Origin of the sequence: Salmonella sp. 3C, assembly GCF_025426275.1 — a bacterium.
Classification (GTDB): domain Bacteria; phylum Pseudomonadota; class Gammaproteobacteria; order Enterobacterales; family Enterobacteriaceae; genus Salmonella; species Salmonella enterica.
On the sequence record NZ_CP104858.1, the window covers coordinates 2,881,247 to 2,938,917 of the forward strand.

The 57,671-nt window shown below is 50.8% G+C and carries 46 protein-coding genes, 1 tRNA gene and 7 pseudogenes (2 of these 54 running past the window's edge); 41 read left to right on the forward strand and 13 right to left on the reverse strand.

What is annotated here, in order from left to right; translation table 11 throughout:
• The 3 genes and pseudogenes from proA to N7E69_RS13590 form a co-directional block, all read left to right on the forward strand.
• Positions 1–161, forward strand: partial view of a glutamate-5-semialdehyde dehydrogenase gene (proA, locus tag N7E69_RS13580; protein ID WP_000893239.1) — the final stretch only. Its footprint begins 1,087 nt before the window's first position; only the last 161 of its 1,248 coding nucleotides appear in the window; its start codon lies beyond the left edge, outside the window; the stop codon is at positions 159–161.
• Positions 162–276: 115 nt separating this feature from the next.
• Positions 277–352 (forward strand) — tRNA-Thr (locus N7E69_RS13585).
• Positions 353–515: 163 nt separating this feature from the next.
• Positions 516–740: pseudogene (locus N7E69_RS13590) on the forward strand (Arm DNA-binding domain-containing protein); the annotation flags it as partial.
• Here the strand turns inward: N7E69_RS13590 and N7E69_RS13595 are convergent.
• Positions 717–1,423, reverse strand: a pseudogene (locus N7E69_RS13595) (IS3 family transposase); the annotation flags it as partial. The pseudogenes N7E69_RS13590 and N7E69_RS13595 sit on opposite strands and share 24 nt — an antisense overlap.
• A gap of 66 nt (positions 1,424–1,489) precedes the next feature.
• Here N7E69_RS13595 and N7E69_RS13600 point away from each other — a divergent pair.
• From N7E69_RS13600 to N7E69_RS13640, 9 genes and pseudogenes are all read left to right on the forward strand, one after another.
• Positions 1,490–1,855: pseudogene (locus N7E69_RS13600) on the forward strand (diol dehydratase reactivase ATPase-like domain-containing protein); the annotation flags it as partial.
• Positions 1,824–1,931: a diol dehydratase reactivase ATPase-like domain-containing protein gene (locus tag N7E69_RS13605; protein WP_021294037.1), complete on the forward strand. Its 108-nt coding sequence runs from the start codon at positions 1,824–1,826 to the stop codon at positions 1,929–1,931. The pseudogene N7E69_RS13600 and the gene N7E69_RS13605, both read left to right, overlap by 32 nt.
• Before the next feature lie 109 nt (positions 1,932–2,040).
• Positions 2,041–2,364 carry a DUF1889 family protein gene (locus N7E69_RS13610; protein WP_001573898.1) on the forward strand — a complete coding sequence of 108 codons (324 nt, stop codon included), beginning with the start codon at positions 2,041–2,043 and terminating at the stop codon, positions 2,362–2,364.
• Positions 2,365–2,705: 341 nt separating this feature from the next.
• Positions 2,706–3,944 carry an MFS transporter gene (locus tag N7E69_RS13615; RefSeq protein WP_077906648.1) on the forward strand — a complete coding sequence of 413 codons (1,239 nt, stop codon included), beginning with the start codon at positions 2,706–2,708 and terminating at the stop codon, positions 3,942–3,944.
• 131 nt (positions 3,945–4,075) lie between these two features.
• Positions 4,076–5,497 carry a 3-isopropylmalate dehydratase large subunit gene (gene leuC, locus N7E69_RS13620; RefSeq protein ID WP_001274863.1) on the forward strand — a complete coding sequence of 474 codons (1,422 nt, stop codon included), beginning with the start codon at positions 4,076–4,078 and terminating at the stop codon, positions 5,495–5,497.
• A gap of 1 nt (position 5,498) precedes the next feature.
• The gene (leuD, locus tag N7E69_RS13625) at positions 5,499–6,125 is read left to right on the forward strand and encodes a 3-isopropylmalate dehydratase small subunit (RefSeq protein ID WP_000379339.1); all 627 of its coding nucleotides are present in this window, start codon (positions 5,499–5,501) and stop codon (positions 6,123–6,125) included.
• Positions 6,126–6,139: 14 nt separating this feature from the next.
• Positions 6,140–7,018 carry a fumarylacetoacetate hydrolase family protein gene (locus N7E69_RS13630; RefSeq protein WP_000780212.1) on the forward strand — a complete coding sequence of 293 codons (879 nt, stop codon included), beginning with the start codon at positions 6,140–6,142 and terminating at the stop codon, positions 7,016–7,018.
• Positions 7,018–7,932: an alpha/beta fold hydrolase gene (locus tag N7E69_RS13635; protein WP_000105592.1), complete on the forward strand. Its 915-nt coding sequence runs from the start codon at positions 7,018–7,020 to the stop codon at positions 7,930–7,932. The genes N7E69_RS13630 and N7E69_RS13635 overlap by 1 nt, the downstream gene beginning before the upstream one ends.
• Positions 7,933–7,965: 33 nt before the next feature.
• Positions 7,966–8,931: a LysR family transcriptional regulator gene (locus N7E69_RS13640; RefSeq protein ID WP_000859022.1), complete on the forward strand. Its 966-nt coding sequence runs from the start codon at positions 7,966–7,968 to the stop codon at positions 8,929–8,931.
• Here the strand turns inward: N7E69_RS13640 and N7E69_RS13645 are convergent.
• Complete coding sequence (locus tag N7E69_RS13645) at positions 8,876–9,148, reverse strand: hypothetical protein (RefSeq protein WP_001675688.1); 273 nt, start codon at positions 9,146–9,148, stop codon at positions 8,876–8,878. The two genes, N7E69_RS13640 and N7E69_RS13645, sit on opposite strands and share 56 nt — an antisense overlap.
• Positions 9,149–9,838: 690 nt before the next feature.
• Between N7E69_RS13645 and N7E69_RS13650 the strand changes: the two genes are divergently transcribed.
• Entirely contained in the window at positions 9,839–10,237 is a 399-nt protein-coding gene (locus N7E69_RS13650) for a hypothetical protein (RefSeq protein WP_001751542.1), read from the forward strand.
• A gap of 47 nt (positions 10,238–10,284) precedes the next feature.
• Here N7E69_RS13650 and stbE read toward each other — a convergent pair whose 3' ends face one another.
• The 5 genes from stbE to N7E69_RS13675 form a co-directional block, all read right to left on the reverse strand.
• Positions 10,285–11,043 (reverse strand): fimbrial biogenesis chaperone StbE, encoded by a 759-nt coding sequence (gene stbE / locus N7E69_RS13655; protein WP_001247029.1) that lies wholly within the window; start codon positions 11,041–11,043, stop codon positions 10,285–10,287.
• Positions 11,009–12,334, reverse strand: coding sequence for a fimbrial usher protein StbD (gene stbD, locus N7E69_RS13660; protein WP_000899103.1), 1,326 nt, complete (start codon positions 12,332–12,334; stop codon positions 11,009–11,011). The genes stbE and stbD overlap by 35 nt, the downstream gene beginning before the upstream one ends.
• A 4-nt stretch (positions 12,335–12,338) precedes the next feature.
• Entirely contained in the window at positions 12,339–14,900 is a 2,562-nt protein-coding gene (locus N7E69_RS13665) for a fimbrial outer membrane usher protein (RefSeq protein ID WP_000075315.1), read from the reverse strand.
• Positions 14,884–15,645 (reverse strand): fimbrial biogenesis chaperone StbB, encoded by a 762-nt coding sequence (stbB, locus tag N7E69_RS13670; RefSeq protein WP_000781492.1) that lies wholly within the window; start codon positions 15,643–15,645, stop codon positions 14,884–14,886. Before stbB ends, N7E69_RS13665 begins: the two co-directional genes overlap by 17 nt.
• Before the next feature lie 61 nt (positions 15,646–15,706).
• Positions 15,707–16,243, reverse strand: a complete 537-nt coding sequence (locus tag N7E69_RS13675; protein ID WP_000062036.1) for a fimbrial protein — start codon at positions 16,241–16,243, stop codon at positions 15,707–15,709.
• A gap of 663 nt (positions 16,244–16,906) precedes the next feature.
• Between N7E69_RS13675 and N7E69_RS13680 the strand changes: the two genes are divergently transcribed.
• The 9 genes and pseudogenes from N7E69_RS13680 (at position 16,907) to N7E69_RS13720 (ending at position 23,655) form a co-directional block, all read left to right on the forward strand.
• Positions 16,907–17,641 (forward strand): transcriptional regulator, encoded by a 735-nt coding sequence (locus N7E69_RS13680; protein WP_001005866.1) that lies wholly within the window; start codon positions 16,907–16,909, stop codon positions 17,639–17,641.
• Positions 17,614–17,914, forward strand: a pseudogene (locus N7E69_RS13685) (hypothetical protein). Before N7E69_RS13680 ends, N7E69_RS13685 begins: the two are co-directional and overlap by 28 nt.
• A 501-nt stretch (positions 17,915–18,415) precedes the next feature.
• The gene (locus N7E69_RS13690; RefSeq protein WP_000868291.1) at positions 18,416–19,990 is read left to right on the forward strand and encodes an EAL domain-containing protein; all 1,575 of its coding nucleotides are present in this window, start codon (positions 18,416–18,418) and stop codon (positions 19,988–19,990) included.
• A gap of 99 nt (positions 19,991–20,089) precedes the next feature.
• Positions 20,090–20,833, forward strand: coding sequence for a transcriptional regulator (locus N7E69_RS13695; protein WP_000081368.1), 744 nt, complete (start codon positions 20,090–20,092; stop codon positions 20,831–20,833).
• Positions 20,806–21,294: a hypothetical protein gene (locus N7E69_RS13700; protein WP_000545419.1), complete on the forward strand. Its 489-nt coding sequence runs from the start codon at positions 20,806–20,808 to the stop codon at positions 21,292–21,294. The genes N7E69_RS13695 and N7E69_RS13700 overlap by 28 nt, the downstream gene beginning before the upstream one ends.
• A 399-nt stretch (positions 21,295–21,693) precedes the next feature.
• On the forward strand, positions 21,694–22,218 hold the full coding sequence (locus N7E69_RS13705) for an Ail/Lom family outer membrane beta-barrel protein (RefSeq protein WP_000830237.1): 525 nt from the start codon (positions 21,694–21,696) through the stop codon (positions 22,216–22,218).
• 143 nt (positions 22,219–22,361) lie between these two features.
• Entirely contained in the window at positions 22,362–23,003 is a 642-nt protein-coding gene (locus N7E69_RS13710) for a helix-turn-helix transcriptional regulator (protein ID WP_000610818.1), read from the forward strand.
• Positions 23,004–23,013: 10 nt separating this feature from the next.
• Complete coding sequence (locus tag N7E69_RS13715; RefSeq protein ID WP_000737127.1) at positions 23,014–23,238, forward strand: membrane protein; 225 nt, start codon at positions 23,014–23,016, stop codon at positions 23,236–23,238.
• Between the two features lie 57 nt (positions 23,239–23,295).
• Entirely contained in the window at positions 23,296–23,655 is a 360-nt protein-coding gene (locus N7E69_RS13720; RefSeq protein ID WP_000722978.1) for a DUF4156 domain-containing protein, read from the forward strand.
• Between the two features lie 69 nt (positions 23,656–23,724).
• Here N7E69_RS13720 and mdsC read toward each other — a convergent pair whose 3' ends face one another.
• Genes mdsC through mdsA form a run of 3 tightly spaced genes read right to left on the reverse strand, consistent with a single transcriptional unit; the run spans position 23,725 to position 29,589 of the window.
• Positions 23,725–25,182 carry a multidrug efflux transporter outer membrane subunit MdsC gene (gene mdsC, locus N7E69_RS13725; RefSeq protein ID WP_001675691.1) on the reverse strand — a complete coding sequence of 486 codons (1,458 nt, stop codon included), beginning with the start codon at positions 25,180–25,182 and terminating at the stop codon, positions 23,725–23,727.
• A gap of 16 nt (positions 25,183–25,198) precedes the next feature.
• Positions 25,199–28,366, reverse strand: a complete 3,168-nt coding sequence (mdsB, locus tag N7E69_RS13730) for a multidrug efflux RND transporter permease subunit MdsB (RefSeq protein WP_000673145.1) — start codon at positions 28,364–28,366, stop codon at positions 25,199–25,201.
• Complete coding sequence (gene mdsA / locus N7E69_RS13735) at positions 28,363–29,589, reverse strand: multidrug efflux RND transporter periplasmic adaptor subunit MdsA (protein WP_001254863.1); 1,227 nt, start codon at positions 29,587–29,589, stop codon at positions 28,363–28,365. Before mdsA ends, mdsB begins: the two co-directional genes overlap by 4 nt.
• 276 nt (positions 29,590–29,865) lie before the next feature.
• Between mdsA and golT the strand changes: the two genes are divergently transcribed.
• The 13 genes and pseudogenes from golT to foxA all read left to right on the forward strand — a co-directional run bounded on the left by golT (position 29,866) and on the right by foxA (position 46,077).
• Positions 29,866–32,169, forward strand: coding sequence for a gold/copper-translocating P-type ATPase GolT (gene golT / locus N7E69_RS13740; RefSeq protein ID WP_000083303.1), 2,304 nt, complete (start codon positions 29,866–29,868; stop codon positions 32,167–32,169).
• On the forward strand, positions 32,166–32,630 hold the full coding sequence (gene golS, locus N7E69_RS13745) for an Au(I) sensor transcriptional regulator GolS (protein ID WP_001020586.1): 465 nt from the start codon (positions 32,166–32,168) through the stop codon (positions 32,628–32,630). Before golT ends, golS begins: the two co-directional genes overlap by 4 nt.
• Before the next feature lie 77 nt (positions 32,631–32,707).
• Complete coding sequence (gene golB / locus N7E69_RS13750; RefSeq protein WP_001159469.1) at positions 32,708–32,902, forward strand: gold resistance metallochaperone GolB; 195 nt, start codon at positions 32,708–32,710, stop codon at positions 32,900–32,902.
• 292 nt (positions 32,903–33,194) lie between these two features.
• Positions 33,195–34,448 (forward strand): MFS transporter, encoded by a 1,254-nt coding sequence (locus tag N7E69_RS13755; RefSeq protein WP_000288501.1) that lies wholly within the window; start codon positions 33,195–33,197, stop codon positions 34,446–34,448.
• Positions 34,449–34,636: 188 nt separating this feature from the next.
• Positions 34,637–36,595, forward strand: a complete 1,959-nt coding sequence (locus N7E69_RS13760; RefSeq protein ID WP_000910371.1) for a site-specific DNA-methyltransferase — start codon at positions 34,637–34,639, stop codon at positions 36,593–36,595.
• A 9-nt stretch (positions 36,596–36,604) separates the two neighbouring features.
• Positions 36,605–39,577 carry a type III restriction-modification system endonuclease gene (locus N7E69_RS13765; RefSeq protein WP_077906640.1) on the forward strand — a complete coding sequence of 991 codons (2,973 nt, stop codon included), beginning with the start codon at positions 36,605–36,607 and terminating at the stop codon, positions 39,575–39,577.
• 276 nt (positions 39,578–39,853) lie between these two features.
• Positions 39,854–39,955, forward strand: coding sequence for a small effector SsaA (gene ssaA / locus N7E69_RS13770; protein ID WP_000934834.1), 102 nt, complete (start codon positions 39,854–39,856; stop codon positions 39,953–39,955).
• Positions 39,956–40,071: 116 nt separating this feature from the next.
• Positions 40,072–41,475: a cytochrome ubiquinol oxidase subunit I gene (locus N7E69_RS13775; RefSeq protein ID WP_000393711.1), complete on the forward strand. Its 1,404-nt coding sequence runs from the start codon at positions 40,072–40,074 to the stop codon at positions 41,473–41,475.
• Positions 41,472–42,482: a cytochrome d ubiquinol oxidase subunit II gene (gene cydB, locus N7E69_RS13780; RefSeq protein WP_000151049.1), complete on the forward strand. Its 1,011-nt coding sequence runs from the start codon at positions 41,472–41,474 to the stop codon at positions 42,480–42,482. The genes N7E69_RS13775 and cydB overlap by 4 nt, the downstream gene beginning before the upstream one ends.
• Complete coding sequence (locus N7E69_RS13785) at positions 42,428–42,613, forward strand: DUF2474 domain-containing protein (RefSeq protein WP_305954967.1); 186 nt, start codon at positions 42,428–42,430, stop codon at positions 42,611–42,613. The genes cydB and N7E69_RS13785 overlap by 55 nt, the downstream gene beginning before the upstream one ends.
• A complete protein-coding gene (locus tag N7E69_RS24480) occupies positions 42,532–42,723 on the forward strand; it encodes a hypothetical protein (protein WP_229023857.1) in 192 nt (63 codons plus the stop codon). The genes N7E69_RS13785 and N7E69_RS24480 overlap by 82 nt, the downstream gene beginning before the upstream one ends.
• Before the next feature lie 95 nt (positions 42,724–42,818).
• A complete protein-coding gene (gene foxR / locus N7E69_RS13790; protein WP_000074605.1) occupies positions 42,819–43,823 on the forward strand; it encodes a ferrioxamine uptake transcriptional regulator FoxR in 1,005 nt (334 codons plus the stop codon).
• Between the two features lie 145 nt (positions 43,824–43,968).
• Positions 43,969–46,077: pseudogene (foxA, locus tag N7E69_RS13795) on the forward strand (ferrioxamine B receptor FoxA).
• 38 nt (positions 46,078–46,115) lie between these two features.
• On the opposite strand, the gene N7E69_RS13800 reads toward foxA, so the two are convergent.
• Entirely contained in the window at positions 46,116–46,748 is a 633-nt protein-coding gene (locus tag N7E69_RS13800) for a LysE family transporter (RefSeq protein WP_000433131.1), read from the reverse strand.
• A 231-nt stretch (positions 46,749–46,979) separates the two neighbouring features.
• Here N7E69_RS13800 and yahO point away from each other — a divergent pair, with 231 nt between their 5' ends.
• Positions 46,980–47,255 carry a DUF1471 family periplasmic protein YahO gene (yahO, locus tag N7E69_RS13805; protein WP_000848026.1) on the forward strand — a complete coding sequence of 92 codons (276 nt, stop codon included), beginning with the start codon at positions 46,980–46,982 and terminating at the stop codon, positions 47,253–47,255.
• Positions 47,256–47,390: 135 nt separating this feature from the next.
• On the opposite strand, the pseudogene N7E69_RS13810 reads toward yahO, so the two are convergent.
• Positions 47,391–48,924: pseudogene (locus N7E69_RS13810) on the reverse strand (sigma-54-dependent Fis family transcriptional regulator).
• Positions 48,925–49,189: 265 nt separating this feature from the next.
• On the opposite strand from N7E69_RS13810, the gene prpB reads away from it, so the two are divergent.
• From prpB to prpE, 4 genes and pseudogenes are all read left to right on the forward strand, one after another.
• Positions 49,190–50,077, forward strand: a complete 888-nt coding sequence (gene prpB, locus N7E69_RS13815) for a methylisocitrate lyase (RefSeq protein ID WP_000052227.1) — start codon at positions 49,190–49,192, stop codon at positions 50,075–50,077.
• A 122-nt stretch (positions 50,078–50,199) separates the two neighbouring features.
• Positions 50,200–51,369: a 2-methylcitrate synthase gene (gene prpC / locus N7E69_RS13820; RefSeq protein WP_000132748.1), complete on the forward strand. Its 1,170-nt coding sequence runs from the start codon at positions 50,200–50,202 to the stop codon at positions 51,367–51,369.
• Between the two features lie 37 nt (positions 51,370–51,406).
• Positions 51,407–52,858 (forward strand): bifunctional 2-methylcitrate dehydratase/aconitate hydratase, encoded by a 1,452-nt coding sequence (locus N7E69_RS13825; protein WP_001272702.1) that lies wholly within the window; start codon positions 51,407–51,409, stop codon positions 52,856–52,858.
• Between the two features lie 40 nt (positions 52,859–52,898).
• Positions 52,899–54,785 (forward strand): annotated as a pseudogene (gene prpE / locus N7E69_RS13830) (propionate--CoA ligase).
• A 103-nt stretch (positions 54,786–54,888) separates the two neighbouring features.
• Here the strand turns inward: prpE and hemB are convergent.
• On the reverse strand, positions 54,889–55,863 hold the full coding sequence (hemB, locus tag N7E69_RS13835) for a porphobilinogen synthase (RefSeq protein WP_000130728.1): 975 nt from the start codon (positions 55,861–55,863) through the stop codon (positions 54,889–54,891).
• Between the two features lie 512 nt (positions 55,864–56,375).
• Between hemB and N7E69_RS13840 the strand changes: the two genes are divergently transcribed.
• Positions 56,376–57,671, forward strand: partial view of an autotransporter outer membrane beta-barrel domain-containing protein gene (locus N7E69_RS13840; protein ID WP_261743117.1) — the 5' end (the start) only. It continues 1,650 nt past the right edge of the window; 1,296 of the gene's 2,946 nt are visible here — the first part of the coding sequence; the start codon lies at positions 56,376–56,378; its stop codon lies beyond the right edge, outside the window.

Below are 57,671 nucleotides of genomic sequence, written 5' to 3' on the forward strand. Positions count from 1 at the left end.
ATGTCAACGCCTCTACCCGTTTTACCGATGGCGGGCAGTTTGGGCTTGGCGCAGAAGTGGCGGTCAGCACGCAGAAATTACATGCCCGCGGTCCGATGGGGCTTGAAGCGCTTACCACCTATAAGTGGATCGGCTTTGGCGATGGTACGATTCGTGCGTAATTAATGTCGAGCGGTGCAAAAATAGCCGGTTGAGTAGCAAGGCTATTGACGCACCGCCCGGTTAGTTTTAACCTTCTACCCCGTGATTCACCCGCGTGAACACACCCTTCTCAGGGCCGATATAGCTCAGTTGGTAGAGCAGCGCATTCGTAATGCGAAGGTCGTAGGTTCGACTCCTATTATCGGCACCATCTCAAGTTCCTCAAACGTCCGTATTCATCCATAAATACACTGATTTATAACGACTTTATTGCTTTTTTGTCCATCACCGTCCGTAACCATCCAGTAGAATCCGACACTGAATGTGTATAGGATTGTGTATATGTTCCTGTTCGGTCTTGGATTCCTATCCACATGCCTTTAAACGATATGCAGATTCGCCGCGCTAAGCCTGAAACTAAAGCCTATACACTCGGAGATGGGCAAGGGTTGTCATTGCTAATTGAACCTAATGGAAGCAAGAGCTGGCGGTTCCGTTATCGTTTTGCCGGTAAGCCAAAAATGATCTCGCTGGGTGTGTATCCGACGATCACACTTGCAGATGCCAGTTCTCGTCGTGATGTCACCCACCCACTTCTGATTCGGGCCGCTGGTGTAAAAGTCCTGCTTCAGCCAATTCTCTGAGACTGGCAGATCATGTTTGCGGTAACTGACCGGACGGAACCGGCGCGAGGCTTTCGCCCGCCGCCCCTGCCGACGCAGGCTGGCCGCCACGGTTTTCACGTTGAACTGGTAACCCTGAGCACGAAGCTCATCCGTCAGGCGTGGCGCACCATAGCGTTGTTTTGCGTCACTGAATGCTTCCCGGACGACGTTATCACAGACAAGGCGGAACCGCTGACGCTGGTTTATCTGATGACGACGCTGATGCCAGACGTACCAGCCGCTACGGGCAATCTGAAGTACACGGCACATGGCTTTGATATTGAACTCAGCCTGATGTTTTTCGATGAAGACATACTTCATTTCAGGCGCTTCGCGAAGTATGTCGCGGCCTTCTGGAGAATGGCCAGTTCCTCATCCCGTTCTGCCAGTTGACGTTTCAGACGGGCGATCTCAGCGGACATCTCCTGCTCGCGTTCAGAAGAAGAGAGCTGATTTTGCTGTTTGCTTCGCCAGTTGTAGAGCTGTGATTCATACAGGTTAAGTTCGCGGGCGGCAGCGGCCACCCCAATGCGTTCAGCCAGTTTCAGGGCTTCCTGACGAAATTCAGGCGTGTGCTGCTTGCGTGGCTTTTTGGTGGTTGATGCTGGTTTTGTCATGTGAGTCACCTCTTACTTGTGAGTTTACTCACTTAGTCGCGTGTCCACTATTGCTGGGTAAGATCAATGGCCTCGCTGACCAGTCATGACATGAACGCCGTGCATATCCAGGATCTTCTTGCGGTGGATACGTTTATTCCCCGCGCGGTACAGGGTGGCATTGCCGGGGAATGTTCAATGGAAAACGCCGTTGGCATTGCGGCGATGGTGAAATCCGATCGCTTACAGATGCAGGCTATCGCCAGCGAGCTAAGCGCCCGGTTAAATACCCCAGTTGAAGTCGGTGGTGTGGAAGCCAACATGGCTGTGGCTGGCGCGTTAACGACGCATGGATGCGCCGTGCCGCTGGCGATCCTCGATTTAGGCGCAGGATCCACCGATGCCGCCATTATCAATAACGATGGCGCAGTACGGCGTTGTCGCCGGGCAGGGTAATATCCGTGGTACTGAAGGCCCGCGCAATGCGGTAGCGACCGGGCTGGTTTTAGCCGGAGAAGCCAAAAAATAGTGCAGAAAACAGCCGCGCAAGCGTTTAGCTGCGGGGTAAGTCAAAGAAAGGCGATGTTCTCTTTGATATCCCGGCGGAGTTGGGTACATAGTATCAAGGTGTCTCTCACGTGGTTAATTTTAAGGATAAGAGCATGCCAACAGCAATTGAAAAAGCCTTGGATTTTATTGGTGGTATGAACACTTCGGCGTCAGTGCCCCATTCAATGGATGAAAGCACCGCTAAGGGAATTCTAAAGTATTTGCATGACTTAGGTGTGCCAGCGAGTCCGGAAGTTGTGATGGCACGGGGTGAGCAGGAGGGATGGAATCCTGAGTTCACGAAAAAAGTGGCCGGATGGGCAGAAAAAGTCGCCTCCGGTAACCGCATCCTTATCAAAAACCCAGAGTATTTTTCGACCTATATGCAGGAGCAGCTCAAAGAACTCGTGTGAGCTGACTATCGAATAAAACGCTAACGGACGTTTCCATCTAAGGATGGCGGCGTCCAGAAGGGGTTGCCAGTGACAGTTTTGGACTGCCGATTCATTTCTTTTCGTCAAATTAATGTCTATATATTTATTGAATAAATATATAGTTCATAACTTACTACGTTGCCATTACCGCGTCATTCTTAGATGATCTACATTTCATAAAACACTTGATTCCATTTTGTCTCTATTAAGAAAAATAAAATGTGAACGCTGTCAATTCTGTAAACGTAAAAGATAAATATTGTATACACGGATGCTTGTTGGCAAACAGGCAGATGGCAATCAGGATCTTTTACGGAACATTGTGTATGAAAAATAATATTGAAGAGACAATAGGTAAGTACTTGCCTATTTTAATGATATTACCTCTGGCGGGTTTGGCAGAGTTAGCTTCTTTATATTCAATCCAGGCTTTATTACCAAAGTTAAGTGAGGTTTATAATATCCCATTGAATCAGGTAGGGATGATTTTGTCTGCTGAGGTGGGGTTTCTGGCATTAGCCATGTTATTTAGCGGCACGTTATCTGACCGTTTTGGGCGAAAGCCAATCATTTTTTATTCGTTGCTGGCAGGAGGTATTTTAACTCTATTGTGCGCAACTACATCATCATGGCCGATGCTGGTGGTATACCGCGCTTTGCTCGGCATTGCAGTAAGTGGTATTACGGCGGCCGTTACAGTCTATATCAGTGAAGAAGTCTCTCCTGCTTTGGCAGGGATTGTTACTGGATATTTTATTTTTGGCAATTCGCTAGGGAGTATGTCTGGTCGTGTGTTTGCAACTTTGATGATGGAGCATGTATCTATAGATACGATTTTCTTTATCTTCGGTGGTGTTCTGATTGCTATGGCACTCGCGGTGAAGTTGTTTCTCCCGACATCCCGACAGTTTGTTCCTACACCTTCACTACAGCTTGGTGCAGTGTTGAAAGGCGGGTTGGAACATTTTAAGAATATCCGCGTATCGTTATGTTTTGTCATTGGATTTATTCTTTTCGGCTCTTTTACGTCCATCTTTAATTTTCTGGCGTTTTACCTGCATCGACCGCCTTATGAGCTGAGCTACACCTGGATAGGTTTGATTCCAGTTAGCTTCTCATTAACTTTTTTTCTTGCGCCATATGCTGCCCGTGTCGCGTTGAATATTGGGTCGATGAATGCGCTCAGTATGCTGATTATCTGTATGATGGTCGGTGCATTTCTTACGCTAATCGCCCCTTCTCTGTGGGTTTTCATTTCAGGTATCGTTTTACTGTCAGTCGCATTTTTCTCTGCTCATTCCACCGTATTAGCCTGGGTCAGTTCACGGAGTCCAAACGCAAAAGGACAGGCGACATCGTTTTATCTGCTTTGCTACTACTCTGGCGGTGCAGTAATGGGGTATTTAAACGGGTATCTTTTCTCCTGGCAGGGATGGAATGCTATTGCGGCATCATGTCTGATGATGCTGGGGATAGGATTATTTATCTGCCGGTTTATTTTCGCAAAATATGAGAAACAACCGCAAATCAAAACACAGTCAGTTCAGGAGAGTTTCTGATTATAGACACGAAGTGTGTTTTTATACTTTCCATAATGGAATCATCATTTTTTCATTAATGTGTCACTATAGCTAAAAGCTTAAATTGTGAATATTTGGCTACCCGGATATTCGTTGCTCCAGGAATATATATGTCTGCTAAAACGCTGTATGAAAAATTAGTTGAGTCACATACCATTCGTGAACTTGATAACGAAGGACATGTTTTACTTTATATTGATCGTTCAATACTGAATGAATATACCAGCCCGCAGGCATTTAGCGGGTTAAGAGAACGCGGTCGCACCGTTCGGCACCCCGACACGTTTTTATTGAATATTGACCATGTTAATCCCACTCGGTCGCAACGGGATGTCTTAATGACCGATCCGGGAGGACAGCTACAGGTTGATTACTTTCGGGAAAATGCCGCTGACTTTGGCATCACATTATTTGATGTGCTGGATCCGCGTCAGGGGATTGAACACGTGGTTGCTCATGAACAAGGGCTAGTGATGCCTGGCATGGTGATCGCCGCCGGGGATAGTCACACGACAACCTATGGTGCATTTGGCGCGCTGGGCTTTGGTATCGGGACGTCGGAAATTGAACATCTGCTGGCCACGCAGACGCTGGTTTACCGCAAGCTCAAAACCATGCGCGTAAGTGTTCAGGGAGAGCTACCTTTCGCCTGTTCCGCAAAAGATATTGTTCTTGAATTGCTTGAACGTATTGGCGCTGATGGCGCGACCGGATATGCCATTGAATTTGTGGGTGAGGCCATCAGCGCGTTGAGCGTTGAAGGACGAATGACGCTCTGCAACATGGCGGTAGAAGCGGGGGCGCGTGGTGCCATTATTGCGCCGGATAAAAAGGTTTTTGACTATATCTACGGTAAACCGCAAATGCCTGTAGGTGAACTCTGGCAGCAGGCATTGCTGGAATGGTCACAGTTGAGCAGCGATGCTGATGCGGTATTTGATAAGACGGTGGCGATCAACTGCCATGATCTTGAGCCTAAAGTCACCTGGGGAATCAGTCCGGATCAAACAGGTTCCATCACCGGACGTGTCCCTTTCCCGGAACAGGAAACCAATCCGCTTAAGCGCCTGGCGCTTGAGAAGGCCCTTCATTACATGGGATTAACGGCTGGCATGTTGCTGAAAGATATTCGTATCTCTCACGCTTTTATTGGTTCATGCACAAATGGTCGCATTGAGGATTTGCGTGCCGTTGCGAAGGTGCTTGAAGGGCGCAAAATCGCCAGCCATGTTCGCGGGATCATTGTGCCTGGTTCAACAATGGTAAGACGCCAGGCGGAAGAAGAAGGACTGGCGAAAATCTTTATTGCTGCCGGTTTTGAATGGCGGCAGTCGGGTTGCTCAATGTGCCTTGCGATGAATGAAGATGTGTTGTCGCCCGGCGATCGCTGTGCATCAGGTACGAACCGTAATTTCCCTGGACGACAGGGCGCTGGAGCAAGAACGCATTTGATGAGCCCGGCGATGGTTGCGGCGGCGGTGGTAGCGGGGCATCTGGTCGATGTTCGGTCATTACTTCAGGCAGGGGAATAAGATGGATACGTTTAAGCAAATCAGCGGGCGAATTGCGCCGATGCTGGAACCGAATATCGACACTGATGTGATTATGCCAAAACAGTTCCTGAAAGGGATCGATCGCCAGGGGCTGGATAAAGGGGGGTTTTTCGATCGTCGCTTTATGGCTGGCGGCCAACCAAATCCTGATTTTATTCTGAACATGCCGGGCTGGCAGAGCGCGACATTCCTGCTGGTTGGCCCCAATTTTGGCTGTGGATCGAGTCGTGAACACGCCGTATGGGGATTAAAACAACTGGGAGTACGGGGGCTGATAGGTAGCACATTTGCAGGCATTTTCGATGATAACTGCCAACGCAACGGGATCCTCACGGTCTCATTAGATGAACCTGCTTTGGCGCGCCTGGCGCAGCTTGCCGCGAGTGCTGATACCAATTCTATCACTGTTTCACTCGATCGCTGCGAAATTACGACGGCAGAGGAAACGATCTCCTTTGTGATCAGTGAACTCAAACGGGCGATGCTGGCCGCAGGCGAAGATGCGATAGCCTGGACATTGCAATACTTGCCGGAGATTGAAAATTTTGAGGTTGCGCATTATTCACGGCGGCCGTGGTTAAAACGCCCTGCATCCCCGCGCGGTTAAGGAAGAAGACTGCAATGAAACTGGTTCAATATCTTGTGAACGGTGGCAAACGCTACGGCATTATGCAGGAAACCGGAATAATTGATCTCTCGCAGCGGCTTGGCGACAAATATCCCACTTTGAAATCTCTACTGTGCGCTAATGCGCTGACGGATGCGGCGTTATGGTGTGATGAGCCGGCGGATTATTACTACCAGGAAGTCACTTTTCTGCCGGTGATTGACGATCCGCAGAAGATCATCTGTGTCGGAATGAATTACGCCGATAAGCGTATTGAGTTTAATGAAACCAACCCGGCCCCAACCCTTTTTGTCCGCTTTGCGGATTCTCAGACCGGGCATAATGGCATGCTGCTGAAGCCTGAAAATACCAATGAGTTCGACTACGAAGGTGAATTAGCCGTAGTGATTGGGCGGCGATGCTCCCGGGTCAGCGCTGAGGATGCTTTAGATTATGTCGCCGGATACAGCTGCTATATGGATGGTTCAGTGAGGGACTGGCAGCATAGCTGGTTTACGGCTGGAAAAAACTGGCCTTCGACAGGATCATTCGGTCCGTGTCTGGTGACCACAGACGACATTCCCGATCCCCAGATGCTACGTTTACTGACACGACTAAACGGGCGGGAGGTGCAGAACGAATCTACGGCAAATATGATCCATCCTATCGCTTCACTCATTGCTTATATAAGCACCTTTACTCTGCTTTCCCCTGGCGACACGATCCTCACAGGGTCGCCTGGTGGAGTGGGCAAAAAACGCGTTCCACCGCTGTTTTTACACGATGGTGATGTTATTGAAGTTGAGATTGAACATATTGGAACCCTGCGCAATGTCGTCCGGGATAGCCGTTATTTAACATCATCTGTTAGCTGGCATGACGGGAGAAAGTGATGAGTACACTGATTGAATGCGGCGCCTCTCCGTTTATTCCGGGTTTTGCGCTCAAGGATGTTCGTCTGGAAAATGGTCTGACGGTAAGAGTGGCTATCGGAGGCAGCGGTTCACCTTTGGTACTGCTACATGGGCATCCGCAGAATCATACAACATGGCGGAAAGTCGCACCGACATTGGCGCAAAATCATACAGTCATTTTGCCGGATTTGCGTGGCTATGGCGACAGCGATAAACCAACGAGCGATCCGGCGCACCGTACCTATTCAAAGCGCACCATGGCGCAGGATATCGTCATGTTAATGGATGCGCTCGGCTTTTCCCGTTTTGCCTTCGTAGGGCATGATCGTGGCGGACGCGTAGGACACAGGCTCGCGCTGGATTATCCGGATCGTGTGACCTGTTGTACTTTTATCGACATTGCTCCAACCGCGACGATGTACGCCTTGACCGATAAATCCTTTGCTACGCGTTACTTTTGGTGGTTTTTCCTGATTCAACCTTTCCCGTTACCCGAAACGATGATTGCGCACGATCCGGCATTTTTTCTGCGTAAGCATATTTCTGGCCAGCTAAAAATAGAGGGCGCGACCTCGCAGGAAGCATTCAATGAATACCTGCGCTGTTACCAGAACCCTGAGATGATCCACGCGATCTGTGAGGACTACCGGGCTGCTGCGACGATTGATTTGGACGATGATGCCGCAGATACGTCGGCGCGTATCCGGTGTCCGTTACAGTTGCTGTGGGGAGGGCTGGGAACGGTAGGGCAACTATATGATGTGGTTGGTACCTGGAAAGAAAAGGCGCTAAACGTTCAGGGGGAAGCATTGCCTTGCGGACACTCCCCGCAGGAAGAGTGTCCTGAGTACTTTATCCAGAAACTTCAGTCCTTTTTACATTCAGTGTTATAACTCGGTCATCCTTTGCAACTTCGCACTGATGCTATGAAAACGACACCTGTAGGAAAAAAACATCGCCAGCCCCTTGAGGGCTGGCCTTCTGTTGAAGATCTTTTCGTTTTTGTCACCGTTGCTCGCAACGGTGGATTTGCCCGGGCAGCGCTGGAGCTGGGGTTATCTCCCTCCTATATCAGCAAACGTATCGCTATCCTTGAAAAATGTCTCAACGCCCGGCTTTTTTTTCGAAATAACAGAGTGATGCGTCTCACACCGGAAGGCGAAAATGCGCTGGGTGGGGCTATGCAGGTCGTCAGTGAAATGGATGGCTTTGTCAGTCGTTTGGATAATCAACGTGGTGTGTTGGCTGGTAATATCACCATCAACTGCTCATTTGGTTTTGGGCATAAATATGTCGCAGAGGCGCTGTCGTCATTTATGATCGCCTATCCTGATATTACGGTAAAACTCACGCTAACGGATCGTGAAGTGGATCTGGTGGAAGAGGGGATCGATATTGAAATTCGCGTTGGGGATGATATCAACGAATTGTATATCGCACGGCAGTTAGCCACTAATCGACGGATCCTGTGTGCTTCCCCTGAATACCTCGAACGCCACGGCAAGCCAGAGTCTGTTAGTGCGCTTGTGCAGCACGATTGCCTAATGATTCAGGAAAAAAACTCGGCATTTGGCAATTGGATATTAACGGACGGTAAGCAGCAGACACATTGCCGACTAAACGGTTTTCATTCTTCCAACAGCGGCAGTGTGGTGCTTATTTGGGCCCTGAAAGGCCATGGCATTACATTGCGGTCGGAATGGGATGTTGCGCAGTATATTGAACGAGGTGAGCTGGTTTGCGTGTTGCCTCAGTGGTATCAGGAAGCGAATATCTGGGCTGTATATACCCGGCGTTCATCAAGTTCTGATCGTATCAAAATCTGCATCGATTTCCTCACGGAGCATCTTGCACAATGCTTGCCAGGCGGTAAAGCACCGGGCGTACTGTGATCAGTCGGCGCCAACTGTCGTGGCGCCAGATGCTCTGACTTACGTTTACTGTTAGGTGTTCTTTTTGCCAGCACCCAGTAGCTTTTAGGGCGTTGCGTTGGTGGCGCGGTTTTGTTTCCGCTATCGTGGCAAAGTTATCTTTTATCCCACCACGAGGCCCAACCTCCACATAGATACCTCCATTATTACCGGATTTCTCACCTGGTTTTAACGTCATATTTTATCTCCTGATTTTTGGGTGACGATTATCGGAGGTTGAGAATTCTATTGGTATCGGCTGGATGGCATTGTAAGTATCACACACTCACTCCATAACAATCAGATTGATTGAGCGACTACTTTAGCTCAATAGATATGTGTTCATCTTAAGCGTATTATCGCAGGTTGGTAATTAAAATTCTTTAAAAAACAATACCATCCATCAATTCAATATGCTGATTTTTCGAGGTTTTCTCAAATTTAGTTATGCTTATGTAATGCTACCTAACTGACTAAAAGTAATGCTCTTTTCACACAAAAGCCTTAACAGAGGAAACGCAATATTACGTGACTTAATGCCTCTGCTCATTCTCATTAGTTATACCAATGTAATGTTTTCTCACAGCAAAAGAGAAGTAGCTACCTGTGCAGCATTATAGGCGGAAAATCCATTGGGGGTATTACCAAAGATGAAATAGAAAATTAATATTATTAATTAAATGAATATGAAATAGGTATTGTTCCTGTTATCGTTACAACCTTTTCTGTCATAACAATCTTCTCATTTTCTTTCTCGCATACTTGCTGAGCATGGTATAAATGTCTATGAGGACGTCAGCTCGGAAAGCATTCGTTCTGCATGGTATGCCTTTCGCTATTCTCAGGGGCGTGAAATGAAAGTTTTCTTTGATGGAGTCTATATAAGTATATGAAATTGATAATAATCCTCCTTCTCGCGCTATTCCCGTTATGTTCATCTGCCAGCAATCATTATGCCCTTGTTTTTGAAAATAACACGATACTGCTTGTTTTAAATCTTAAATGTTCTCCCTGGGATTTAAACTGCGCAAATATTCAATATCAGCTTTTCAATAAAGAGACGGAGTCTGTTATTTCAGGGGTTGTTAAGCCTGTGACAACGGGCATCGGAAATAATTTTCGTGGTTATATAATGCGTAATAATAATACGTTCTACACATTAATTGAATCAGATAATGAAAACGTATGGGATATGTCTGTTGAGGAGAAGGGAACTCAACAGAACAAAGATGCCGTGCAAAAAGTAAAATATCAGCTTAATGCTATTTTTGACAATGGTACATGCTGAATTCTGGCCTGTCTCAGGGATACGATCGTATCCCTGAATATTTCCCATCAAAACTCAGGAGTAAAATCACTCTCACTAATATATTTTTCCAGTATGGCGGTATATTGTCGCCAGTTCCCGGAGTCGTTGATTACTGCATAATTTATCGATGCTCCCGGCGTTGGCGAGTGTGTTAGCGGCACATCAAGTGCTGTTTTCGGCGCAACCATGATATCGCCGATACTTTTCCTGTCATCCGTCGTTAGCGTTAAACTCATATACCACGAGGTGGGGTTAATTATCCGTATAGTATTCTCTTTAGCAATAAAACGTAATTTTTTCTCCTCCGCTTCCGTGGGCGCTTTTAGCCCAGTCGGGCGAATTAAAATTTTTAGCCTCAAACGAAGCGGTAACACCAGTTTTCGCGGGTGGTTTTTAATGTCCTGGGTGACTGGCGGTATCTGATAAATGTTTAGCCAGAAGAGACTCTCCCGGTCCGTTGCAAGCTGCTGGCGGGAACTCAGGAGCAGGCGAAGCGTTCTCAGTTCTCCTGGCTGCATTTTAAATACCGGCGGCAGCGCCACCAGCGGCGTTTTGCTGTTATCCGGAGAGGCGTCAATGTTTCCGGCGTCGGTCCATACCTGTAACAGCATCGGCGTTGTATTATCGTTGGATAATGTCAACGATTGAGCGACATCATCTGAAGCAAAAATAATTCGGGTTCTGTCAATATTAACGGCGGCTTGTGCCGGGCCATACCATCCCGTCAACCCAAGTAGCGTTAATATGACTTTACTGAAAACTAACCACTGCCTGTAATTGCGCATTTACGCTTCCTGCCGTTACTGTTTGTCCGCCGATCGCTTCAAGCGAGGCAGTAAAATCACCGCTATAGGTTTCTACTGAACCGGATGATACCCGTGTGGTTAAATCTTTATAGCCATACCAGCCTCGGGCGTTGCCGGTGCCTGTCTTGATCCGATCGGGTAACAGGTTAATTGGCGTACCGGCATCGTTATAGATGCGGATACCCACTCCGGAAGCTACGCCAGGTTCGCCATAATGGGTGTCCAGTAGCCACGACAGACCGCCTGCGGATGTGGTTAGCCCCAGGCGACGCGCCGCCGCCACGGCGGTGGGTTGATTAACGACAAACCCCATTGCGACATTAGCGGCGCTGGTGGACGGGAGGGCACTGGACACTGCGCCGGACTCACATTCCAGGCTGACGTGGAAAGGCGCCTGGCTATTGCCTCCGGCGGCTAATATGCCGACGGCGACAGGGGGAATTTTCACGATCGCAGGATAATCTGTGATTTTACATAACGCGCCGCGAACATAGGTGACGCTATTATATGTACTCCATGCCCCGGGCCAATAGCTGGGCCAGCCATAATAATCGCTGGCATGATCCAGTCCCGCTTTGATCCGCTCGGTAATCAAGCCTGGGCCTTTAAACGCGATATAACCCCGAGGCTGCGTCCAGGTATCTCGGTCCATTGGATTCTGGTAGGCAAAATATTTTCTTGAGTCAATTTTAAACATCTCATATAACACGTTGCTAAACGCGCTGGCAGGAATATAAATATATTTGTCATCCTGAAACCAACTGTCTGCGGTAAGTTGGCGTTCTTTCCAGAAACGGCTGTAATATTCGCCGGTACTGAGGTTTGTCATACGGACAGCAACATTACGCTCCACATCATAATAAGCGCCTTCTACTTCGGGAGTAAAAAATGCCCCCGCAAAAGCGCTATCGCCATTTGTCGAATACATCTCATAGAGCTTCCCGGCATCGGCGGAATCGCAGCGGTAAAGTACCTGTTTACTGGAATAGGGCGTGCCGGTGGCGGCCGTCAGGAGGTTACCGATCCCACTGGCCAATAGTGTGCCGGAGGGTTGAAAAGTTTCACTATTACTGACGCTAATCACCGTTGGCAAACCGATATTACCGGTATTCGTGTCAGTTGCGCCGATCCAGTTTTGCGCCGTGTAGCCCGCTTTTATCGCCGCGTCAGAGAGCGCGCTCTTATCGGTGACTTTGATACATGACGACCATGTTCCGGCGCTGACGAACAGGCTGGTGATAAACAATAGCGTTCGGAAACTAAAAAGCATTGTGCTATTCCTTCTCGCAGATTTTGTTCAGATAGAGAAACGGTTCTTTGGTGTGAAGATCGAGTTGGTAGGCAACCCGGCAACGCTGGTTTGCCCCTGTTCCCCAGCGCACCAGTAGAGAACCCGACGGATGGGCGATACGGGCATAAATCTGCCCACTCTGGCCGACCATGCCGATGTTTGTGCCTTCACCGTTGAAAACATCAGCGCCCATTGGCGGTATGCCGCCATCCGGCATCTTCACGGAGATCAGCACCGCTTTGCCGCTGATAGTGGCGAAATTGACACGCGCGATGGCGCCGGCATAGGGCACAATCTGCTGACTTCCTCCCGTCAGTTCGGCATCGCTGCGCATCTTACGGGTATCGAGCGTAACGTTATTGACGCGGTAAGGAGATAACGAAGGCAGAATGGCGTAACCAAAGCGATCAACCACAGCGCCCTGGCCATTTTGTACGATCGCGCCCTGCGCGCCATCGGCATGAATAAGCGCAAAGGTATCGCTGGTATAGGGGCCAGCCGTCAGACCGCCAGGGTGAAGTACCAGGGTGCCGGACGCGCCCAGCCCTTCCTGACGATAGTTATCACCCTGGTCATAGTTGGCGCGAAGTGCGCCAAACCGGGTGTTCTGTTGTAGATTACCGCCAAACGTCGTTGGCGCGCTGCTATCGCTATTACTATTGCGATAACGCTCGTAGCCGCCATAAACCGACCATGACAGGTCGCTATTTTCACCGCTACTGCCGGTCATAGATACGGTTGAGGAACGGCTTTGACTGGACTGGTTATAATTCATGGCGACAGACGTTCTGTTTTCGCCCCAATCCAGCGGTATAGAGACATTAAACGACATTGTGGTTTCGGTATATTTTTGTCGGCTACTCACGTCCAGTGGTTCGTTAACGCCGTGATAAAAGCGATCGTAATCCCAGGTGGTGCGCTGTCGTGCGATATTCACCCCGTAGCTTATATTCCGCCACTGGTTGCTATATCCCATTTGTAGCTGTGTTATACGCGATTGGTTATTGTAGTAGTCTGCGGTGCTGGCGCTGAGGTTAAGCGTGCCAAGCCGTCCTAACGGCTGGCTTACCGTCGCGGACAGGCGATTGCGCTGATGCAGCGTGTCGGAGTAGTAATCAATCCCCGTTTTTGCTTCCCGGCGTACGCCGAGCACGTCCTGAAGATCGCGAAAGCCGTTGGTTGAATAACGATAAGCCGCCAGTACCAGGTTAGTGCCGGTGGTAAACGTTTTGCTGTAACTGAGTTCCGCGCGCCAGCCTTGCTGGCGATCGTTATGCTCTGCGCGCGCGTTCGACCAGGTGGCGTTAAGGCCGAACGCGCCCATACCGGTGGCCCAGACGCCGCCCGCCAGCCATGCCTGGTAACGCTGCGCAATTCGTGAACCGAGGTTGAGGGTAATGGTGTTATTAACGCCGTGCTGGAACGTTCCCTCAAAGAAACGATTTTCAATATCGTAGTACTGACGAACCCTGCCGAAGGCCAGCGAATAGTGCCAGTTACCGGGGCGAACCGAATCCGGCACGGAAGAATAAGGCACGGTGAAACGTGAGGTTTTACCGCTGGCCTCGATAACCTCTACCTCCAGATCGCCTTGATAACGGGTGTTGTACAGATCGTCAATATAAAATGGGCCCGGCGGAACGTTGGTTTCATAAATCACTTTCCCCAGTTGTTTTACTACCACGTGCGCGCTACTGGCCGCTACGCCCCGAACTTCCGGCGCATAACCGCGTTTGCCCTGCGGGCGCATCCGCTCGTCGGTGACTAGTTTAGCTCCGTTAAAAGACAGACTGCCGAATAAGCTGGAGTCCGTATAGCTATCGCCCAGCGACAGAATACTGTTAATAGACGCGACAGGTCTTTGCACCCAGGTTCGAACGCTATTATAGCGCCAGGCGCTTCCGCTCTGGTTGCTATTGGCATAGCGCAGATTACTTTGATGACGGACCTGCCAAAGTCCGAGGTTAACGCCCATGTTTAAACCGCTCCATAAGTATTGGTAGCGATAATGGCTGTCGGTATTTTCGGTGCGGGTCCAGTTTGTGTTATGGCGTAAAAACAGCGCCAGCGCGCCGCTATCCCACTCTGAAGGGGAGATATAACCGCGCGGTTTGTGCGTAAGTTCGGTCATTGGAATCGTCAGCAACAGGCGAAGCGTGGCGCTATCAAATTGCCAGCCGGCATGAGGCACCCACTCCCTGAGCGGGCGACACTCGGTCGCAGCGTCGGTCGCGGGGAGTGATTTTATCTGTGCCGCTTTCATCACCGATAAGGGCAGGCAGGGTTCAGCCTGTTGACCCTCTTTTACAGCATTAAATCGAATATTAGTGCTCGAGGCTACCAGCGTGCCATTAACGTAAACGTCGGCAAGATAGTCTCCGGAAGGCGTTTGCTGTTCATTAAAACGGGCAATATTTTGTCCGTAAGTGGCCCCCTGAAGTAGCGCAGGATCAAAATAATACTCTTCACCCTGCGCGGAGCCTGAGCAAACTATGGCGATCAATAGCGCAAGGCTTTTGCGGTTCAAATTAATGGTGGGGGACATCGTAGCTCTCGCTTATCCTTGCGCCCAGGTCGTTAACTAAAGTAACGGTGACTGTACCGGAGAAGGATTTGAGTGACCGTTTGCCCGGCAGCCACCAGGTTTGACTGGAGAAAGGGGCAATCATATCAGCATCCAGGTTATACGAAGCGCCGTTCACTTTTACATTCAGGTTACTTAAAGAGGCAAACCAGGGCTGCGGATTAACAATAACAATACCGCTTTTTCCGGAACCCTTATTTACCGTTTTAATCTGTAGTTTTTTCGCCAGATTATCAGGTTTACCTAGCCCGTCAGGACGATAGAAAAGTTTTATTCTTGAGCGCAGCATCACCAACATTTTATTTTGCCCGCTGTCGCTGCCAATATTCGTTGGTGGTACCTGTAATACGTTAAACCAGAATACTGACTCACGATCCTGCGGCAATTTTTTCGTGTTGTTATAAATTACGCGTACCACCTGGCCTGCTTTGGGTTGAATACGAAATACCGGCGGCGTGGCAATGAACGGCATCGCGCTGCTATTTTCCGGGCTGGTATTCATATCGCCATCGTCAAACCAGGTTTGTACGATATAAGGTATTGCATCATTATTTTTTAACTGCACATCTACGGAGGAGGCTGTTGATGGGTAAATTATTCGGCTACCCAAAATAGTAACGCTCGCCCACGATGCTGTGGCGGGTAGGGCCAGCAATAGAAAAACTATTAAGTAATATAATGCGGAATGTCGGGTATCCATTTTCATCTCAACAACTCCCTGGCGATTGAAAATGGTCTGGCGTTTCAACGCCAGACCGTAGCGACAATTATTTATACGAAACGGCGTATTGAAGGGTGGCAGCGACTGTCCCAGCCTCTGCTTTCCCGGTAGAGTAATACCGCGCGGTATAAGTCGCGCTCGCTTCAGAAGCATTTGGTTCCAGCTGTAGGTCGCCGTCGCCAGTAAAGCCGCCGGTCAGATTGATTGGCTCCCCTGAAGTGTCGAGTAATTGGACTTCAACATTTTTCGCGCTGCCAGTATTACCCAGGTTACCGTTACTGGTGACCTGATTACCAACAAAGACAGTGGAAATTTTTGTTGTTTTGTCCTTAGAGCCGGTACACCCGGACAGCCCAATATCAAACGTTATTGGCCCCGCGGTTTTCCCTTGTTCTGATAACTCTTTAGTACTTACTGTTGGCAATAACACGACGGGTTTAGCCTGATTACCATTAATCACGACAGAGCACGTTTCATCAGAGACTTCCCCTTGAAAGGTGATGGTGTTATCAGAAACAGCCATCGCGCTGCTGGAGACAAGAAGCGAGCCTGTGATCATTGCTAAATATTTTTTCATAGACATATAATAATGTTCCTGTATTAATCTTTACTTTTTCAGGACGAGTGCAATTCGCCCGAATGTTTCGTGCTTATGGAGGAGTGGTAAAAATAACGATCATTAACTCTATTTTTGGATGTGAACTATACCCTCCTGACTATTGATAATGCGATATAAAACAAACAGACTTATTTCTCTTATCATGAAATAGAGCGATAAGCGCTTTCGTCCATACATCTCATTAGTACAACTGATAGTGTTATCATTTGATTGAGTGTAATCCGATAACAATTCTCTCCGCGTCTGAATAGATAGACTATGTTGCAATACAAACCTGCACATTTTTGCTATGTAAAATCCGCATCAGTTAAACCTCCCGATGGATAATACGATGGTGAGATTAAGGTAAATTTTCTGAAATGTGCTTCTGAAACAGTATAATTAGTCTTACTTTTTTCTTACTTTTGGCCTTTCAGAAGTTTCCTGAGTTTGCGTTAAGGTAAAGAAAAGTGTTCAGATTTACCTATAACTGTTTGATTTGTAATGTGCAGGTAATACTTGTGTCAATTATTGTTTACTATAAGTGAGACTTATAAGTTAAACTCAGGTTAATTAGGGGGCTGAATTCTTTTTTGAGCATGATAATATGTCGTCTGAATGATGGATGCAGTTACCTTTAGGATTGTCATGAATGAAAGCATATTTTTACTTGATAAGCGTGTTGTATTTGATAGTACGAAGATGACCTTATCGCATGGTAATGAGATAATCAGAATATCAGAAGCTGAGACCCATCTGCTTCTTGCTTTTTGGCATGGTCTTTACAAAAAAGAAGATATTATTCATTTTGTTTGGGAAAATCGTGGAGGCTGCGTCTCAGAATCAAGTTACTATAAACTCATTAATCAAATGAGAAATGATTTTAGTAGCATCGGTCTACAGTCATCTGACATCGTAACTCGTCCTCGGGTGGGGGTGTCGCTGTCTGTTGCCATTGAACCTATAAAAAAAATCACCTCCCTAAAGGTGAGTGATGAAAACGTTAAAGGCACCCCGACTCGGGAGAACATATTTTACAAAATTAAACGTCACAGCGTATTTGTGGTATTAACAGGAGCCATTCTTCTGGCATTGCTCTATGGTGTATTTACTATATATAAAGCGCCTGTTCGTAACAGCCCTGATAGTTTTTTTACATATCTTGGCGAATATAACGATTATGCAATCTATAAAACAAAAGAGGATAAGGTCACATTAAGTGAAGTAGTTTTTGCTTTTAACTCTCTAAAAATTAAAATTTACCGGCAAAATGGACGCCATCTTTATTATATCAGGGAGCCTAACATGAATATTTTTCTGCAATGCTTAAATCCTGTTGAAATGGCGGTGCCAAAATGTATTACAGTAAAAGAACGTTACTGATTATATTTGTAATATTTATCGCCACTGTCGCAATCGGATCGGTAATAGCGCTTGAGTGGGTAAATCGAGACTCTTATAGAACCAATAATCTTATATGCACGACAAAATCAGAAGCGTATATTGAACCACGAAAATTGTACATGGATGGTGGACTTGTGCTGGATCTTAAATCCGGCAGGATTACCCTACACTACGATGTTACTACCGATACGAAAGAGAAACGGCTTTTTTTTCGTGATATCTGCATCAGCAAACTGCGCAGAACGGGTATGAAAACATTTACTTTTAAAGTCAATTCAGTTAAGACTTTTGAGTCTGATACTGCTGGCGATTTGTTTTCCTGGTTGAGACTGTTACAGCCTGGTACGATTAATGAGTTAAAGATGGTCAAAATTGGGAAAAATACCTACATGTTTTCGCTTAATCGACATTTGTATAATGTGTGTACCACCAGTAGTAACGTTGAGTTGTAGCCAATAATCCCTGTATTGATGGGAATTCGTTCCGTGATGGTTATGCCTCATCAGGCAGCGAACCTAGCATCTGGCTAACATATTGAATTTAGATATCTGCTATCGCTTATTTTAACGATAGTATCCTGCACCTGTTGGGTATTGATATTTTCTTGTCTATTTTCGGCACAGGGAGTGCCATCTTGCTATCATTAAGAACGTATAACCTATCTCTCAATATTGCTTTTCTATATTAATGTTACTTTAGTTATCCTATAAAAGCGTACAGTGGCAAAAGGAAGGCCGGTAAGAGGGCAATGATTTGAAAGTAAGAAAGCTATTTCTGATGTTGTTTATTGCCGTTCCACTGATCGTAATGATATTGGTGGGGTTACTCGCGGGTATCTTCCAGCTAAAACGAGATATCGCCGTCAGCGCCAATACGCTGCTGCGGTTTAGCGCGGATATATCTGCCGCCTCCTGGCAAGTCGCCGGAAAAGCCGCCAGACTGGCTGAGAGTTCCTGCACTGATACGCTGAAAGAACTGTCCAGAACGCGGGCCTTCACTCCTTATGTCCGTGACATTGGGTTTCTGGAAAATGGTGATATCACTTGCTCCTTTGTCACAGGAACCGAACGCTATCATTTTTCCCGGCTGGCAGGGCTTTCCTTACCTGCTTCTTATCCGGAACGGTGGTTGCGATCTATCGGTAGTATGGCCGAAGGACCCGATCGCCTTGTTGTGGTTTATGTGAAAAAAGTAGCAGCGAATAAAGCGGCTTTCGTCATTGTGGATTCGCAGTATGTCCAGGAGCTCATGGAGATATTGGCAGCAGAGAGAGCATCAGCCTTTAGCCTGACATTCGGCGCAGGGGAGGCGATTACCAGCGCTGCGACGTTGCGCGGTAAGGCGTTTTTAACGCAGCGGTTCACCTCAACCGATCACACTATCCAGCTGATGGTGCGAACCCCTTTCTCAACGTTATCGGCATACTGGTTACAAAACCTTTTTATTTTTATTCCGCTGTCATTATGTCTTTCTGTAGGGATGATGTTGTTCTACAGGCGCTGGTATTTAAAACGCTTATCTCTGGCCCGGGAGATTGCCAGGGGAATAACGCACAATGAATTTACGGTATATTATCAACCTGTTTTTAATGTTAAAGACGGTAGTTGCGGCGGCGTGGAGGCGCTAATGCGCTGGCCGCAACCGGATGGCCGTTTTATAACTCCCGATATTTTTATTACCGCCGCAGAAAATGAAGGCATGATTATTCCACTCTCTCGTCATCTGTTCGAACTGATTGCTCATGACGTGATAAACTGGACTGTACCGGATGATTTCTATATCAGCGTAAATATATCGCCTGCGCATCTTATGGATGACGGTTTTATACAAGATATAGAGGCGCTCAGGACTCGTTTGGGAACGATAACGCTTATGTTGGAGCTCACCGAACGTAGCCTGATTGTAGAACCTTCACAGGTCGCAGAAAAACTTTCAACGCTCCGTGAAAAAGGCGTGTTAATAGCGATTGATGATTTTGGGACCGGCTATTGCTCCCTCTCCTATCTCCAGCAATTACCTGTAGACTCTCTTAAAATAGACAGAACGTTTATCGATACCATTGATACCAGCAGCGATGATGTTCCTGTCCTGGATACTATCATCACGCTGAGTCAGCGACTGGGGCTTAATGTGGTTGCCGAAGGGGTCAGTACCCAGCACCAATTGCGTTATATCTTAAGCCACGGGGTAGGATTCGTTCAGGGATTTCTTTATGCCAGGCCGATGGAGGCTAATGACTTTATGAGCTGGCTTGGCAAGTCAGCCCAGAGGCAAAATGGTCTGCTCAAGGGGGAAAACGAATCTGCGAGTGGCCTGGTGGCTGAATAATACAGGAGCTCGCTACGGAAAAAAATTCAATAGCGCGATATATCCTGGTAATATGTTTATGCCGTGAAGAAACGTGATAGCACTGGGGCGGATATTTTTATGAGTCAGAACAATTATCTGATTGACAAAAGAGTTATTCTTGATTGTGAACGAATGACGCTTTCCTGCGCCGGAGAGTCGATAACGATATCTGAATCGGAACGCAGTTTGCTTATCGCTTTTCATGAAGGCCTTTTTAAAAAAGATGATTTAATTAACTATGTCTGGGGGCGCAAAGGTGTCGTGGTCTCTGATGCCAGTTATTATAAATTGATTAACCAGCTACGAGGGTCATTTGATAAAATTGGTCTTAAGGGGGCGTCTGTTGTGACTCGTCCTCGCGTGGGTGTTTTACTCTCAGTTTCCATTGAACCGTTGAGTGATGAGGCGCAAAATACGCCGTTGCCTGCTGTTGCTGAAACAGAAGTATCGACGGTTGAAGTGCGGCACGATGACACTATTATTACCCCAATACCGGGCGCTGTGAATAAAAAAGATTGGCTCTACTTTTGCCTGGCCGCGCTTCTGATGTTTTTTATGATGTATAAAGTTAAGGGTGAAAATATTGATTACTTTACCCTCCAGGGTTCGTATGATGGATACACTTTTTATAGTGTCGGGCATGATAAAACCCATCTGACGGATATCGTTGAAGCGTACTCTGAGATGAGTAATGAAATACATAAACAAAACGGAAAAATCATTTATTACATTCGCGTTCCTAATACAAATATTTTTGTCCAGTGTCTTAACCAACTTGATATAGCGGAGCCGAAATGCATTTCCATAAAAGAACGTTATTAAGCGTGGCGACGCTTGGTATGCTGGCTGTTTCAGTCGTACTGATGGTAGTTTGGGTACGAAACAGTAACCATAGTTCTATTAATACTAATGAATTTTTATGTACGACAAGAACGGTAACGACGATACAACCTAAAGATATCCATGCCGATGGCAGTCTTGTTCTTGATTTTAAGATGAAGAGAATTACGCTTCAATATGAAATAAAAACAAAAGATAACGGTGTAAAAATATTATACCGGGACGTGTATATGAAAAATTTACATCGAACAGCGCCTGGTGTTTATACGTTCGAAGTATCCCAGGTAAAAGTCTTTGCCACGGACACGGCTGGCGATCTGTTATCATATTTACGGGTTCTGCATCCGGAAGCGGCTAATGAGATTCGAATATCTAAAGTGGGTGAGAAAACCTTTTTTTATTCTCTTAATCGGCAGCTTTATAACGTTTGTACCGCGCAGTAGATCTGAATGTTGTCTGAATGCGTCAGAAAGCGAGTTGCGAAATTGCCCTCCGCAAGGGTAAAGGTTAACTCAATAATCAATAAAATACATGAAAAACAATTGGTTATGAATTTTGACTCTTCAAGGAGGTGACTGATACTCGCTGATAACCTCTCGCTGTCCGCCTGACGGATGCGATGCCAGGATCGGGTCTGAAGCAACTATGAATCCGCCATTAATAAAAAAGTAAGAACTCTGTAAGACTGATTTCATATCCATTATCGAATATATCAGGTTATATTACCTCCGCAGTTGGCATGACTGGTAATAAGCGCATTAGGTGTTCTTAATCTAAATGCTATTTGTGTGCCATAAGTTCCGGTACCGCCTTAATTATATATCAAAAATGGAGTGGTTTTAATGAAAAGACGGTCTTCGTTCCTTGTTTTTTTAGGTTTATTATTAGCGTCACCTTTGGCTTTGGCTAACGATCAGCACACCGTATCGTTTGGTTATGCACAAACTCATCTCAGTTCATTGAAAAATAGCGATAGCAAAGATCTGCGAGGCTTTAATTTTAAATATCGTTACGAGTTCAATGAGACCTGGGGGATGTTAGGCTCATTCACCGCGACGCGCAATGAAATGGAGAACTACACCTGGAAAGAGGGAAAATTGCATAAAAATGGTTCCGATTCTGTAGACTATGGTTCTTTGATGTTTGGACCAACATATCGTTTTAATGACTATGTGAGCCTGTACGGCAATGCGGGTATAGCGACGATGAAATTTAATAAACACTCAAAAGAAGATTCCTTTGCCTACGGCGCTGGCGTAATATTTAATCCAGTTAAGAGTATATCTATCGATGCATCATGGGAAGCCAGTCGTTTCTTCGCTGTGGATACCAATACATTTGGTGTCAGCGTAGGTTATCGCTTCTGACATTAAAATTATAAGCGTTACGTTTATGGCAAGGAATTAAAAATAATATGGCGCTGCTACAGAATAGGGATGGTTATGAGCGCTCAGGTAATCTTAAGAGGAAGATAAAACACTCACCGTAGCGTTATTCTATTGATGAAATTATGATAAATTCACTATCGGAACAACTTCCGTTAAAAACGATAGGTATAGTTTTAACGGATGATTATTATACTTATTTAGGCATCGCTTCACTCTTTGAGGATGGGAAGTGTTTTATGTTCCCACTCAATGGAGAATATAATTCGTGTCAGATATCAGCTAGCGAAGATATCATAATTATTATTGATGGACGAGTTTTGATTCAGGGGGGCTGGAAAGGTTTTAAGGCGCTCATGCAGCATTATCCACATGCTCGTCGAATATGGCTCACGCGCAGAGATATTGGAAAACTTTATCCACATGGCTGCGATAGAGATCCTGATATCGATCCCGATTTGGCAAAGCCTGTTTTTATTGAGCATTTCATTAAATACGCTTGTGCAAACGAAGTAGCGGTCGGTGAACTTGCGCCGTTGACAAAAAAGGAGGAGGAGTTGTTATGGCACTTTTTATATAAAAAGTCGATGAGTCAGATCGCCAGTAGCTATGGCATGAGTCGTAAGACTTTGTACATTCATAGATTGCGTATCTGTCGTAAATATGGCTTCAAACGCTTTTTCCATTTGCTATTTATTTACCAAAGAAGTCGCCATATCTTCGCATCTAAAATTTGCCGTGTAGACAAAAACGCCGATCAGGCTTGAAGCAAACAAGATGAAAAAGTTAACGATGAGAGAGTGTGAAAGCATCAATCCTACTATGCTGCTTGCCATTAAGATACTTATCTCGGCGCTTGACGAAAAAACAAAAATAAGACTCAGAGAGCATATTGAAAAAACTGAACAAGAAATAGCCTCAAGCATACATGATAGCATCATGACAGAGACTTTTCTTCAGCAAATGAAAGACATTCGTTACATCTTAAATATAGTTCCTTGACGGCGTTCAGAAGCAAGAACGCGTTATTATTTAATGATTAATAGACCAGGTATTAGTATGAAAAAGATCTTAGTATGTTTCGTCGGCTTGGCTTTAACCGCATGTAGCGCTAATTCGTTGAATTATGGCGCTGAACAGGTACGGGTGATGACCAGCGAGCCAGGTAAGGAATGCAGCTACTTAGGGGATATCACGGGCAGCCAGGGGAATTTCTTTACCGGTGGCTGGACTTCCAACAGTAACCTGGAAACGGGTGCCCGTAACGATCTGAAAAACAAAGCTTATAAAATGGGCGGCAATACGGTAGTCCTGTTAACCCAGCGTGCAGGCCAGACAGGAAGTTCATGGCACGGTTCTGGCTCAAGCAAACAAACGAATGTCACGTTAAGCGGGAACGTTTATCGTTGCCCTCGTTAACCTTATTTTGCAGGCAATATATGCCTGTTTAGCGCGCGCGCCGCACTGGCGACGCGCGCGCTATTTGGGCTAACCTTGCTTTTTCTCGCTGTATTCCCGCCAACCGCCGCCTAATGCTTTATACAGATTAATGATATTCAGCTGTTGCATGAGCCGTGTGCGCACCAGACGCTGCTGCGCGCCATAAAGCATACGATGGGTATCAAGCAGCGTAAGGTAGTCATCGACGCCTTCCTGAAAACGGAGTCCGGCCAGCTCATAGGCGATTTGACTGGCTTCAACCGCGCGTTGTTCTGATTGCACCTGGTCACTCAGCGTACGCTGTCCCGCCAGACCATCCGCCACGTCGCGAAAGGCTTGCTGAATAACGTTTTCATACCTGGCGATTTCAATCTGTTTTTGGACATGCGCCCTATCCAGGTCAGCGCGTAATGCGCCGCCGTGAAAGAGAGGCAAGGTGATTTGCGGTAGAAAACGCCAGCTTCCCGATCCCGGTTCAAAGAGTCCGCTAAGAGACGCGCTGGCCGTTCCCGCCGCGCCTGTCAGGCTGATGGTCGGGAAGAAGGCGGCGCGCGCTGCGCCTATCCGAGCGTTTGCGCCACGCAGCCTGTACTCGGCGGCGCGAATATCCGGGCGGCGTACCAGCAGATCTGACGGTAATCCGCCTGGCAGTGTGGTCGGGATCGCGCCTTCCGTAAGCGTGACCGCCTCGTTTAGTCGACGCGACAGTTCAGGCGTGAGCGGCTGGCCCAACAGCAATTCCAGCGCGTTACGATCCCGCGCCAACTGTCGCGTATACGCCGCGCGATTGATTTCGGCAGAACGCAGCGCGATCTCCGCCATACGCAGATCGAGCTGTGTGGCGTTGCCTGTCCGGGCAAGCTGGGTTGTCAATGTGTATGAACTTTTTTGCGCGGCCAGCGTATCTTCGGTTAAGCGCAGCAGCTCCCGGTCAGCCCGTAGCGTCAGCCAGGCGCTGGCGACTTCGGAAACCAGGCTCATTCGCGCCGCAATGTACGTCTCATCAAGCGCCATATAGGCGGCTAATGCCTGGTCGCTAAGGCTTCGCACTCGCCCCCAGAGATCCAGTTCCCAGGCCGTCGTCGCCCCAGCCATCTCGTAGCGTCGGTTAATCTCAGGCTCGTCCGTGACGCTGAGATCGGCGGGAGTGCGACCGGCGTCCATGGCGGTGGCGATGCCGAGCGTCGGCAGCATCTCCGCGCGCTGAATACGGTATAACGCCCGGGCGGCTTCAACATTGAGCCCTGCCTTGCGTAAATCCCGATTATTGCGTAACGCGATCGCGATCAGTTCCTGTAGAAGCGGATCGTGGAAGAAATCACGCCAGCCAATGTCAGCGGCATCCGGCGCGCCAGAAACGGTTGACGTTGCGTAGGGATAGACCACCGCAGTCGGCGATGTGGGGCGTTCGTGCTTCGGCGCCATCGTACAGCCAGCAAGCGTGGTGACGAAAGCAAGCGTCGCCAGCGTGGCGGTCTGCCGATAGCCTGTAAAAGTGATCTTCATTATGCCATTCCCATCATTATGCTTGCTGATCATGTGAATCAACGCGGTTCTCACGCTTTAATGCCATCCTGCGAACCACCACGTAAAACACAGGCGTCAATAACAGGCCGAAGAGCGTGACGCCCAACATGCCGGCAAACACGGCGATGCCCATCGCATGTCGCATTTCCGCGCCGGCACCCGTCGCGAGTACCAGCGGTACTACGCCTGCGATAAAGGCGAATGAGGTCATCAGGATAGGACGCAGACGCAGGCGGGACGCTTCCAGTACGGCGGTCAGCGGGTCTGCGCCTTCGTGTTCTTTGGCGCGGGCAAACTCGACAATCAAAATGGCGTTCTTGGCCGCCAGGCCGACCAGCACCACGAAACCAATCTGCGTAAAGATATTGTTATCTCCGCCAGATACCCACACGCCGACAATGGCTGAGAGTAATGACATAGGCGCAATAAGCAGGACGGCGAAGGGCAGCGACCAACTGTTGTACTGCGCCGCCAGGATCAGGAAGGCCAGCAGCACCGCCAGCGCAAAGATAGCAAGCGCAGAGTTGCCGGCCTGTTTTTCCTGATAAACCAGATCGGTCCATTCGAAGACCATCCCTTCCGGTAACGTTTCACGCACGATCTTTTCAATCGCGTCCGTCGCCTGTCCGGAGGAGAAGCCCGGAGCCGGTCCACCGCTAATATCTACCGAGGGGAAGCCGTTGTAATGGATGATTCTGTCCGGCCCCGACTGGCGCATAATCGTGACGAAAGCGCTAAGCGGGATCATCTCGCCCTTCGCATTGCGGACTTTAAGCAGGCCGATATCCTCTTGCTGCATACGGAATGGCGCATCGGCCTGCGCCATCACCCGCCAGGTACGGCCAAATCGGTTGAAATCGTTGACGTAAAGCGAGCCGAGGTTAATTTGCAACGTTTCAAAGATGTCGGTGAGCGATACCCCCATTGATTTCGCCTTCACCCGGTCGATATCCACCTGTAATTGCGGGGCGTTCGTCTGGAAACTGGCCAGCATATTGGCCAGTTCGGGCGTCTGCATCGCCTTAGACATAATCTCGCTTTGCACCTTTGTCATCGCTTCAAATCCCAGTTCCGCACGATCTTCAATCTGCAATTTAAAGCCGCCCGTCGCGCCAAGCCCTGGAACCGGCGGCGGCGGGAAGATACCAATAAACCCGTCGGGAATGTGGCTAAATTTGTGCATTAGCTTTCCGGCGATAGCGTTAGCGGAAAGCGAAGGATCTTCACGCTCGTCAAAGGGTTTCAGCATGGCGAACATCAGCGCCGAATTTGGCACATTTACCGGGCCGTTAACCGACAGACCGGGGAAGACGACGACGCTTTCAACGCCGGGTTCCGCCAGCGCGATAGCGGACATTTGTTTCACGACCGCCTCTGTGCGATCCAACGATGCGCCGCTTGGGAGCTGGGCGATGCCGACGAGATAGTATTTATCCTGCGCAGGCACAAACCCGTTCGGCACCTGATGGAAGCCAAGCCAGGTCAGCCCCACAAAGCCAGCATAGAGCACCATCACAATGACGCTGCCGCGGACGGCCCGACGGACGGTGCTAACATAGCGGTTCGACGCGCTGTCGAAGAAACGGTTAAAGCGATGGAAAAAACCGCCAGTGAACGTGCCCATCAACCGCGTTAGCCAGTCAGCCTTGGCAGTATCGTGGTGCGGTCTTAGCAAAATGGCGGCCAGCGCAGGGGAGAGCGTCAGCGAGTTAATGGCCGAAAGGATGGTCGAAATAGCGATGGTCAACGCGAACTGACGATAAAACTCACCCTGCAGGCCCGCCAGGAATGCGGAAGGGATAAAGACCGCCGTCAGCACCGAGGTAATAGAAAGAATGGGACCAGTGACTTCATCCATCGCCTTCTTTGCCGCCTCTCCGGGACTTTTGCCCTGCGAGATATGCCGTTCCACGTTTTCGACCACAACGATGGCGTCATCGACAACGATGCCTATCGACAGGACCAAACCAAACAGCGAAAGCGTATTCAGCGAAAAGCCAAACAGGTGCATCAAGGCAAAGGTGCCGACCAGCGAAACGGGAACCGCCACCAGAGGAATAATGGACGCCCGCCAGGTTTGCAGGAACAGCACCACGACAAGGACGACCAGCACGAGGGCTTCCAGCAACGTAATCGCCACCGATTGTAGCGATGCGCGCACGAAGACCGTAGGATCATAGGCAATCCGGTATTCGATATCCTGCGGGAAGTTTTGCTGCAACTCATCCATTTTGCCGCGAATCGCGTTAGATACGTCAATTGCATTGGCGCCCGGACTTTGAATAATCTGTAACGCTGGCGCCGCTTCGCCATTCAGTAAACTGCGCAGCGTATAGGCATCTGCGCCCAGCGTGACGCGGGCGATATCACGCAGACGCGTCACCTCGCCGTCAGCGCCGATTTTTACCACAATCTCGCCGAACTGTTCTTCGCTGGTCAGGCGGCCCAGCGTGTTTACCGTCATCTGAAAAGCGGCGGAGGCCTCCGGCTGTTGCCCGACGGAACCGGCGGCGACCTGTACGTTTTGTTCCCGCAACGCCGTAACGATATCACTGGCGGTAAGACCGCGGTTGGCGATTTTCGCCGGGTCCAGCCAGACGCGCATGGCGTACTCGCCCGCGCCCCAGACGAGAACATCGCCGACGCCGGGTAAACGGGCCAGTTCGTCGCGAACCTGCCGGATGGCGAAGTTAGACAGGTAAAGCGAGTCATAGCGTTTTTGCGGCGAGACAAGATGAACCACCATCAACATATCGGGGGACGTTTTCTCCGTTACAACGCCAATTCGCTGGACTTCTTCGGGCAGGCGAGGCAGCGCGCGGGATACCCGGTTTTGCACCTGAATTTGCGCCATATCAGGATCGGTTCCCTGTTCGAAGGCGATAGAGATAACCATGCGACCATCAATGGCCATCTGGGTATTCATATACAACATGCCGTCAACGCCGTTGATCACCTGTTCCAGCGGCGCGGCTACCGTATCGGCAATCACTTGCGGGTTAGCGCCGGGGTAGCTGGCGCTAACCTGTACCGTGGGCGGCGTAACGGCCGGATATTCACTCAGCGGCAGTTTTAAAAAGGCGATAGCGCCAGCCAGCAGCATTAACAGCGACAGGACGATGGCGAAGATGGGGCGTGCAATGAAAAAGTGGGTGAATTTCATTGGCGCACCGCCTTCGGCGCACTGTCGCCGTCCGCTTTAGTCAATGTCGCGGTCTGTTTGTCGGTCACATTCTGTCGCATCGGCACCAGACGCGGCGCAACGGTCATGCCAGGACGCACCAGCCCCTTGAGGATGATTTTTTCTCCCGGCTGTACTCCCTGTGTAACGACGCGGAGTCCATCGACCATTTGTCCCAGCTCAACCGGACGATACTCCACCTGATTCTCCTTGCCGACGATCAGCACATAGTTTTTGCCCTGATCGGCGCTCACCGCCAGATCGTCAATTAGCACGGTTTCCCGCGGCTCGCCGATGGGCAAACTGATTCGGGCAAACAGGCCGGGAGAAAGCATTCCGTCGGGGTCAGGAATCACGGCGCGCGCCCGGATAGTGCCGGTGCTGCGGTTCATCTGATTGCCCATAAAGTCGAGTACGCCCTGATAAGGCAGCCCGTTATCGGTGGTTAACCCCATGTTGACTACCGGTGGATTTTTGTCGGAGCGGGTATGTCGTAACGCCTTCAGCCAGGTGGCTTCGTCAATATCGAAATACACATACATGGGATTGTGAGACACGATAGTCGTCAGAAGCGTGGCGTTACCCGCTACGCCGCCGCTGACCAGATTGCCCCGGGTCACCAGTATGCGGTCAACGCGTCCGGCAATGGGCGCGGTAATACGGGTCCAGGAGAGTTCAAGGCGCGCTGCGGCGACGGCGGCTTTGGCCGATTGCATCTGCGCCTGTCGCGCATTACGCGTGGCGGTGACATCGTCAGCGTTTTTACGTGATACGGCGCCGCTGGCGACCAGTCGTTGAATGCGATCGAAATCCGCCTGCGCCTGGCGGGCCAGTACTTCAGCCTGACGTAATTGCGCGACGGCGGTGTCGAGGGCGACCTCGAACGGGCGCGGATCGATCTGGAACAGCAGTTGTCCGCGGCTTACCAGACGTCCTTCCGGAACGCTGACGGCGTCAAGGGTTCCTCCCACGCGCGAACGCAGCTCCACGGTCTCCGGCGCGGCCAGAAAACCGGTGAATACCGCCGTAGGCGCGAGTGTGCGGCTAAGGGCTTTAGCAACCGGTACCGACGGTGGAGGCGGCGCGCTGGCCGGTGGTCCGACGGCGTTGTCTTTATCCCATAGTGCTTCGCCGGCCATGTAAATCACGCCCCCGCTGGCGGCGATGACGCCGGCTATCAACATAATTTTGAATGTTCTACGCATGTCGTTTCCCTCTTTACCGCAGCGTGTCGGCCATTCCGCAACGCTGCCGCAGAATTTTTGGCAAAGGCTAGGCGTTACAACGAAGGAAAGGTCAAGCGTTCCTGACGGGTTTTTACGGGGCGTGGGTCGGCATCGTGGCGTAAATGTCTCGCATCATCCTCTTTTATGAGCCATCTCACATTCTCGCCGAACCGTGCAGCCTGAATACGCTTGACCTTCCCACAATGGCAAGCTTTAGGCTTTCTGATACCGAATAGTCAGGATGGGGAACTCGTCATGAGTCAGTCAGAAAATCGTCACGACACGATAAGCTTGCTTATTGAAGGTATGACCTGCGCGTCGTGCGTCGCTCGCGTTGAAAAAGGTATTAAGGCTGTGCCTGGCGTAACGGACGCTACGGTGAATCTGGCGACGGAGCGCGCCACCGTCCGCGGGACGGCGTCGGCGGAGGCGGTGATCGCGGCGATTGAAAAAACGGGGTATGAGGCGCGACCGATAGAGACGGCGGGGCAGGGTGAAGACGACTCTGAAGAGAAAAAAGAGGCCGAGCGCGTCAGGCTGAAGCGCGATCTGATTCTCGCCAGCGTGCTGGCGCTCCCCGTTTTTGTGCTTGAAATGGGTTCGCACCTTATTCCTGGTATGCACGAGTGGGTGATAAAAACGATTGGCCTGCAACAAAGCTGGTACTGGCAATTTGCACTGACCCTGTTGGTGCTGACGATCCCCGGTCGCCGTTTTTACCTTAAAGGGTTTCCGGCGCTGGCGCGTCTGGCGCCGGACATGAACTCGCTGGTCGCCGTGGGAACCGCAGCGGCGTTCGGCTACTCGCTGGTGGCGACCTTTACGCCCGACCTGTTGCCTGAAGGGACGGTAAACGTCTATTACGAGGCCGCCGCAGTGATTGTCGCGCTTATTCTGCTGGGGCGCTTTCTGGAGGCAAGGGCGAAGGGGCGGACTTCCGAAGCGATTAAACGTCTGGTGGGGCTACAGGCGCGGGTCGCGCATGTGTTACGCGAGGGCCGCATCGTGGATATCCCTGTCGACGAGGTTGTGCTGGGCGACTGTGTGGAGGTTCGGCCAGGCGAGCGGATCCCGGTTGACGGCGAAGTGACCGAAGGCCGCAGCTTCGTTGACGAGTCGATGATTACCGGCGAACCGATACCGGTTGAGAAATCCGCAGGAAGCGCGGTGGTGGGCGGTACCGTCAACCAAAAAGGCGCGCTCACGGTGCGGGCGACCGCCGTCGGTGGACAGACCATGCTGGCGCAAATCATTCGTCTGGTGGAACAGGCGCAGGGTTCAAAACTGCCGATTCAGGCTGTCGTGGATAAAGTGACACTGTGGTTTGTCCCGATGGTGATGCTTATTGCTGCGCTGACCTTTGTGGTATGGCTGGCGTTTGGGCCGTCGCCTGCGCTGACTTTCGCTCTGATCAATGGCGTTGCGGTTCTGATTATCGCCTGTCCTTGCGCGATGGGCCTGGCGACGCCGACCTCCATTATGGTGGGAACCGGTCGTGGGGCGGAAATGGGCGTGCTGTTCCGTAAGGGGGAGGCGTTACAGCTACTCAAAGACGCTAAGGTGGTGGCCGTAGACAAAACCGGGACGCTTACCGAAGGCCGCCCGGTACTGACCGATCTCGACGTGGCCAGCGGCTTTGAGCGCCGTGAGGTGCTGGCGAAAGTCGCGGCGGTAGAATCGCGTTCAGAGCATCCGATTGCCCGTGCGATTGTCGTGTCGGCAGAAGAGGAAGGGATCGCGCTACCAGGCATGAACGGCTTCGAATCGGTGACCGGGATGGGCGTATACGCTACCGTTGACGGTACGCGTGTTGACGTGGGGGCCGATCGCTATATGCGCGAAATTGGCGTGGATATTAGCGGCTTCGCCACCACCGCCGAACGGTTAGGGCAGGAAGGGAAATCGCCGCTCTATGCGGCTATTGACGGTCAACTGGCGGCGATTATCGCCGTGGCCGATCCGATCAAACCCAGTACGCCCGCCGCAATTAACGCTTTACATCAGCTCGGCATTAAGGTCGCCATGATCACTGGCGATAATGCCCGCACGGCACAGGCTATCGCCAGACAGTTAGGAATTGATGATGTGGTTGCCGAGGTATTGCCAGAAGGGAAAGTCGAGGCGATACGGCGCCTGAAAGCGGCGTATGGGCAGGTGGCGTTTGTCGGCGATGGCATCAACGATGCGCCAGCGCTGGCGGAGTCCGACGTGGGGCTGGCGATTGGCACCGGCACCGATGTGGCGGTGGAATCCGCCGACGTCGTACTAATGTCCGGCAACCTGCAAGGCGTGCCGAATGCTATCGCGCTGTCTAAAGCGACCATCCGCAATATCCACCAGAATCTGTTCTGGTCCTTTGCTTACAATACGGCGCTGATTCCTGTCGCGGCAGGCGCGCTATTTCCGGTCTGGGGCATATTATTGTCACCGGTATTCGCCGCAGGGGCGATGGCGATGTCGAGCGTGTTCGTGCTGGGCAACGCTTTGCGGCTGCGCCGTTTCCGGGCGCCGATGGCAACCCCATCCGACACATCCACGACCCGAGGAGGAGCGTCATGAACATCGGTAAAGCAGCTAAAGCATCGAAAGTCTCGGCCAAAATGATTCGCTACTATGAACAGATTGGTCTGATTCCCGCGGCAAGTCGGACGGATTCCGGCTATCGGGCCTATACCCAGGCTGATGTTAATCAATTGCATTTTATACGCCGCGCGCGCGACCTCGGTTTTTCAGTTGCTGAAATCAGCGACTTACTGAATCTTTGGAATAACCAGTCGCGGCAAAGCGCTGACGTCAAACGCCTGGCGCAGACGCACATTGATGAACTGGACAGACGCATCCAGAGCATGCAGCACATGGCGCAAACCCTCAAAGCGCTGATTCACTGCTGCGCTGGCGACGCGCTGCCAGATTGCCCCATTCTGCATACGCTTGGACAACCTGACGATAGCGAGCCGGAGGCGCGTACCGGAGCGGTATTGCGCCGTCCTCGTCGCCACGGACTGGCAAAGCGTCTGTAAGTCCTGAGATTACGCTTGACCTTCCAACATTGACAAGGCCCAGACTGGCAACAGTTCCCACACAAAAGGAGTTCACTATGCAGTTCCATATTGATGACATGACCTGCGGCGGCTGCGCCAGTACGGTAAAAAAGACGATTCTGACTCTCGATGCTAATGCGACGGTGAGAACCGACCCGGCGACGCGTCTGGTTGACATTGAAACGTCGCTATCCGCGGAGCAGATTGCCGCCGCCCTGCAAAAGGCCGGTTTCCCGCCGCGCGAGAGGTAATCGTCAATGGCGATCGGTCTGGCGACAGGCCGGTCGCGATACGCTAGCCACGCTTCGCTTTCCTTTGCATGAGATAATCCCCATAAAAAATGTGACAAATCATGTGCCAGTAAGCTTTGTTAATAATATGTAATGATTTGTCTATTTTTGCTAACATTTTACCTGCTATATACAAAAAGATAACAAATAAGTAGCGCAACGCTACCTTGTTACGTCGCTTTGACGACGGGAGCGCTCCAGCGTTTCGCCCGCTTCAAAGCTTGATGTTATTTTTTGATGCAGGACACTACCTATGTACACCCCCCTGAACTGGACGACGACACAACGACATGTGGCGTTTGCCAGCTTTACCAGTTGGATGCTGGATGCGTTTGATTTCTTTATCCTTGTCTTTGTACTTAGCGATCTCGCCGAATGGTTTCACGCTTCCGTATCGGACGTTTCCATTGCGATTATGCTGACCCTAGCGGTACGTCCCATTGGCGCGCTGCTATTTGGCCGAATGGCGGAAAAGTACGGACGTCGACCGATACTGATGCTCAATATTCTGTTCTTTACGGTGTTTGAACTGCTTTCCGCCTGGTCGCCCACCTTCATGGCATTTCTGATTTTTCGGGTCATGTACGGCGTGGCGATGGGCGGGATATGGGGCGTCGCGTCATCACTGGCGATGGAAACCATTCCCGATCGTTCGCGTGGCCTGATGTCGGGCATTTTTCAGGCGGGCTATCCCTGCGGCTATCTGTTCGCCTCGGTTATTTTTGGCCTCTTCTACAGTATGGTAGGCTGGCGCGGTATGTTCCTGATTGGCGCCCTGCCTGTTGTCTTGCTGCCTTATATCTGGTTTAAAGTGCCGGAATCCCCCGTCTGGCTGGCGGCCAGAGCGCGTAAAGAGAATACCGCGCTGCTTCCTGTTCTGCGCAAACAGTGGAAGTTGTGTCTGTATCTGGTGCTGGTCATGGCGTTCTTTAACTTTTTCAGTCACGGCACGCAGGATCTCTATCCTACCTTCCTGAAGATGCAGCATGGTTTTGATCCGCATCTGATCAGTATCATTGCGATTTTTTATAACATTGCCGCCATGCTCGGCGGTATTTTCTACGGTACGCTATCGGAACGTATTGGGCGTAAAAAAGCGATCATGATCGCCGCCTTTCTTGCGCTTCCGGTACTCCCGCTATGGGCATTTTCCAGCGGATCATTCACGATTGGCCTGGGCGCGTTCCTGATGCAGTTTATGGTGCAGGGCGCCTGGGGAGTCGTGCCGACCTGGCTGAACGAGCTGGTTCCGGCGAATGCGCGCGCCGTGCTGCCAGGGTTTGTTTACCAACTCGGTAATTTACTGGCGTCGGTTAATGCGACGTTACAGGCCCGCATCGCGGAAACGCATGGCGGAAATTACGGGTTGGCAATGGCGATCGTGGCTGGCGCGGTGGCTATTTTAATCTGTGTATTTGTGGCATTTGGTCGCGAGCCCCGGGGAGTCGTCATCTCCGGTACAGATAGCGACGCCCTCCCGGAGTCGGCCATCAGTCATCGCACGTAAACACTACGCTCCTGGCGCATACTGTCGCCGGGAGCACGCCTTCCTCCCGTCGTTTTCACGCCCTTTCAACGAACAACAAAGGTTAATGATGGCATCTGCCGTTCGTGACCATTACAATCATCGCTTACTTTTTTCTTTATAAGAAATTGATTGCTGCACCTTAAAATTATCAACGGAGCGAAGATATCATGTTGAAAGATAACCAAAAACACAACGAGTCTGTTGCCCCGAATAGCGCCTTTCTGTCTGAGTTACAACGTGCATTACCGGAATTTTTTACCGCCGATCGCTATAACGAGCAGGGCGAACTGATCGCGAAAGGCGGATTTGATCTCGCCAGATTTGAGCGCGCGCTGAAAGCGCGTAATATTGATGAGCTGACTAGCGGTTATCAGATTGATTTTATTGGCAAAGATTACGCAAAAAAACAGGCGGGTGAAAAATCCGTTACCGTTATCGTTCCTGACGTGGAACACAATACTCTGGCAGAAAATAAAAACAGCCATAATCTTTTTCTGACCGGAGATAATCTGGATGTTTTACGCCATCTGCAAAATAATTACGCCGATACCGTCGATATGATCTATATCGATCCCCCTTATAACACCGGATCGGACGGGTTTGTCTATCCCGATCATTTTGAATATAGCGATCGGGCGTTGCAGGATATGTTTGGTCTTAATGATACCGAACTGGCACGTTTAAAATCCATTCAGGGTAAATCGACGCACTCCGCGTGGTTATCTTTCATGTATCCGCGTCTTTTCCTGGCCAGGAAGCTCCTGAAAGATACCGGATTTATTTTTATCTCTATCGACGATAATGAGTACGCCAATCTTAAATTAATGATGGATGAGATTTTTGGCGAAGGCGGATTTGTCACCAATGTGATGTGGAAGCGCAAAAAAGAGATTTCTAACGACTCTGATAACGTTTCCATCCAGGGGGAATACATTCTTGTTTACGCCAAAACCGGTCAGGGCGCTTTACGTTTAGAACCGCTTTCTAAAGAGTATATTCAGAAATCCTATAAAGAACCGACCGAACAGTTTCCAGAAGGGAAATGGCGGCCGGTGCCGTTAACGGTGTCAAAAGGGCTGAGCGGCGGCGGCTATACCTATAAAATTACCACGCCGAACGGTACGGTACACGAAAGACTATGGGCTTATCCTGAAGCCAGTTACCAAAAACTGGTGGCCGATAATCTGGTCTATTTTGGCAAAGATAACGGCGGTATTCCCCAGCGAGTCATGTACGCGCATCACAGTAAGGGGCAGCCAACGACCAATTACTGGGATAACGTAGCGTCGAATAAAGAGGGGAAAAAGGAGATTCTGGATCTCTTCGGCGACAACGTTTTTGATACGCCGAAACCGACCGCATTATTGAAGAAAATCATCAAGCTCGCTATCGATAAAGACGGCGTCGTCCTGGACTTTTTTGCCGGTTCCGGCACTACGGCCCATGCGGTAATGGCGCTGAATGAAGAAGATGGGGGGCAGCGCACGTTTATTCTGTGTACTATCGATCAGGCATTAAGCAATAACACTATCGCGAAAAAAGCAGGTTATAACACTATTGATGAAATCAGCCGCGAGCGAATTACACGCGTTGCGGCGAAGATCCGCGCCAACAATCCCGCGACCAATAGCGATCTCGGTTTTAAACATTATCGTTTTGCCACTCCGACACAGCAGACGCTGGACGATCTGGATAGCTTCGATATTGCTACCGGCCATTTTATCAATACCAGCGGTCAACTGGCCGCTTTCACCGAGTCAGGATTTACCGACATGATCAATCCTTTTTCCGCCAGAGGATTGGGCGTGCCGGGCGGCGCAAGCGGCGAAGAGACCTTATTAACGACATGGCTGGTCGCCGATGGTTATAAAATGGATATTGACGTACAGACCGTTGATTTTTCCGGCTATTGCGCCAGGTATGTTGATAATACGCGCCTGTATCTGATTGATGAACGATGGGGAACAGAGCAGACCCGCGATCTTCTCAACCACATTGGTACGCACCAGCTTCCGGTTCAGACCATTGTCATTTACGGCTACTCTTTCGACCTTGAATCCATTCGTGAACTGGAAATCGGCTTAAAACAGCTTGATCAAAAAGTGAACCTGGTGAAGCGTTATTAAGAGGGGATGATGATGAATATTTTACTGGAAGAACTTCCCCATCAGGAACAGGCGTTAGCGGCGATTCTGGCGAGTTTCACCGGTATCGATCACGCGCAAGCCGATCATAATCACTATGCTAATCCGCTGATTAAGGAACGTTACGACGATAAGGCCAATATTGACGTTAAAATGGAGACCGGGACGGGTAAAACCTATGTCTATACCCGGTTGATGTATGAATTGCATCAGAAGTATGGCCTCTTCAAATTTGTGCTGGTGGTGCCGACGCCAGCCATTAAAGAAGGCGCGCGGAACTTTATTACCAGCGATTACGCCAGACAGCATTTTTCACAGTTCTACGAAAATACGCGGATGGAACTTTGCACCATCAACGCCGGTGATTTTAAAGTAAAGTCGGGGCGTAAAAATTTTCCGGCCCAGCTATTAAGTTTTACTGATGCCAGCCGTCGTGATAGCCATACGATTCAGGTTTTGCTGATCAATGCGCAAATGCTCAATTCCGCCAGTATGACGCGAGACGATTACGATCAAACGCTCCTGGGCGGGCTGACGTCGCCTGTTAAAGGGCTGCAAATGACGCGACCGGTGGTCATTATTGATGAACCGCATCGTTTTGCGCGAGATAACAAATTTTATCGAGCGATTCAGGCTATTCAGCCGCAAATGATCGTCCGCTTTGGCGCTACCTTCCCGGATATTGTCGAAGGTAAGGGTAAAAATAAATGTGTACGTAAAGATTACTATCGCCGGCAACCGCAGTTTGATCTCAACGCGGTGGACAGTTTTAACGATGGTTTGGTGAAAGGTATTGATATTTATTACCCGAATCTCCCCGAAGAACAGGCCAACAATCGTTATATCGTTGACAGCGTCACGGCAAAGAAATTAATCCTCCGACGGGGGAGCAAAATTGCCGAGGTTGGCGTGGGCGAAAATCTCGCCGATGTCGATGCAGGATTTGAAGGCAGTATTGAATATGCCGGCAGTAAAATGTTGTCGAACGATCTGGAGCTGGAGGCAGGGATGGCGCTGGTGCCAGGAACCTTTGGCGCGAGCTACCAGGAACTGATTATTCAGGACGCCATTGATAAGCATTTTGATACCGAGCAGGCAAATTTCTTACGCAGCAATGAGCCAGAAAATAATGCCCCGCGTATTAAGACCTTAAGCCTTTTCTTTATTGACAGTATTAAAAGCTATCGTGATGACGAAGGTTGGTTGAAACTGAAGTTTGAGTGTTTACTGAAAAAGAAACTGACGCAACTGATTGACGATTATCAGCGCAAGACCCTGCCGCGAGAAGTGGAGTATCTGTCGTTTCTGCAGGCCACGCTCGCCAGCCTGCACTCGGATAACCAAAACGTCCACGCTGGTTACTTTGGCGAAGACCGCGGAAGCGGCGATGAGGCGATCCAGGCTGAGGTAGATGATATTCTGAAAAATAAAGAGAAGTTGCTCAGTTTTTCAGACCATCACGGCAACTGGGAAACGCGCCGCTTTCTGTTTTCAAAATGGACGCTTCGCGAAGGCTGGGATAACCCGAATGTTTTTGTCATTGCTAAATTACGTTCTTCCGGTAGCGAGTCGAGCAAAATTCAGGAAGTGGGGCGCGGCCTGCGGCTACCGGTAGATGAAAACGGCCATCGCGTTCATCAGGAAGAGTGGCCGTCCCGACTGTCGTTTCTGATTGGTTATGATGAAAAAGCGTTTGCCAGTATGCTGGTTGATGAGATTAATCGCGACAGCAAAGTTCAGCTTAACGAGCAGAAGCTGGATGAGGCGATGATCACACTCATCGTCACCGAGCGACAAAAAGTCGATCCTGCGTTTACGGAGCTTCGTTTGCTGGAAGATCTGGATGATAAAAAACTGATCAACCGGAGTAATGAGTTTAAACCCAGCGTCACGCTTAACGGGGGAACCAAAAGTGGCTTTGCGTGGCTACTGGAGTTCTACCCTGAGCTGACGCAGGCGCGGGTGCGAGCGGATCGCATTCGTGACAATAAGCCCGCCTCCCGACTGCGAGTCAGGTTACGCAAAGAGAATTGGGAACAACTTAGCAGTATCTGGGAGCAGTTTTCCCGCCGTTATATGCTGCAATTCGAGCGTAGCGGCGCGTCTCTGGAACAGATTGCCGCCGAGGTGCTGCGCGATCCGGCGCTGTATATACGCCAGAAGCCAAGCCAGGTTCAACAACGGCTGGTATCGAATGAAGATAATGGCCGTTTTGAAGTGGCGCAGCGGGAAGGCGAATTAGCCGCCAGCGAATTTATGGCGGGCATGAAATATGGCCATTTTCTTAAGCAACTGGCGTTACGCACCAGTCTGCCGGTTAACGTCCTGCACCCGGTGTTAATGGCGATGCTGCGTGATGTTTTGCACGGAGATTCACGCTATTTAAGCGAGATCTCGTTGGACAATATGACCCGCGCATTACAGACGCGGATTAATGCGCATTTTGCGCAGCGCCACGATTATCTGCCTCTCGATTTTCAGGCTTCAACGTCGGTATTTGATTCCACGGCACGGCAGTTCAGAGAGGAGATTAGCGCTGAAATTGTGGGGAAAAATGTGGATGAGAATGCGATAGACGATCCTCGTTCTCTCTATCAAATACCGCCGTTGCGTTATGACAGCGTCGATCCAGAATTGCCGCTATTAAAATACGATTATCCGCAACAGGTTTCTGTGTTTGGCAAACTGCCTAAGCGGGCCATTCAGATCCCCAAATATACGGGGGGCTCTACTACGCCGGATTTTGTGTACCGTATTGAGCGTCAGGACGCCGACAGCGTTTATTTACTGGTTGAAACTAAAGCAGAAAATATGCGCGTAGGCGATCAGGTTATTCTTGATGCGCAACGTAAATTCTTCGATATGCTGCGTCGGCAAAATATTAATGTCGAGTTTGCGGAAGCGACCAGCGCGCCGGCGGTATTTTCTACCATCAATGGCTTGATTGAGGGGAAGGCAAACTAACGGGTTTGAATGGACCTTAACGGTTATCTTTTTGATAGACCATATAAAATGGCCGCCGCGCAGCGAGCGTTGCGGTCATTCTCCCTGTGCTAATCCCCCGTCCCGTAAACTGCGTTGACTTGAAGGTTATCGTTTTACGTCTATTCTTAACTTTCAGCTAAGCGTATTTTGCTGAAATTGCAAATAGTCTTGAAGACGCTGTTTTTTTGTTTTGCCGTTATTTTTATAACGGCCAGGTAGATATTGCCAAGTGAATGTAACTAAGGGAGACATGTTATGCTAAATAGATACTACCGTTTCGCTGTCGAAAAAGACGACCCCTCCGAAGCGCCAGAGTCGGGCGATAAGCCTGACAGCCAACCGCAAAAAAAATCGTAATTTATCTGGATATTCCCCGACGTTTATACGTTTGGGGAAAATAACCGTTTCGTTTCAACCTGGTTGCGAACAGTGAATATTTTACACGAAGTGACTATATATAAACGGGAGGGAACATGGAGTTTGATGCATTCTTTTTAGCGAGACTCCAGTTTGCCTTTACCGTCTCTTTTCATATTATTTTCCCCGCGATTACGATTGGCTTAGCCAGTTACCTGGTGGTACTGGAAGGTTTATGGCTAAAAACGCGTAATCCTGTTTGGCGCTCGCTCTATCAGTTCTGGCTCAAAATTTTTGCCGTCAACTTCGGGATGGGCGTGGTCTCCGGTCTGGTCATGGCTTACCAGTTCGGAACGAACTGGAGCGGTTTTTCCCAGTTCGCCGGCAGTATCACCGGGCCTTTATTAACCTATGAAGTGCTCACCGCATTCTTCCTGGAAGCGGGATTCTTAGGCGTGATGCTTTTTGGCTGGAACAAAGTCGGGCCGGGCCTGCATTTCTTGTCTACCTGTATGGTGGCGTTGGGCACGTTAATGTCGACGTTCTGGATTCTGGCGTCTAACAGCTGGATGCATACCCCGCAGGGATTTGAAATTCATAACGGTCAGGTGGTCCCGGTGGACTGGTTCGCGGTGATTTTCAACCCGTCGTTCCCGTATCGCCTGTTGCATATGTCCGTTGCGGCGTTTTTAAGTAGCGCGATGTTTGTCGGCGCGTCCGCTGCCTGGCATTTACTGAAAGGTAACGATACGCCGGCTATCCGCCGTATGTTCTCGATGGCGTTATGGATGGCGGTCGTGGTGGCGCCCGTTCAGGCATTGATTGGCGATATGCACGGCCTTAACACCCTGAAGCATCAGCCGGTCAAAATCGCCGCGATTGAGGGGCACTGGGAAAATACGCCCGGCGAGCCAACGCCGCTTACGCTGGTAGGCTGGCCGGATATGGAGGCGGAACGGACCCGCTATGCGCTTGAGATCCCGGCGTTGGGCAGTCTGATCCTGACGCATAGCCTGGACAAACAGGTGCCTGCGCTAAAAGATTATCCCAAAGAGGATCGCCCCAACTCTACCGTGGTGTTCTGGTCTTTCCGTCTGATGGTGGGCATGGGCGTACTGATGATCTTCCTGGGGCTGGCCAGCCTGTGGCTACGCTACCGACGCCGACTGTATCATTCGCGGCCCTTTATGCACTTTGCGCTGTGGATGGGGCCGTCCGGGCTTATCGCCATCCTTGCCGGATGGGTGACGACTGAAGTAGGACGTCAGCCGTGGGTGGTCTATGGCCTGCTGCGAACGCGTGATGCGGTTTCCGCGCACAGCACCTTGCAGATGAGCATCAGTTTGCTGGCCTTCTTTGTGGTCTATTCTCTGGTGTTTGGGGTTGGCTATATTTATATGATTCGTCTTATCCAGAAAGGGCCGCAGCCGGCGGAGACACCGACCGCTGAAACCGATGGCAGACCCGCGCGTCCTATCTCTGCCGTGGGAGAATCGCTTGAGCAGGAGAAACGCGAATGACCATCGATCTTCCGGTTATCTGGTTTGCTATTATCGTGTTCGCCACGCTGATGTATATCGTGATGGATGGTTTCGATCTGGGCGTCGGTATCCTGTTTCCGTTTATTCGTGATAAACACGATCGCGATGTTATGGTGAACTCGGTCGCGCCGGTATGGGACGGGAACGAAACCTGGCTGGTGCTGGGCGGGGCCGGGCTTTTTGGCGCGTTCCCGTTGGCTTATGCCGTCATCACCGACGCGCTGACTATCCCGCTGGTGGTTATGCTGCTTGGTCTTATCTTTCGCGGCGTCGCGTTTGAATTCCGTTTTAAAGCCACCGAGTCGCATCGCGCGTTCTGGGATAAATCCTTTATCGTCGGGTCAATCCTGGCGACCTTTGCCCAGGGAGTTGTGGTGGGCGCGGTGGTGAGCGGTTTTCAGGTGGAAGGGCGAACCTTTAGCGGTTCGCAGCTTGACTGGCTGACGCCGTTTAATCTGTTCTGCGGCGTCGGTCTGGTTGTCACCTACGCGCTGCTGGGCGCTACCTGGCTGATTATGAAAAGCGAAGATCCGCTGCATAGCCGGATGTGCGCGCTGTCGCGCCCGTTGTTGATCGTCTTGTTGTTGGTGATGGGAGGCGTCAGCGTGTGGACGCCGCTCACCCACGACGACATCGCCGGGCGCTGGTTCACGCTGCCCAATTTATACTACTTCCTGCCGGTGCCTGTGCTGGTGTTGGCTTTTAGCGTCTGGCTATGGCGCAGCGTGAAAAAACCAGAATCCCATGCGCGTCCATTTATTCTCACGCTAGGGCTGATTTTTCTGGGGTTCAGCGGGTTAGGCATCAGTATTTGGCCGAATATTATTCCACCGGATATTTCGCTGTATGCCGCCGCCGCGCCGCCGCAAAGTCAAAGCTTTATGCTGGTTGGGGCGCTGATAATCATCCCGATTATTCTGGCTTATACCTTCTGGAGCTACTACGTCTTCCGTGGAAAAGTGCGACATGGAGAGGGATATCACTGATGGTTAAAGTGAAAAAATGGTCGCGGCGAGTCGTATGGATGGTCGCGATATGGTGCGCCAGCGTGCTTCTGCTGGCGGGCGTCGGAATGTTGTTCAGACTGCTCATGACCTCCGCAGGATTTCGCTCCTGACTGATACCCCCGGACGCGCTTTCGTCGCTGGCGAAAGCGCGTTTTTATCGACAGATCGGCGTTTATCGATCACGTTTGCTCGCCTTATCTCTTCCCTCAATAGCGGTTGATAATTATTCTCATCTTTATTGTCGTTCCCGGGCCGCAGTGATATGGTTACACAGTGGCTAACGCTCTGGTATAACGCAGATAAACGGTATTGATAATGTCTCCGATCTCCTGTCACTCTTCCGCCGCCCCGGCGATGAAAAAGATCTTTTCCGTCAGCGACTTCATCGCGTTTGGCGAGCGTTATGGCATTGATTACCGCTTCCCTGCGTTACCGCAGTATACGCAGAGTAGTCCCGTACTTCATGGCGATATCGAAGAGATAGCGCTTCCCGGCGGGATTTGCATTACACGCTCGGATGTTCACGTGTTACAACCTTATGAAACCACCTCTCGCCATAGCAGTCCGCTGTATATGCTGGTGGTGTTGGAAGGTAACGTCGCGCTGGCTGTCAATGAGCAGACCTTTTTGTTGAGCGCGGGGATGGCGTTTTGCTCGCAACTGAGTGAGCAGCAGACGATACGCGCCCATCACGGCGCAGACAGTAAATTGCGCACCTTGTCGCTGGGAATGTACCCGGACGGCGGATGGCGGGAGCGTTTGCCTGTCTCGCTGGCAGACGAGTGGGAAAATAGCGCAACCTCGGCGAGGGTCTGGCAGGTGCCGGAGTTTCTGCTTTCGGGGCTACGTTATGCGCAGCAGCCCGGACCTCATGCGGCGTCACGCCAGTTAATGCTGGAAGGCATCATGCTGCAATTGCTGGGCTATGCGCTAAATCTATGTCAGCCCGCAACGCAAAAACGCGGGCTTCCCGTCACCGGTGAATACCAGCGGCTGGAGCTCATTCGGCGTTTACTGGAGCAGACGCCGGAAAAAGCCTACACGCTGAACGAACTGGCGCGTCGGGCGGCAATGAGTCCAAGTAGCCTGCGGTGCAAGTTTCGCCATGCCTATGGGTGTACCGTGTTTGATTATCTGCGCGATTGCCGCCTGGCGCGCGCGCGTCGTTATCTGATGGAGGGATACAGCGTGCAGCAGGCCGCCTGGATGTCAGGCTATCAACATGCCACAAACTTTGCGACGGCATTTCGTCGGCGTTATGGCTGCTCGCCCGGCGAGCTGCGTGACGCGTCTCTGACGGCGTCCCGACACTGTGCGTAACGCGCCCCGCCAGAACGGTAATATCCGCTGCTAACCCGGTTTTCTGCCGCTTTGGGTGATTTTTTATCATTGCGCATAGGCAATCTGGCGTTACGCATAGTGGTCTGTCATCTCTAAAAGGTAATAATTCTTATTTACAATAAAGATGCCTTTGGAGATGTTCATGTTTGCGACAACGCGTATGGCGCTATTGATAGGCGGAGCTATCGGCGGCGCGACTTTTCCTCTTTCTGCCCAGGAAACCACAAAAAATGATACCGTCATTGTCACCTCGCCCGTTCAGAGTGGCGCGACCAAGCTGGCGACGCCAGATATTGAAACGCCGCAGTCGGTATCCATTATTACCCGCCAGCAGTTTGAAGAGCAGGGCGCAACCAGCGTGCGTCAGGCGGTCAGCTACACCCCAGGCGTATACAGTAACCAGATAGGCGCCTCTAACCGCTTTGATTACATCGTATTGCGTGGTTTTTCGGACGGTAGTCTGGATAACGTCTATCTCGACGGGTTAAAAATGATGGGCGACACCAATTCGCACAGTTCGTTGGTGGTTGACACCTGGTTTCTGGAAGATATCGAGGTGGTACGCGGCCCGGCGTCCGTTCTGTATGGTCGTTCATCGCCAGGCGGCATTGTCGCGTTGACGTCGCGAAAACCGGCGTTTGATGCCGGGGGAGAAGTGAAGCTGTTTGCCGGCAATCACAACCAGCGCGGGGCGGCTTTTGATGTGACCGGCCCACTGGATGACAATGAACGTGTGGCGGCGCGTCTTAGCGGTATGACACGTTACGCCGATTCGCAGTTTACCCCCTTGAAAGAGGAACGTTATGCGCTGATGCCGAGCCTGACCTGGCGAATTACCGATCGGACGCGTCTTGATCTTATGGCCTATCTGCACCGTGATCCGGAAGGCGGTAGCCACTCCGGACTGCCTTATCAAGGCACGGTTGTACCTTATAACGGCAGAAAAATTTCTAACACTTTCTTTGAAGGTGAAGATGACTACGACAAATACGATCGCCGTGAAAATATGGTGGGTTATAACATTGAGCATCTGTTCGATAACGGCTGGTCGGTACGGCAAAAATTGCGTTATTTGCATACCAAAGTGACGTTGAATCAGGTCTATGCCGCAGGTTGGTTGAATGAAACGGCGCTGAATCGCGGCTATTCCGGCTCTGGGGAGAAAATGTCGGCTATCGCGCTGGATAATCAGCTCGACGGCAGCGTGGATACCGGGGCGATTAATCATCGTCTGCTGGTGGGGATCGATTATCAGGATCGCAGTAATCATACTACTGGCTATTATGGCGCGTTTCCGCCGATTGACGCTTTCAACCCTGTTTATGGCGCTCAGCCGGATTACATTACGTTGTATAGCCGTGAAAAACATAAGCTGCGGCAGACCGGATACTATTTACAGGATCAGATGTCATGGGATCGCTGGCGCTTTACGTTGGGCGGTCGTTACGATCGGGTCAGCGTGTCTAACATCGACAAACTTCATGATTCACGCAGCGATCTCGATAAAAACAACGTCAGCACCCGTGCCGCGTTGCTTTATCTGTTCGACAATGGCGTCGCCCCCTATCTTAGTTATTCTACCGCGTTTACGCCGACCAGCTTCGCCGACGAAAACGGCAATGTGCTGGAACCGATGAAAGGCAAGCAGTGGGAGGCGGGGGTAAAATACGAACCGCTGGGGGGGAACAGCCAGTTTAGCGCCGCCGTGTATCGTATTAACCAGACCAATATCGCGACCAAAGAAGAACCTACCGATCCGTACCGCTCTATTGGTGAAATTGAGTCTAAAGGGGTGGAACTGGAGGCCATTAGCCATTTGTCGGATAGTGTCCGTTTGCAGGCGGCGTATACCTATACTGATATCCGTTATAAGAAAAGTAGCCCGCAAGAGCAGGGTAAGCGCGCGGTTTATGCTCCACGGAACCAGGCCAGCGCCTGGCTAAGCTACGATGTGAAAAGCGGTCTGTTAGAGGGGCTGACTTTGGGCTCCGGCATCCGGTACGTCAACGGCGTGACCAGCGATCGCCTGAATACCCACACGTTGTCGTCCTATACACTGGTCGACATGGTGGTTGGGTATGATTTATCCAGCATTGGGTTAAATGGCTTGAGCGCCTAGCTCAACGTAAATAACCTGACGGACAAACGCTATGTCGCTGCTTGTAATTCGCTCTCTTATTGTTATTTTGGCGCCGAGCGTAGCATTGTAGGCAGCGTGTCATGGGCGTTTTGATAACGCTTATCGTCCGGTAGCAAAGGCTACCGGGTAAACTAGCGGTGCGTCACGCCTTCATAGAGAAGTCTGAGCGCAAACATCCCGATAATGGCGCCGATAACACGGCTGGCAATGCGCTGTATACGCCCATAAGCGCGGCGGACTGCGGGGAGCGAAAAGGCCTGGCTGAGAAAAATACGCCAGATAACGGATGACAGCACAATTCCGGCCCAGGCCATTAACCTTGCCCATGTGGGCGTTTCTGCGCTAAGCGTTACGGAAAAAATACTGATAAAAAACAGTACGGTTTGCGGATTGGATAAATCGGTCATTAATCCCCGGCGAAAGAAAATTGTCCACGGGGCGGCAATCGGCGTCTGGAGCGTGCTCATTTGCGGCGTCGCCTGGTGGCGAATACTGTTCCAGGCGAACCATAATAAATAGGCGCCGCCGACAATTTTGATAAGAGAAAATACCGCTTCGCATTGCGTAATGAGCGTCGCCAGACCGAAAAGCCCCAGCCCGGAATAAAAGGCGTCTCCCGTGGCGACGCCCAGGCCGGTGATGACTCCCGCCCGGCGTCCTGATGCGAGGCTGGTTTGCACCACCACAAACAGATTCGCGCCGGGATTAAAAAAGGTTAACACAAACAGACTGACGGTAAGCACAACGGCATGAAACGGCTCCATAGACAACTCTTCCCATAGCCTCAAGAAATAACGTTCATCTTATTAATAGTCAAACCAGATGATTGCGAGTGAGATCACAAAGCAGGGGCGTTTTAATCCGCGTTGTTACGCCGACTGAGCGGGGGCTGACTGGATTTTTCCAGCAATCTACACTACTTATTTAATCAGTCCGAACGGCCTTTTTGTTCTGATAAAGCGATGATGGCGTAATAATAAAACGAGGGTTTTGCTATGAAAACTGGCTACAAGGTTATGCTTGGCGCATTAGCGTTTGTTGTGACAAACGTTTATGCCGCAGAAATTATGAAAAAAACGGACTTTGATAAAGTCGCCTCCGAATACACGAAAATTGGCACGATTTCCACCACCGGGGAAATGTCGCCGCTGGACGCCAGAGAAGATTTAATCAAAAAGGCGGATGAAAAAGGGGCGGATGTGGTGGTGCTGACGTCCGGGCAGACAGAAAATAAAATTCATGGTACGGCTGATATTTATAAAAAGAAATAAAAGCGTTGCATCATAAAAATACCCGCCTGGGTTTCCGGCGGGTATTTTTATTCCAGGCAACCGTCATCCGTTTTGCCGGATGACGGCCTGCAGTAAACGTAGCGCCATCAGGCATTCAGGACGCTGTCATTTGTCTTAATTATCCGACTGGTCTTTGGCACCAGCTTTTAAACGACGCCACAGAGTGGTGCGGCTAATCCCCAGATAACGCGCCGTGGCGCTCTTATCGCCCTTAAAGCGCGCCAGTACATCCTGTAACGTGTGCGCATCCACGGTTGAAGGCGTCAGTTCTGCTGTGTTCACCATAAGCTCAGGTAATAACTGCCGCATAAATTGCCTGTCCAGCGTTGGCGCGGGATCGACGCTTAAAAAAAGCGCCAGGCGCTCCATCATATTACGCAGTTCGCGAATATTACCGGGCCAGCGCCAGGCCAGCAAAAGCGGCTGACACTGTGTCAATCCATGACGTATCGATTCGGTAAACGGAATTTCCATCGCCGCCAGCGACTGTTTTAAAAAGCTTTCCGCCAGCGGTAAAATATCAGCCTGCCGCTCGCGCAAAGGAGGAAGCGTCAGACGCAGAATACTCAGGCGATAAAAGAGATCGGGGCGAAAACGTCCTTGCATTATCTCCCGATCCAGATCGCAATGCGTAGCGCTGATCACCCGGACATCCACCGGGATCGGCTGGTGTCCGCCGACGCGAGTGACGGCTTTTTCCTCCAGTACGCGCAAAAGTCGGGTTTGTAACGGCAAGGGCATTTCGCCGATTTCATCCAGAAACAGCGTGCCGCCGTGTGCGATTTCAAACAGCCCCGCCCGGCCTCCTCGTCGTGAACCGGTAAACGCGCCCTCTTCATAACCAAACAGTTCCGCTTCCAGCAACGACTCGGTAATCGCGCCGCAATTGACGGCGACAAAGGGAGGGGATGGCTTATTCTGACGGTGAGGCTGGCGGTGAAAAAACGTCTGGTGAATCGCCTGCGCCGCCAGCTCTTTTCCGGTCCCTGTTTCCCCCTGAATCAGCACTGCCGCACGGGAGCGGGCATAGAGCGTAATCGTCTGGCGGAGCTGCTCCATTTGCGGCGACTGGCCGCGTATATCGCCCAGTTCATACCGGGTTTGTAATCCCTTGCCGGATGGGTAATCCACGCGCTGGCGCCGTGTCAGACGGGTCATATCCCGCGCCGACGACGGCCTCAATACCGTTGGCCTTAAGTTCGTTAATTTGCCCGCGCGCGTCCTCTTCGGTGACATAGCTTCGCTGTTCAAGACGGAGGTGAAACGTTTTCTGAAAGGCAAGTAACGCCGGAATGGTCTCCTGATAGGTCACGATACCGATAGACGAGGTGAGCTTTCCCGCTTTCGCCAGCGCCTGTAATACATCGAATCCGCTGGGTTTGATGAGGATCACCGGTATTGACAGGCGGCTTTTTAAATAGGCCCCATTCGAACCCGCCGCGATAATCGCGTCGCAGCGCTCGGTCGCCAGTTTTTTGCGAATGTAGGTCACCGCCTTTTCAAAGCCGAGTTGAATAGGCGTGATGGTCGCCAGATGATCGAATTCCAGGCTGATATCCCGAAACAGTTCGAACAGACGCGTTACGGAGACCGTCCAGATCACCGGTTTATCGCTATTATCGCGCGGAGCGCTGTGGGCAGTCGTCATCGCAGTAGGTTCATCTTTAAGGGGCGATTTTTTGTTTTAAACGTGTTTCATAAATGTTGCAATGAAACAGAGCGATTCGTTTCATGAAACGTTAGCTGACACGTTTTTCTTTTCCCTTAATCGCGCTTATTCATAACAGGCATTACTGTAATTGCCTGTTTTTAAATCTCATTGTATTTAATTTTCTCGCTGCCTCTTTGCCTGGCATAGCCTTTGCTTTGGTGAATACATTCTGAGTAACAATTTACTAACATGAGGACGAGATATGTCTTTACATTCGCCGGGGCAGGCATTTCGCGCCGCGCTCGCTAAAGAGAATCCATTACAAATTGTCGGCGCTATCAATGCCAACCATGCTCTGTTGGCCCAACGGGCCGGGTATCAGGCTATCTATCTTTCTGGCGGCGGCGTAGCGGCGGGCTCGCTCGGACTGCCGGATCTGGGGATTTCGACGCTGGATGATGTGTTAACCGATATCCGGCGCATCACGGATGTTTGCCCGCTGCCGCTGTTGGTGGATGCGGATATTGGCTTTGGCTCCTCCGCCTTTAATGTCGCGCGGACGGTAAAGTCCATAGCCAAAGCGGGCGCCGCCGCGCTGCATATTGAAGACCAGGTTGGCGCTAAGCGCTGTGGACACCGTCCAAACAAAGCGATCGTCTCGAAAGAGGAGATGGTAGACAGAATTCGGGCGGCAGTGGATGCGCGCACCGATCCGAACTTTGTGATCATGGCGCGTACCGATGCGCTGGCGGTGGAAGGGCTGGAGGTGGCTCTCGATCGTGCGCAGGCTTACGTGGACGCGGGGGCTGACATGCTGTTCCCGGAGGCGATCACCGAACTGTCGATGTACCGCCAGTTCGCCGACGTGGCGCAGGTGCCGATCCTCGCCAACATCACTGAGTTTGGCGCGACGCCGCTGTTTACGACCGACGAGTTGCGCAGCGCAAACGTGGCGATGGCGCTCTATCCGCTGTCGGCGTTTCGCGCCATGAACCGCGCCGCAGAAAAAGTCTATACCGTGCTGCGCCAGGAAGGGACGCAAAAGAACGTGATCGACATCATGCAGACCCGCAACGAGCTGTACGAAAGCATCAATTACTACCAGTTCGAAGAGAAGCTGGACGCGCTGTACAGGAATAAAAAATCGTAGCCTGTAGGCCTGATAAGGCGAAGCCGCCATCAGGCAATGCCGGATGGCACTACGTTTATCCCGCCTACGGTACGGCCTACACGCCTCAATACCCTACACATTACAATAATGACGAGGACAATATGACAGACACGACGATCCTGCAAAACAACACGCATGTCATTAAGCCTAAAAAATCGGTCGCGCTTTCCGGCGTACCTGCCGGAAATACCGCTCTGTGTACCGTGGGAAAAAGCGGTAACGATCTGCACTATCGCGGTTACGACATTCTCGATCTGGCGGAGCACTGCGAATTTGAAGAAGTCGCGCATTTACTGATCCACGGAAAATTACCGACCCGCGACGAGCTGAACGCGTATAAAAGCAAGTTAAAAGCGCTGCGCGGATTACCCGCCAATGTCCGTACCGTTCTGGAAGCGTTACCGGCGGCCTCGCACCCGATGGACGTGATGCGTACCGGCGTTTCCGCGCTGGGCTGCACCCTGCCGGAAAAAGAGGGACATACCGTCTCCGGCGCGCGCGATATTGCCGATAAGCTGTTGGCCTCGCTCAGCTCTATCCTTCTTTACTGGTATCACTACAGCCACAACGGCGAACGTATTCAGCCGGAAACCGACGATGATTCCATCGGCGGCCATTTCCTGCATCTGCTGCACGGTGAAAAGCCAACCCAAAGCTGGGAAAAGGCGATGCATATTTCGCTGGTGCTGTATGCCGAGCATGAGTTCAACGCCTCGACGTTTACCAGCCGGGTGATTGCCGGAACCGGCTCGGATGTCTACTCCGCGATTATCGGCGCGATTGGCGCGCTGCGCGGCCCGAAACACGGCGGGGCGAATGAGGTGTCGCTGGAAATTCAACAGCGTTATGAAACGCCGGACGAGGCAGAGGCGGATATCCGTAAACGCGTGGAAAACAAAGAGGTGGTGATTGGCTTTGGACATCCGGTTTACACCATCGCCGACCCGCGCCATCAGGTGATCAAACGGGTGGCGAAACAGCTTTCAGAAGAAGGCGGCTCGCTGAAGATGTACCACATCGCTGACCGTCTGGAAACGGTGATGTGGGAGACAAAAAAGATGTTCCCGAATCTCGACTGGTTTTCGGCGGTCTCCTACAACATGATGGGCGTCCCTACCGAAATGTTCACCCCGCTGTTTGTCATCGCCCGCGTTACCGGCTGGGCGGCGCACATTATTGAACAGCGTCAGGACAACAAAATTATTCGCCCCTCTGCCAACTATACCGGCCCGGACGATCGCCAGTTTGTGCCGATCGAAAAGCGTTGCTAATTAAAACCTCTAAATATAAAAACAGGAGTTGTACCCTATGTCCGCACATATTTCGAACATCCGCCCAGACTTTGACCGTGAAATCGTTGATATCGTTGATTACGTTATGAATTACGAGATCACCTCAAAGGTGGCGTACGACACCGCGCATTATTGCCTGCTCGACACGCTTGGCTGTGGTCTGGAAGCGCTGGAATACCCGGCCTGTAAAAAATTGCTTGGGCCGATCGTGCCAGGCACGGTGGTGCCCAACGGCGCACGCGTGCCGGGCACCCAGTTCCAGCTCGATCCGGTACAGGCAGCCTTTAACATTGGCGCGATGATCCGCTGGCTCGATTTTAATGATACCTGGCTTGCCGCCGAGTGGGGCCATCCTTCTGATAACCTCGGCGGTATTCTGGCGATTGCGGACTGGCTGTCACGCAACGCCGTCGCCGCCGGCAAAGCGCCGCTGACCATGAAACAGGTATTGAGCGGGATGATCAAAGCCCATGAAATTCAGGGTTGCATCGCGCTGGAAAACGCCTTCAACCGTGTCGGGCTTGACCATGTGCTGCTGGTGAAAGTGGCCTCGACTGCGGTGGTCGCTGAAATGCTGGGGCTGACGCGCGATGAGATCCTCAACGCGGTATCGCTGGCGTGGGTGGATGGGCAGTCGTTGCGCACTTATCGTCATGCGCCGAATACCGGTACGCGCAAATCCTGGGCGGCGGGCGATGCGACTTCGCGCGCGGTACGTCTGGCGCTGATGGCGAAAACCGGCGAGATGGGTTATCCCTCGGCGCTCACCGCCAAAACCTGGGGCTTCTACGACGTTTCATTCAAAGGTGAAACGTTCCGTTTCCAGCGTCCTTACGGCTCCTACGTGATGGAAAACGTGCTATTCAAAATTTCTTTCCCGGCAGAATTCCACTCGCAAACCGCCGTCGAAGCGGCGATGACGCTGTATGAGCAGATGCAGGCCGCGGGTAAAACGGCAGCGGATATCGAGAAAGTGACCATCCGCACCCACGAAGCCTGTCTCCGCATTATCGATAAAAAAGGCCCGCTCAATAACCCGGCGGACCGCGATCACTGTATCCAGTATATGGTCGCCGTGCCGTTGCTGTTCGGACGGTTAACCGCGGCGGATTATGAAGACGAGGTGGCGCAGGACAAGCGTATTGACGCCCTGCGCGAGAAAATCGTGTGTTATGAGGACCCGGCTTTTACCGCCGACTATCACGACCCGGAAAAACGTGCTATCGGCAATGCGATCACCGTGGAGTTTACTGATGGCTCACGCTTTGGCGAGGTTGTCGTGGAGTATCCGATTGGTCATGCGCGTCGCCGCGCCGGCGGTATTCCGAAGCTTATCGAAAAATTTAAAATTAACCTGGCGCGTCAGTTCCCGACTCGCCAGCAGCAACGCATTCTGGATGTCTCCCTGGACAGATCCCGCCTGGAGCAGATGCCGGTTAACGAATACCTCGATTTATATGTCATCTGAGCCAGCCAGCAATAAGGCGTAAGTTCAACAGGAGAGCGTGATGTCTTTTAGCGAATTTTATCAGCGTTCCATTAACGAACCGGAGGCGTTCTGGGCCGAGCAGGCCCGGCGTATCGACTGGCGACAGCCGTTTACGCAGACGCTGGATCATAGCCGCCCACCGTTTGCCCGCTGGTTTTGCGGCGGCACCACTAACTTATGTCATAACGCCGTCGACCGCTGGCGGGATAAACAGCCGGAGGCGCTGGCGCTGATTGCCGTCTCATCAGAGACCGATGAAGAGCGCACATTTACCTTCAGCCAGTTGCATGATGAAGTCAACATTGTGGCCGCCATGTTGCTGTCGCTGGGCGTGCAGCGTGGCGATCGCGTATTGGTCTATATGCCGATGATTGCCGAAGCGCAGATAACCCTGCTGGCCTGCGCGCGCATTGGCGCGATCCATTCGGTGGTCTTTGGCGGTTTTGCCTCGCACAGCGTGGCGGCGCGCATTGACGATGCCAGACCGGCGCTGATTGTGTCGGCGGATGCCGGAGCGCGGGGCGGTAAAATCCTGCCGTATAAAAAGCTGCTTGATGACGCTATTGCGCAGGCGCAGCATCAGCCGAAACACGTTCTGCTGGTGGACAGAGGGCTGGCGAAAATGGCGTGGGTGGATGGGCGCGATCTGGATTTTGCCACGTTGCGCCAGCAGCATCTCGGCGCGAGCGTGCCGGTGGCGTGGCTGGAATCCAATGAAACCTCGTGCATTCTTTACACCTCCGGCACTACCGGCAAACCGAAAGGCGTCCAGCGCGACGTCGGCGGTTATGCAGTGGCGCTGGCAACCTCGATGGACACCATTTTTGGCGGCAAGGCGGGCGGCGTATTCTTTTGCGCATCGGATATCGGCTGGGTCGTCGGCCACTCCTATATCGTTTACGCGCCGTTGCTGGCAGGCATGGCGACTATTGTTTACGAAGGACTGCCGACGTACCCGGACTGCGGGGTCTGGTGGAAAATTGTCGAGAAATACCAGGTTAACCGGATGTTTTCCGCCCCGACCGCGATTCGCGTGCTGAAAAAATTCCCGACGGCGCAAATCCGCAATCACGATCTCTCCTCGCTGGAGGCGCTTTATCTGGCCGGTGAGCCGCTGGACGAGCCGACGGCCAGTTGGGTGACGGAGACGCTGGGTGTGCCGGTTATCGACAATTATTGGCAGACGGAGTCCGGCTGGCCGATCATGGCGCTGGCCCGCGCGCTGGACGACAGGCCGTCGCGTCTGGGAAGTCCCGGAGTGCCGATGTACGGTTATAACGTCCAGCTACTCAATGAAGTCACCGGCGAACCTTGCGGCATAAATGAAAAGGGGATGCTGGTGATCGAAGGGCCGCTGCCGCCGGGCTGTATTCAGACTATCTGGGGCGACGATGCGCGTTTTGTGAAGACTTACTGGTCGCTGTTTAACCGTCAGGTTTATGCCACTTTCGACTGGGGAATCCGCGACGCCGAGGGGTATTACTTTATTCTGGGCCGTACCGATGATGTGATTAATATTGCGGGTCATCGGCTGGGGACGCGAGAAATAGAAGAAAGTATCTCCAGCTACCCGAACGTAGCGGAAGTGGCGGTAGTGGGGATAAAAGACGCTCTGAAAGGGCAGGTAGCGGTGGCGTTTGTCATTCCGAAGCAGAGCGATACGCTGGCGGATCGCGAGGCGGCGCGCGACGAGGAAAACGCGATTATGGCGCTGGTGGACAACCAGATCGGCCACTTTGGTCGTCCGGCGCATGTCTGGTTTGTTTCGCAGCTTCCCAAAACGCGTTCCGGAAAGATGCTTCGCCGCACGATCTAGGCGATCTGCGAAGGCCGCGATCCGGGCGATCTGACAACCATTGACGATCCCGCGTCGTTGCAGCAAATTCGCCAGGCGATCGAGGAATAGCCGTAAGCCGGATAAGCCGCGTTCGGCAACGGGTTAGACTCAGCGACTGAATAGTGGGGTGTAAAGTCGGGAAAGGGCGGCAGCGCGCCGCCCTGTAACAGAATTAACGCAGAATATTTTTCTCAGCCAGATCCAGCGCGAAGTAACTGAAAATCAAATCGGCGCCGGCGCGTTTAATCGAGCCCAGACTTTCCAGCACGACCTTTTCTTCATCGATGGCGCCAGCCATAGCAGCAAATTTAATCATGGCATATTCACCGCTCACCTGGTAAGCGCCAAGCGGCAACTCTGTGCGTTCGCGGATTTCACGCAGCACGTCCAGATACGCGCCGGCCGGTTTCACCATTAAGCAATCCGCGCCCTGGGCTTCGTCAAGCAGTGATTCGCGAATCGCTTCACGGCGGTTCATCGGATTCATTTGGTACGTCTTGCGGTCGCCTTTTAACGCGGTACCCGCTGCTTCACGGAAGGGGCCGTAGAAAGAAGAGGCGAACTTGGTGGAGTAGGACATTATTGCCGTATCGGTAAAACCGGCGGCATCCAGCGCCTGGCGGATAGCCTGGACTTGTCCATCCATGGCCGCGGAGGGCGCAATAAAATCTGCTCCAGCCGCCGCCGCGACAACGGCCTGCTTGCCGAGGTTGGCCAGCGTCGCATCGTTATCCACACCGTGTTCGCACAACACGCCGCAGTGGCCGTGCGAGGTGTATTCGCAGAAGCAGGTGTCGGACATGACGATCATCTCCGGCACGGTTTGCTTACAGATGCGGGACATTCTTGCCACCAGGCCGTCTTCTTTCCAGGTATCGCTGCCGGTGTCATCAGTATGGTGAGAAATGCCGAAGGTCATAACGGAACGAATGCCAGCATTTGCGATACGTTCAATCTCTCGCGCCAGCTGCTTTTCCGGGATACGCATTACGCCGGGCATGGCATCAATAGCTTTGTAATCGTCGAGTTCTTCTTCAACAAAGATCGGCAACACCAGGTCGTTCAGGCTAAGTGTTGTCTCTTCAAACATAGCGCGCAGCGCAGCGGATTTGCGCAGGCGGCGAGGGCGATGGATAAGGTCTGTCATGGTCTGCCTGATGTTTGTGGAATCGAAGGCCCAGTATACCTGAATCTGCAGGCAGATGTTTTACGAAAACGGTCCTTAACGTAGCAGGCGCAGCCCCGGCGGCGGCAGAACATGGCGCTTCTTTTATATACCGAAGATTAATACATCAGGCACTATATCATTTTAAATAAGAATTAGTTTTACGTTGTTTTTAGTTTTATTTCATCGTCATTTAAGTAAATGTGGGTTTCAACATTATTCATGTTTATTTTGTTTTTCTTTAATCCATATTTATCTTATATGTATTTTGTTTTTTTATTTTCTTGTAAGGTCATGAAAAAGAATGCTTTTCAATTATAAAATTTCCTTTTATTACGTCTTTTTAATTCATGTCCGAATCCGGACTGAGGATAAAGAATAATTGAACCTTTTAGCAATGACGCCGCATAATCCTTCTTGCTAAACATCTGTATGTTTTTATGCATTGATAATTGATGGATCAACTATATTACGTCCCTGAGGAGGGATGACAAATGCACTCCTGGAAAAAGAAACTTGTAGTCTCACAATTAGCATTGGCTTGCACTCTGGCAATCACTTCTCAGGCGAATGCTACTACTTATAACACTTTTGGGTATCATGACGACGCAACTACCCAGTACGCTGGGATCAATACTGACACCGATTATGTAACTTACGGTGGTTATGTTTATTACAATCCTGCAACTACCGATTTCGATCAATCCTTTAACAACGATACTGTAAATGGTGTTATTTCTACGTATTATCTGAACAATGACTACACCGCAGATTCTACGAATACACTGAATATCACCAATTCTACCATCCAAGGCATGATTACTTCCCAACATATGTGGGATGACACAGCATATGTTGATCATGACTGGGATGATGGCGATACATTTACCCTCAATATCGCTAACTCCACTATCGATGATGATTATGAATATTTCTACTTCACCGATGATTATAATAATGCTGATGGAAAAGTTACTACGGAAGATTGGCGTACTTCCGAATTAGCTTCTTTAGGCACTGCTGTAACGTTGGATGTCGAAAGTAATATTAATATCACCAATAACTCTCGTGTTGCAGGTATTACTCTGAGTCAGGGTGATACTTACGACGCAACATATGCTACTGGTGGTGATAGCGCTTATGTTCATACTTGGGACAACACTATTGTCGTTGACAATTCCACTGTTACATTAGGGGCTGTGACTCCGCTTGAGGGTAGCGGTTGGTTTGGTAACTCTTCAGAGCCAAGCGATTATTCTGGTAACGCTGTTTATGATGCAACGACAGGAACCTGGTATCATAATCCGAATGACGCTGCTTTATCGTTCTCAGATGATCCTGACTCATACTATTCGATGAAGAACAATGTTACATTCACCAACGGTTCAACGTTGATGGGTGACGTTGTGTTTACGAGTAACTTCAACAATGCTGGCGACGCGAATGCTGATTCCAATGGCGATGGTGTTATCAACGCCAGCGATGGTTTCAGCAAAATCGGTTATGACACCAACAATGATGGTGTAGAGGATACGAATGGCGGTTGGAGTCACGACAACGATAACGTTGATGAACTGAACCTCAAACTGGATAACGGTAGTAAGTGGGTAGGTGACGCATACTTTACCTATGATCGTATCGATCCGACTGAGATGTACAATCTTGAAGATGGTACTAACAGCTTAGAACCTGATTCTGTTTTCGATAAATGGGGCAACGTTGTTGATGACAAGACCTTCCAGAGCGGTATCTTCACTGTAGCGCTGGATAACGGTTCTGAATGGGATACG

Coding starts and splice junctions, on each gene's coding strand:
- N7E69_RS13605 (WP_021294037.1), top strand. CDS start 1,824: ATGGCGCAGTACGGCGTTGTCGCCGGGCAGGGTAATATCCGTGGTACT.
- leuC (WP_001274863.1), top strand. CDS start 4,076: ATGTCTGCTAAAACGCTGTATGAAAAATTAGTTGAGTCACATACCATT.
- leuD (WP_000379339.1), top strand. CDS start 5,499: ATGGATACGTTTAAGCAAATCAGCGGGCGAATTGCGCCGATGCTGGAA.
- N7E69_RS13630 (WP_000780212.1), top strand. CDS start 6,140: ATGAAACTGGTTCAATATCTTGTGAACGGTGGCAAACGCTACGGCATT.
- N7E69_RS13635 (WP_000105592.1), top strand. CDS start 7,018: ATGAGTACACTGATTGAATGCGGCGCCTCTCCGTTTATTCCGGGTTTT.
- N7E69_RS13640 (WP_000859022.1), top strand. CDS start 7,966: ATGAAAACGACACCTGTAGGAAAAAAACATCGCCAGCCCCTTGAGGGC.
- N7E69_RS13645 (WP_001675688.1), bottom strand. CDS start 9,148: ATGACGTTAAAACCAGGTGAGAAATCCGGTAATAATGGAGGTATCTAT.
- N7E69_RS13650 (WP_001751542.1), top strand. CDS start 9,839: ATGAAATTGATAATAATCCTCCTTCTCGCGCTATTCCCGTTATGTTCA.
- stbE (WP_001247029.1), bottom strand. CDS start 11,043: ATGCGCAATTACAGGCAGTGGTTAGTTTTCAGTAAAGTCATATTAACG.
- stbD (WP_000899103.1), bottom strand. CDS start 12,334: ATGCTTTTTAGTTTCCGAACGCTATTGTTTATCACCAGCCTGTTCGTC.
- N7E69_RS13665 (WP_000075315.1), bottom strand. CDS start 14,900: ATGTCCCCCACCATTAATTTGAACCGCAAAAGCCTTGCGCTATTGATC.
- stbB (WP_000781492.1), bottom strand. CDS start 15,645: ATGAAAATGGATACCCGACATTCCGCATTATATTACTTAATAGTTTTT.
- N7E69_RS13675 (WP_000062036.1), bottom strand. CDS start 16,243: ATGTCTATGAAAAAATATTTAGCAATGATCACAGGCTCGCTTCTTGTC.
- N7E69_RS13680 (WP_001005866.1), top strand. CDS start 16,907: ATGAATGAAAGCATATTTTTACTTGATAAGCGTGTTGTATTTGATAGT.
- N7E69_RS13695 (WP_000081368.1), top strand. CDS start 20,090: ATGAGTCAGAACAATTATCTGATTGACAAAAGAGTTATTCTTGATTGT.
- N7E69_RS13700 (WP_000545419.1), top strand. CDS start 20,806: ATGCATTTCCATAAAAGAACGTTATTAAGCGTGGCGACGCTTGGTATG.
- N7E69_RS13705 (WP_000830237.1), top strand. CDS start 21,694: ATGAAAAGACGGTCTTCGTTCCTTGTTTTTTTAGGTTTATTATTAGCG.
- N7E69_RS13710 (WP_000610818.1), top strand. CDS start 22,362: ATGATAAATTCACTATCGGAACAACTTCCGTTAAAAACGATAGGTATA.
- N7E69_RS13715 (WP_000737127.1), top strand. CDS start 23,014: ATGAAAAAGTTAACGATGAGAGAGTGTGAAAGCATCAATCCTACTATG.
- N7E69_RS13720 (WP_000722978.1), top strand. CDS start 23,296: ATGAAAAAGATCTTAGTATGTTTCGTCGGCTTGGCTTTAACCGCATGT.
- mdsC (WP_001675691.1), bottom strand. CDS start 25,182: ATGAAGATCACTTTTACAGGCTATCGGCAGACCGCCACGCTGGCGACG.
- mdsB (WP_000673145.1), bottom strand. CDS start 28,366: ATGAAATTCACCCACTTTTTCATTGCACGCCCCATCTTCGCCATCGTC.
- mdsA (WP_001254863.1), bottom strand. CDS start 29,589: ATGCGTAGAACATTCAAAATTATGTTGATAGCCGGCGTCATCGCCGCC.
- golT (WP_000083303.1), top strand. CDS start 29,866: ATGAGTCAGTCAGAAAATCGTCACGACACGATAAGCTTGCTTATTGAA.
- golS (WP_001020586.1), top strand. CDS start 32,166: ATGAACATCGGTAAAGCAGCTAAAGCATCGAAAGTCTCGGCCAAAATG.
- golB (WP_001159469.1), top strand. CDS start 32,708: ATGCAGTTCCATATTGATGACATGACCTGCGGCGGCTGCGCCAGTACG.
- N7E69_RS13755 (WP_000288501.1), top strand. CDS start 33,195: ATGTACACCCCCCTGAACTGGACGACGACACAACGACATGTGGCGTTT.
- N7E69_RS13760 (WP_000910371.1), top strand. CDS start 34,637: ATGTTGAAAGATAACCAAAAACACAACGAGTCTGTTGCCCCGAATAGC.
- N7E69_RS13765 (WP_077906640.1), top strand. CDS start 36,605: ATGATGAATATTTTACTGGAAGAACTTCCCCATCAGGAACAGGCGTTA.
- ssaA (WP_000934834.1), top strand. CDS start 39,854: ATGCTAAATAGATACTACCGTTTCGCTGTCGAAAAAGACGACCCCTCC.
- N7E69_RS13775 (WP_000393711.1), top strand. CDS start 40,072: ATGGAGTTTGATGCATTCTTTTTAGCGAGACTCCAGTTTGCCTTTACC.
- cydB (WP_000151049.1), top strand. CDS start 41,472: ATGACCATCGATCTTCCGGTTATCTGGTTTGCTATTATCGTGTTCGCC.
- N7E69_RS24480 (WP_229023857.1), top strand. CDS start 42,532: ATGGTGCGCCAGCGTGCTTCTGCTGGCGGGCGTCGGAATGTTGTTCAG.
- foxR (WP_000074605.1), top strand. CDS start 42,819: ATGTCTCCGATCTCCTGTCACTCTTCCGCCGCCCCGGCGATGAAAAAG.
- N7E69_RS13800 (WP_000433131.1), bottom strand. CDS start 46,748: ATGGAGCCGTTTCATGCCGTTGTGCTTACCGTCAGTCTGTTTGTGTTA.
- yahO (WP_000848026.1), top strand. CDS start 46,980: ATGAAAACTGGCTACAAGGTTATGCTTGGCGCATTAGCGTTTGTTGTG.
- prpB (WP_000052227.1), top strand. CDS start 49,190: ATGTCTTTACATTCGCCGGGGCAGGCATTTCGCGCCGCGCTCGCTAAA.
- prpC (WP_000132748.1), top strand. CDS start 50,200: ATGACAGACACGACGATCCTGCAAAACAACACGCATGTCATTAAGCCT.
- N7E69_RS13825 (WP_001272702.1), top strand. CDS start 51,407: ATGTCCGCACATATTTCGAACATCCGCCCAGACTTTGACCGTGAAATC.
- hemB (WP_000130728.1), bottom strand. CDS start 55,863: ATGACAGACCTTATCCATCGCCCTCGCCGCCTGCGCAAATCCGCTGCG.